The 54,638-nt window shown below is 59.2% G+C and carries 59 protein-coding genes and 5 pseudogenes (1 of these 64 running past the window's edge); 34 read left to right on the forward strand and 30 right to left on the reverse strand.

Going from position 1 to position 54,638, the window contains the following annotated elements; all coding sequences use genetic code 11:
• Window positions 1–530, forward strand: a 530-nt coding sequence (locus NKJ89_RS06015) for a PIG-L deacetylase family protein (protein WP_352600788.1), incomplete at its 5' end; no start/stop codon positions are given.
• Between the two features lie 58 nt (window positions 531–588).
• Here NKJ89_RS06015 and NKJ89_RS06020 read toward each other — a convergent pair.
• The 5 genes from NKJ89_RS06020 to NKJ89_RS06040 form a co-directional block, all read right to left on the reverse strand.
• Window positions 589–852, reverse strand: a complete 264-nt coding sequence (locus tag NKJ89_RS06020; protein WP_352600790.1) for a hypothetical protein — start codon at window positions 850–852, stop codon at window positions 589–591.
• Between the two features lie 622 nt (window positions 853–1,474).
• Window positions 1,475–2,224, reverse strand: coding sequence for a glucose 1-dehydrogenase (locus tag NKJ89_RS06025; RefSeq protein WP_023762761.1), 750 nt, complete (start codon window positions 2,222–2,224; stop codon window positions 1,475–1,477).
• A gap of 93 nt (window positions 2,225–2,317) precedes the next feature.
• Complete coding sequence (locus NKJ89_RS06030; protein WP_352600792.1) at window positions 2,318–3,322, reverse strand: sugar-binding protein; 1,005 nt, start codon at window positions 3,320–3,322, stop codon at window positions 2,318–2,320.
• A 55-nt stretch (window positions 3,323–3,377) separates the two neighbouring features.
• The gene (locus tag NKJ89_RS06035) at window positions 3,378–4,439 is read right to left on the reverse strand and encodes an ABC transporter permease (RefSeq protein WP_352600795.1); all 1,062 of its coding nucleotides are present in this window, start codon (window positions 4,437–4,439) and stop codon (window positions 3,378–3,380) included.
• Window positions 4,440–4,494: 55 nt separating this feature from the next.
• On the reverse strand, window positions 4,495–5,235 hold the full coding sequence (locus NKJ89_RS06040; RefSeq protein ID WP_352487523.1) for an ATP-binding cassette domain-containing protein: 741 nt from the start codon (window positions 5,233–5,235) through the stop codon (window positions 4,495–4,497).
• 214 nt (window positions 5,236–5,449) lie between these two features.
• On the opposite strand from NKJ89_RS06040, the gene NKJ89_RS06045 reads away from it, so the two are divergent.
• The 4 genes from NKJ89_RS06045 (at window position 5,450) to NKJ89_RS06065 (ending at window position 8,313) form a co-directional block, all read left to right on the forward strand.
• Window positions 5,450–5,653 carry a hypothetical protein gene (locus NKJ89_RS06045; RefSeq protein WP_352600798.1) on the forward strand — a complete coding sequence of 68 codons (204 nt, stop codon included), beginning with the start codon at window positions 5,450–5,452 and terminating at the stop codon, window positions 5,651–5,653.
• A 1,324-nt stretch (window positions 5,654–6,977) separates the two neighbouring features.
• Window positions 6,978–7,289 (forward strand): hypothetical protein, encoded by a 312-nt coding sequence (locus NKJ89_RS06055; RefSeq protein WP_352600800.1) that lies wholly within the window; start codon window positions 6,978–6,980, stop codon window positions 7,287–7,289.
• A gap of 621 nt (window positions 7,290–7,910) precedes the next feature.
• Complete coding sequence (locus tag NKJ89_RS06060; protein WP_352600802.1) at window positions 7,911–8,132, forward strand: DUF768 domain-containing protein; 222 nt, start codon at window positions 7,911–7,913, stop codon at window positions 8,130–8,132.
• Window positions 8,113–8,313, forward strand: coding sequence for a hypothetical protein (locus tag NKJ89_RS06065; protein WP_352600804.1), 201 nt, complete (start codon window positions 8,113–8,115; stop codon window positions 8,311–8,313). The genes NKJ89_RS06060 and NKJ89_RS06065 overlap by 20 nt, the downstream gene beginning before the upstream one ends.
• A 1,647-nt stretch (window positions 8,314–9,960) precedes the next feature.
• Here NKJ89_RS06065 and NKJ89_RS06070 read toward each other — a convergent pair.
• Window positions 9,961–10,158, reverse strand: coding sequence for a hypothetical protein (locus NKJ89_RS06070; RefSeq protein ID WP_352600806.1), 198 nt, complete (start codon window positions 10,156–10,158; stop codon window positions 9,961–9,963).
• 126 nt (window positions 10,159–10,284) lie between these two features.
• Here NKJ89_RS06070 and NKJ89_RS06075 point away from each other — a divergent pair, with 126 nt between their 5' ends.
• From NKJ89_RS06075 to NKJ89_RS06100, 6 genes and pseudogenes are all read left to right on the forward strand, one after another.
• Complete coding sequence (locus tag NKJ89_RS06075) at window positions 10,285–10,578, forward strand: hypothetical protein (protein WP_352600808.1); 294 nt, start codon at window positions 10,285–10,287, stop codon at window positions 10,576–10,578.
• Window positions 10,579–10,733: 155 nt separating this feature from the next.
• Window positions 10,734–11,057, forward strand: coding sequence for a hypothetical protein (locus NKJ89_RS06080; protein WP_352600810.1), 324 nt, complete (start codon window positions 10,734–10,736; stop codon window positions 11,055–11,057).
• Window positions 11,058–11,769: 712 nt separating this feature from the next.
• Window positions 11,770–12,333 (forward strand): sigma-70 family RNA polymerase sigma factor, encoded by a 564-nt coding sequence (locus NKJ89_RS06085; RefSeq protein ID WP_352600812.1) that lies wholly within the window; start codon window positions 11,770–11,772, stop codon window positions 12,331–12,333.
• A 134-nt stretch (window positions 12,334–12,467) separates the two neighbouring features.
• Window positions 12,468–13,065: pseudogene (locus NKJ89_RS06090) on the forward strand (ABC transporter permease); the annotation flags it as partial.
• Window positions 13,066–13,443: 378 nt separating this feature from the next.
• Window positions 13,444–14,103, forward strand: a complete 660-nt coding sequence (locus NKJ89_RS06095; RefSeq protein WP_352600814.1) for a hypothetical protein — start codon at window positions 13,444–13,446, stop codon at window positions 14,101–14,103.
• A gap of 405 nt (window positions 14,104–14,508) precedes the next feature.
• Entirely contained in the window at window positions 14,509–14,940 is a 432-nt protein-coding gene (locus NKJ89_RS06100; protein ID WP_352600816.1) for a hypothetical protein, read from the forward strand.
• A 361-nt stretch (window positions 14,941–15,301) separates the two neighbouring features.
• On the opposite strand, the gene NKJ89_RS06105 is transcribed toward NKJ89_RS06100, so the two are convergent.
• Window positions 15,302–15,523 carry a hypothetical protein gene (locus tag NKJ89_RS06105; protein WP_352600818.1) on the reverse strand — a complete coding sequence of 74 codons (222 nt, stop codon included), beginning with the start codon at window positions 15,521–15,523 and terminating at the stop codon, window positions 15,302–15,304.
• Between the two features lie 305 nt (window positions 15,524–15,828).
• Window positions 15,829–16,713 (reverse strand): hypothetical protein, encoded by an 885-nt coding sequence (locus NKJ89_RS06110; protein ID WP_352600820.1) that lies wholly within the window; start codon window positions 16,711–16,713, stop codon window positions 15,829–15,831.
• Between the two features lie 417 nt (window positions 16,714–17,130).
• Between NKJ89_RS06110 and xth the strand changes: the two genes are divergently transcribed.
• Both xth and NKJ89_RS06120 read left to right on the forward strand, forming a co-directional pair.
• Window positions 17,131–17,949, forward strand: coding sequence for an exodeoxyribonuclease III (xth, locus tag NKJ89_RS06115; RefSeq protein WP_352600822.1), 819 nt, complete (start codon window positions 17,131–17,133; stop codon window positions 17,947–17,949).
• 162 nt (window positions 17,950–18,111) lie between these two features.
• The gene (locus tag NKJ89_RS06120; RefSeq protein WP_352600824.1) at window positions 18,112–18,711 is read left to right on the forward strand and encodes a cupin domain-containing protein; all 600 of its coding nucleotides are present in this window, start codon (window positions 18,112–18,114) and stop codon (window positions 18,709–18,711) included.
• A 176-nt stretch (window positions 18,712–18,887) separates the two neighbouring features.
• Here NKJ89_RS06120 and NKJ89_RS06125 read toward each other — a convergent pair whose 3' ends face one another.
• From NKJ89_RS06125 to NKJ89_RS06135, 3 genes are all read right to left on the reverse strand, one after another.
• Window positions 18,888–19,415, reverse strand: a complete 528-nt coding sequence (locus NKJ89_RS06125) for a YciE/YciF ferroxidase family protein (RefSeq protein ID WP_352601133.1) — start codon at window positions 19,413–19,415, stop codon at window positions 18,888–18,890.
• A gap of 356 nt (window positions 19,416–19,771) precedes the next feature.
• On the reverse strand, window positions 19,772–20,848 hold the full coding sequence (locus NKJ89_RS06130) for an FAD-binding oxidoreductase (protein ID WP_352600826.1): 1,077 nt from the start codon (window positions 20,846–20,848) through the stop codon (window positions 19,772–19,774).
• Between the two features lie 91 nt (window positions 20,849–20,939).
• Window positions 20,940–21,797, reverse strand: coding sequence for a LysR family transcriptional regulator (locus tag NKJ89_RS06135; RefSeq protein WP_023758498.1), 858 nt, complete (start codon window positions 21,795–21,797; stop codon window positions 20,940–20,942).
• A 130-nt stretch (window positions 21,798–21,927) separates the two neighbouring features.
• Between NKJ89_RS06135 and NKJ89_RS06140 the strand changes: the two genes are divergently transcribed.
• From NKJ89_RS06140 to NKJ89_RS06165, 6 genes are all read left to right on the forward strand, one after another.
• A complete protein-coding gene (locus NKJ89_RS06140; RefSeq protein ID WP_352600828.1) occupies window positions 21,928–23,010 on the forward strand; it encodes an amidohydrolase family protein in 1,083 nt (360 codons plus the stop codon).
• A gap of 11 nt (window positions 23,011–23,021) precedes the next feature.
• Entirely contained in the window at window positions 23,022–23,375 is a 354-nt protein-coding gene (locus NKJ89_RS06145) for a Rieske (2Fe-2S) protein (protein WP_352600830.1), read from the forward strand.
• Between the two features lie 118 nt (window positions 23,376–23,493).
• Window positions 23,494–25,101 (forward strand): ABC transporter substrate-binding protein, encoded by a 1,608-nt coding sequence (locus NKJ89_RS06150; RefSeq protein ID WP_352600832.1) that lies wholly within the window; start codon window positions 23,494–23,496, stop codon window positions 25,099–25,101.
• A gap of 91 nt (window positions 25,102–25,192) precedes the next feature.
• On the forward strand, window positions 25,193–26,239 hold the full coding sequence (locus tag NKJ89_RS06155; RefSeq protein ID WP_352600834.1) for an ABC transporter permease: 1,047 nt from the start codon (window positions 25,193–25,195) through the stop codon (window positions 26,237–26,239).
• Window positions 26,236–27,120, forward strand: coding sequence for an ABC transporter permease (locus NKJ89_RS06160; RefSeq protein ID WP_352600836.1), 885 nt, complete (start codon window positions 26,236–26,238; stop codon window positions 27,118–27,120). The genes NKJ89_RS06155 and NKJ89_RS06160 overlap by 4 nt, the downstream gene beginning before the upstream one ends.
• On the forward strand, window positions 27,110–28,744 hold the full coding sequence (locus NKJ89_RS06165) for an ABC transporter ATP-binding protein (RefSeq protein WP_352600838.1): 1,635 nt from the start codon (window positions 27,110–27,112) through the stop codon (window positions 28,742–28,744). The genes NKJ89_RS06160 and NKJ89_RS06165 overlap by 11 nt, the downstream gene beginning before the upstream one ends.
• A 487-nt stretch (window positions 28,745–29,231) precedes the next feature.
• On the opposite strand, the gene NKJ89_RS06170 is transcribed toward NKJ89_RS06165, so the two are convergent.
• Window positions 29,232–29,471, reverse strand: coding sequence for an SOS response-associated peptidase family protein (locus tag NKJ89_RS06170; RefSeq protein WP_352600840.1), 240 nt, complete (start codon window positions 29,469–29,471; stop codon window positions 29,232–29,234).
• A 752-nt stretch (window positions 29,472–30,223) separates the two neighbouring features.
• Here NKJ89_RS06170 and NKJ89_RS35710 point away from each other — a divergent pair.
• Both NKJ89_RS35710 and NKJ89_RS06180 read left to right on the forward strand, forming a co-directional pair.
• Window positions 30,224–30,901 carry a DUF3606 domain-containing protein gene (locus NKJ89_RS35710; RefSeq protein WP_502904092.1) on the forward strand — a complete coding sequence of 226 codons (678 nt, stop codon included), beginning with the start codon at window positions 30,224–30,226 and terminating at the stop codon, window positions 30,899–30,901.
• Between the two features lie 51 nt (window positions 30,902–30,952).
• A complete protein-coding gene (locus NKJ89_RS06180; protein WP_352600842.1) occupies window positions 30,953–31,162 on the forward strand; it encodes a hypothetical protein in 210 nt (69 codons plus the stop codon).
• Window positions 31,163–31,194: 32 nt separating this feature from the next.
• Here NKJ89_RS06180 and NKJ89_RS35715 read toward each other — a convergent pair.
• From NKJ89_RS35715 to NKJ89_RS06190, 3 genes and pseudogenes are all read right to left on the reverse strand, one after another.
• Window positions 31,195–31,299: pseudogene (locus tag NKJ89_RS35715) on the reverse strand (CsbD family protein); the annotation flags it as partial.
• A gap of 97 nt (window positions 31,300–31,396) precedes the next feature.
• Window positions 31,397–32,314, reverse strand: a complete 918-nt coding sequence (locus NKJ89_RS06185; protein ID WP_352600844.1) for a hypothetical protein — start codon at window positions 32,312–32,314, stop codon at window positions 31,397–31,399.
• 606 nt (window positions 32,315–32,920) lie between these two features.
• Entirely contained in the window at window positions 32,921–33,214 is a 294-nt protein-coding gene (locus NKJ89_RS06190) for a hypothetical protein (protein ID WP_352600846.1), read from the reverse strand.
• 11 nt (window positions 33,215–33,225) lie between these two features.
• On the opposite strand from NKJ89_RS06190, the gene NKJ89_RS06195 reads away from it, so the two are divergent.
• The 5 genes from NKJ89_RS06195 (at window position 33,226) to NKJ89_RS06215 (ending at window position 38,134) form a co-directional block, all read left to right on the forward strand.
• Window positions 33,226–33,486 (forward strand): hypothetical protein, encoded by a 261-nt coding sequence (locus tag NKJ89_RS06195; RefSeq protein WP_352600848.1) that lies wholly within the window; start codon window positions 33,226–33,228, stop codon window positions 33,484–33,486.
• A 314-nt stretch (window positions 33,487–33,800) separates the two neighbouring features.
• Window positions 33,801–34,085, forward strand: a complete 285-nt coding sequence (locus NKJ89_RS06200; protein ID WP_352601137.1) for a hypothetical protein — start codon at window positions 33,801–33,803, stop codon at window positions 34,083–34,085.
• A gap of 404 nt (window positions 34,086–34,489) precedes the next feature.
• On the forward strand, window positions 34,490–35,362 hold the full coding sequence (locus NKJ89_RS06205; RefSeq protein WP_352600850.1) for a ferritin-like domain-containing protein: 873 nt from the start codon (window positions 34,490–34,492) through the stop codon (window positions 35,360–35,362).
• 83 nt (window positions 35,363–35,445) lie between these two features.
• Entirely contained in the window at window positions 35,446–36,978 is a 1,533-nt protein-coding gene (locus NKJ89_RS06210; protein WP_352600852.1) for an FAD-dependent oxidoreductase, read from the forward strand.
• Between the two features lie 349 nt (window positions 36,979–37,327).
• Window positions 37,328–38,134 (forward strand): LysE family translocator, encoded by an 807-nt coding sequence (locus NKJ89_RS06215; RefSeq protein ID WP_352600854.1) that lies wholly within the window; start codon window positions 37,328–37,330, stop codon window positions 38,132–38,134.
• Window positions 38,135–38,882: 748 nt separating this feature from the next.
• Here NKJ89_RS06215 and NKJ89_RS06220 read toward each other — a convergent pair.
• The 6 genes from NKJ89_RS06220 to NKJ89_RS06245 all read right to left on the reverse strand — a co-directional run bounded on the left by NKJ89_RS06220 (window position 38,883) and on the right by NKJ89_RS06245 (window position 42,161).
• Complete coding sequence (locus NKJ89_RS06220) at window positions 38,883–39,041, reverse strand: hypothetical protein (protein WP_198032214.1); 159 nt, start codon at window positions 39,039–39,041, stop codon at window positions 38,883–38,885.
• Window positions 39,042–39,072: 31 nt separating this feature from the next.
• Window positions 39,073–39,270: a hypothetical protein gene (locus tag NKJ89_RS06225; protein ID WP_352600856.1), complete on the reverse strand. Its 198-nt coding sequence runs from the start codon at window positions 39,268–39,270 to the stop codon at window positions 39,073–39,075.
• Between the two features lie 83 nt (window positions 39,271–39,353).
• A complete protein-coding gene (locus tag NKJ89_RS06230; RefSeq protein WP_352600858.1) occupies window positions 39,354–40,469 on the reverse strand; it encodes a YihY/virulence factor BrkB family protein in 1,116 nt (371 codons plus the stop codon).
• Entirely contained in the window at window positions 40,469–41,392 is a 924-nt protein-coding gene (locus tag NKJ89_RS06235; protein WP_352600860.1) for a DUF3618 domain-containing protein, read from the reverse strand. Before NKJ89_RS06235 ends, NKJ89_RS06230 begins: the two co-directional genes overlap by 1 nt.
• Window positions 41,370–41,795 carry a phage holin family protein gene (locus tag NKJ89_RS06240; protein WP_352600862.1) on the reverse strand — a complete coding sequence of 142 codons (426 nt, stop codon included), beginning with the start codon at window positions 41,793–41,795 and terminating at the stop codon, window positions 41,370–41,372. Before NKJ89_RS06240 ends, NKJ89_RS06235 begins: the two co-directional genes overlap by 23 nt.
• 12 nt (window positions 41,796–41,807) lie before the next feature.
• Complete coding sequence (locus NKJ89_RS06245) at window positions 41,808–42,161, reverse strand: hypothetical protein (protein ID WP_050589506.1); 354 nt, start codon at window positions 42,159–42,161, stop codon at window positions 41,808–41,810.
• A 358-nt stretch (window positions 42,162–42,519) separates the two neighbouring features.
• Between NKJ89_RS06245 and NKJ89_RS06250 the strand changes: the two genes are divergently transcribed.
• The 5 genes from NKJ89_RS06250 (at window position 42,520) to NKJ89_RS06270 (ending at window position 45,114) form a co-directional block, all read left to right on the forward strand.
• The gene (locus NKJ89_RS06250) at window positions 42,520–42,957 is read left to right on the forward strand and encodes a curlin (protein WP_352600865.1); all 438 of its coding nucleotides are present in this window, start codon (window positions 42,520–42,522) and stop codon (window positions 42,955–42,957) included.
• A 62-nt stretch (window positions 42,958–43,019) separates the two neighbouring features.
• Entirely contained in the window at window positions 43,020–43,421 is a 402-nt protein-coding gene (gene csgH / locus NKJ89_RS06255) for a curli-like amyloid fiber formation chaperone CsgH (protein ID WP_352600867.1), read from the forward strand.
• Window positions 43,422–43,587: 166 nt separating this feature from the next.
• Window positions 43,588–44,001, forward strand: a complete 414-nt coding sequence (locus NKJ89_RS06260; protein ID WP_352600869.1) for a curlin — start codon at window positions 43,588–43,590, stop codon at window positions 43,999–44,001.
• Window positions 44,002–44,383: 382 nt separating this feature from the next.
• On the forward strand, window positions 44,384–44,686 hold the full coding sequence (locus NKJ89_RS06265; RefSeq protein WP_352600871.1) for a hypothetical protein: 303 nt from the start codon (window positions 44,384–44,386) through the stop codon (window positions 44,684–44,686).
• Window positions 44,683–45,114 (forward strand): type II toxin-antitoxin system VapC family toxin, encoded by a 432-nt coding sequence (locus NKJ89_RS06270; RefSeq protein WP_352600873.1) that lies wholly within the window; start codon window positions 44,683–44,685, stop codon window positions 45,112–45,114. The genes NKJ89_RS06265 and NKJ89_RS06270 overlap by 4 nt, the downstream gene beginning before the upstream one ends.
• A gap of 13 nt (window positions 45,115–45,127) precedes the next feature.
• Here NKJ89_RS06270 and NKJ89_RS06275 read toward each other — a convergent pair.
• From NKJ89_RS06275 to NKJ89_RS06290, 4 genes and pseudogenes are all read right to left on the reverse strand, one after another.
• Window positions 45,128–45,540: pseudogene (locus NKJ89_RS06275) on the reverse strand (adenylate/guanylate cyclase domain-containing protein); the annotation flags it as partial.
• Window positions 45,541–45,733: 193 nt separating this feature from the next.
• Entirely contained in the window at window positions 45,734–46,186 is a 453-nt protein-coding gene (locus tag NKJ89_RS06280) for a cupin domain-containing protein (protein ID WP_352600875.1), read from the reverse strand.
• Entirely contained in the window at window positions 46,176–46,817 is a 642-nt protein-coding gene (locus NKJ89_RS06285; protein ID WP_352600877.1) for a TetR/AcrR family transcriptional regulator, read from the reverse strand. Before NKJ89_RS06285 ends, NKJ89_RS06280 begins: the two co-directional genes overlap by 11 nt.
• 242 nt (window positions 46,818–47,059) lie before the next feature.
• Window positions 47,060–47,190 (reverse strand): annotated as a pseudogene (locus NKJ89_RS06290) (CsbD family protein); the annotation flags it as partial.
• A 917-nt stretch (window positions 47,191–48,107) separates the two neighbouring features.
• Here NKJ89_RS06290 and NKJ89_RS06295 point away from each other — a divergent pair.
• Together NKJ89_RS06295 and NKJ89_RS06300 are read left to right on the forward strand one after the other, a co-directional pair.
• A complete protein-coding gene (locus tag NKJ89_RS06295; RefSeq protein WP_352600878.1) occupies window positions 48,108–48,638 on the forward strand; it encodes a DUF1003 domain-containing protein in 531 nt (176 codons plus the stop codon).
• Window positions 48,639–48,816: 178 nt separating this feature from the next.
• Window positions 48,817–49,122: a hypothetical protein gene (locus tag NKJ89_RS06300; RefSeq protein WP_352600879.1), complete on the forward strand. Its 306-nt coding sequence runs from the start codon at window positions 48,817–48,819 to the stop codon at window positions 49,120–49,122.
• Between the two features lie 240 nt (window positions 49,123–49,362).
• On the opposite strand, the gene NKJ89_RS06305 is transcribed toward NKJ89_RS06300, so the two are convergent.
• The 4 genes and pseudogenes from NKJ89_RS06305 to NKJ89_RS06320 form a co-directional block, all read right to left on the reverse strand.
• On the reverse strand, window positions 49,363–49,653 hold the full coding sequence (locus NKJ89_RS06305; protein WP_352600881.1) for a hypothetical protein: 291 nt from the start codon (window positions 49,651–49,653) through the stop codon (window positions 49,363–49,365).
• 235 nt (window positions 49,654–49,888) lie between these two features.
• Complete coding sequence (locus tag NKJ89_RS06310; RefSeq protein ID WP_352601139.1) at window positions 49,889–50,677, reverse strand: tetratricopeptide repeat protein; 789 nt, start codon at window positions 50,675–50,677, stop codon at window positions 49,889–49,891.
• Window positions 50,637–50,744 (reverse strand): annotated as a pseudogene (locus tag NKJ89_RS06315) (gamma-glutamylcyclotransferase); the annotation flags it as partial. The pseudogene NKJ89_RS06315 and the gene NKJ89_RS06310, both read right to left, overlap by 41 nt.
• Before the next feature lie 916 nt (window positions 50,745–51,660).
• A complete protein-coding gene (locus NKJ89_RS06320) occupies window positions 51,661–52,119 on the reverse strand; it encodes a Ros/MucR family transcriptional regulator (protein WP_023758530.1) in 459 nt (152 codons plus the stop codon).
• 952 nt (window positions 52,120–53,071) lie between these two features.
• Here NKJ89_RS06320 and NKJ89_RS06325 point away from each other — a divergent pair.
• On the forward strand, window positions 53,072–54,028 hold the full coding sequence (locus NKJ89_RS06325) for an SMP-30/gluconolactonase/LRE family protein (protein WP_352600883.1): 957 nt from the start codon (window positions 53,072–53,074) through the stop codon (window positions 54,026–54,028).
• Between the two features lie 528 nt (window positions 54,029–54,556).
• Here the strand turns inward: NKJ89_RS06325 and NKJ89_RS06330 are convergent.
• Window positions 54,557–54,638: the 3' portion of a hypothetical protein gene (locus NKJ89_RS06330; protein WP_352486042.1), read on the reverse strand. The gene runs 245 nt beyond the window's last position; 82 of the gene's 327 nt are visible here — the last part of the coding sequence; the start codon falls outside the window, past its right edge; it ends in the stop codon at window positions 54,557–54,559.

Below are 54,638 nucleotides of genomic sequence, written 5' to 3' on the forward strand. Positions count from 1 at the left end.
GTCGTGCAGAAGCGACGGCCGCGGCCGCGCTGCTCGGGGCGACGCTGCGCTTCCTCGACTTTCCCGACGGCGACCTGGTGGCCGATGCGGCGTTGATCGGTGCGCTGAAAATGCTGATCGGCGAGACCGGGCCGGATCTGGCGATCACGCATGCGCCCAACGACTATCACGCCGACCATCGCGCGCTTTCCGACGGCATGCGCATCGCGGCCTCGTTCACAGTCCCGGTGCTGCATGCCGACACGATGGGCGGCACCGGTTTTTCGCCGACGCATTATGTCGACATTTCCGCGCATGCCGACATCAAGGCCAAGGCGATCCGCAAGCATCAGTCGCAGGATCCCGAGCGCTTCGTCGACGGCGCGCGAACGCAGAACCTTTTTCGCTCAGGCCAGTGCAACGGCGCGCCAGGTTCATTGGCCGAGGCGTTCCGCTTCGAACCTATTTTCCCGTTCGCCGACATCCGCGAACTGCTGCCGCCGGCGCCGCCGATCCGGAAGGTCATGGTGAGCACCAAACAAGTCGACTGACCGGCGCGACGGGACTAGTCATCCACCGACCACTGACCCCGACCGCCGGCACCGTTGATCACCTCGAAAGGCCGAGGCTGCCGCTCCGGGTCAACCGTATTGTCAAGTCCAGACACAAGCCGATCTCCGATCCCAATGCAGAACCGGCAACCTCACAGATCACGACCACTCCCGAAAGGTGGCCCCACAACAGCGCTCTGATGTCCGCTGTCTCGCGCGTATGGGCCTTCTCTCGAACCCGCAGCGCGTCCACTTCGGCCTGGAAAGTGCTCCGATCGACGATTGCGAGGGCCCCCGGATTTTCATACGCAATGTCACTCATAATCTTCTCCTTATCGCGCGGCGTACCGAGCGACAACGTCGGCCACGCCGCCTAGATTGTCGGCCACAACGCAAGGGCTGGCGTCCGGGATCACTGCAGTCTCGATGTGCGTCATGCCCTTCGCCCGGTAGCCATCCACGAAGGTTTGCTGATGGGCGGCGAAGAATGACTTCTCGCCCACAGCGACCACGAGAGGCGTGGAATTCGGCGCGGTCTGGGCGGTGTTCCAGTCTCCGTCTTTTGGGGGACGTCCGGTAGAGTTTCGAACGCAGCATGTATCTGCGGTGCGCCATAGGCTTTCACGTAATAAGCCGGCTCCGCCGGACTGAATTGTCCTTGATCGTAGCACCACCCAGGAAGGCGGACTGGCGTCCATCCACCAGCTTTTCTGCAAGGTGGTCCGGTGTCCGAATGAACCCGATGTGCCAGAAGCCTTGGTCGATTTTTCCCAGCCCGTAATGCCGGGGACCGGGACAGAATCATCGCTCCCCGTAGATCGTCTGGAAAGCGGCGCACATAAGGCATAGCTGGCCACCGCATCTAGGTTAGGGTGTGTCCAGGCCAATGCTTTCTCAATGATTCAATCGTTTGTCACCTGGCTACCATTGTCGCAATTCGCAGGTCAGAGGGAGACCGATAGACCCCCGTCGACCGCCAAAACATGTCCGTTGACGTAGGCGGCAGCGTTGGACGCGAGAAACACCACAGCTCCACCGAGTTCCTCAGGTTGAGCCCAGCGGCCAGCAGGGGTTCGTGCCTCGACCCATTTGGTGAAGGCCTCGTCGTTGATGAGCGCGGTGTTGAGCTCGGTGGCGAAATAGCCGGGGGCAATCGCGTTGATGGTGATGCCGTGACGGCCCATCTCGGCGGCAGTCGAGCGTGTCAGTCCATGCAACCCCGCCTTTGCCGCCACATAGGCGTGAATGGTGGGGCGGCCAAGGATCGCTGCGACCGATCCAGTGTTTATAATGCGCCCGAATTTGTTCGGCAGCATCAGGCGCACCGCCTCGCGCATCATCCGGAAGCAGGCCGAAAGGTTGACCGCAATCACGCGGTCGAAGTCCTCGTCCTCCCATTCGACCAGCGGACTGCGATGCTGGATGCCGGCGTTGTTGACCAGGATATCGAGGCGGCCGTGGCGTTCGACGATCCCCTCAAGCGCCGCCCTTGAGGTCGCCGCGTCCGCAACATCGAACGGCAAGGCTTCGGCCCCGATTTTTTCCGCCGCCGCGCAGAGGGTGTCCATGTCGCGCGCATTGACAATTACTGTTGCGCCGTTTTCCGCAAGCGCCTTGGCCATAGCAAAGCCGAGGCCACGCGAAGCACCCGTCACCAATGCGACCCGGCCCTTGAGCGAGAACATTTCCGACATTGAAAGCCCTGGAGCAAGACAAGATGACAATGCTGCAGTCTAACCGCATCTCGCTCCAAGGAAAGGGCGGGAGTTTCCTCCCGCCCAAAAGCACTATTTGGCGACGCAGGTATCGGCCGTCTGCGGCGTGCAGACGTCGAGGCCCGTGTAGGTCGGGTCGGACGGGGGCGCCTTGCCGTCCTTCATGTCCTTCAGCGCCATCATCGTCTTGTAGCCCATTTCGAACGGCCGTTGGCCGACCTGGCCGAGCGAGAGCCCTTCCTTCATCTGGTCGATCTGGACGGGAAGCGTGTCGGCGACGACAAGGGCCAGCGCTTTCGAGGCAATCTTGTCCTTGTACGGTGCGACTGCGGCGCGGTTGGCATCAGGAATGAACTGCGGGAAGCCACCCGTTGGGATGAATGCGTCGAGGTTCGGATTTTTCGCCATGATGTCCTCAAACTGCTGCACCGAAAGCGGAAAATCATCGTTGGTGTAGAGCGGACAGCCTTCGATTTCGGTCCAGCCATTCTGGCCTGTCAGCCGGTCCCCGGGCGAGGCCGCCGATTTGGTGCCCGAAAGCGTATCGCGAATACCCTGCATGCGTTCATTATGGTTAGCCGCCGCTGCGCCGCCCGATTGGATGCAGATCGTGCCGCCTTTGGGCTTGACCTGCATGGCAAGCTTGGCAAGGTTCACGCCGATCTCATAATTGTGAGTGCCGATATAGGCGACGCGAAGCTCCTTGTTCTCGGGTAGCAGGTCGGAGTCCCAGGTGAGGACCGGGATGCCGGCTTCCTTGGCGGCCTGCAGCGCAACCGCCATCGCCGCGGCGTTCGATGGCGAGACGGCAATACCATCCACCTTCTTGGCCACGAGATCCTGCACGATCTGCACCTGCTCGTCGCCGCCGCCATGCTCGCCGGGGCCGATATACATGCATTCCAAGGCGCCCTTCGATTCGGCTTCGGCCTTCTTGCAGCCGTCGCGTGCTTGGTCGAAGAAAGGATTGTTCATGTTCTTCGGTACCAGGGCGAAGGTATATTTCGCCTGGGCGCCGGAAACGGCGAGCACCGTTGCGCCAAGCGCCACGGCCGCCATCAGTAGACTTTTTTTCATTTTGACGTCTCCTCCTAGCTGGAATGCCCCGTAGGCCTCCCGCCGGCGGGGTTTTCTAGCGGCCTTTTTTGGGCATCAAGACTGCCAGCCAAGCGGCGAGAATCGATTTGCCGCCGGTTTGCATGCCCAAAAGAACCGCGAGAACGATGAAGGCGCCGACGAAGGCGCCTTGCCAATTTGAATCGATGCCGGCCATCAGCAGCGCATTCCTGATCACTTCGAGGAACGCCGAACCGATGATCGCCCCGAAGGCCGTGCCGGCTCCGCCCATAAGGCTGGCTCCCCCGATGACCGTCGCAGCGATCACGCGCAACTCGTAGCCCTGGCCCATGGCATTGATGGCCGAGCCGTTGTAGCCGAGGAGCAGGAGTGAGGCGACCGAAGCGGTGAAGGCCGAGAAGACATAGGCCTCGAATTTGATCCAGTCGACCGGGACGCCGGTGAGCCGCGCCGCCTCCTCATTGCCGCCGATGGCGAAGAGATGTCGGGCCCAGGCAGTGAAATTGAAGACGAAACCGACGATCATGGCCAGAATCACCATGGTCCAGAACTGTGATGACAATTCTGGTATCCAGTGCGGCGCCCAATCCTGCGGCCCATGCAGCGGCCATCTTGCCTGACCGATCCCCTTTACGATCGGAGCATCGGGCCCGAATTGGTAGAGCATCTGGTTGGCGGAGAATACGACCGCCAGCGAACGCGCCGCGGACAGCATGCCGAGGGTGACCACAAAGGACGGCATTCCGATATAGGCGACGAAGAAGCCGTTGACCGCGCCGCACGCCATACCGGAGAAAAGGCCGACGGCGAATGCAATGTACCAGGGATAGTGCCAGGTCAGGAACAGGCCGGCGACGATGACCACCAGGCCCATGATCGAGCCGACCGACAGATCGATGCCGCCGGTGATGATAACCACCGTCATGCCGAGCGCCATGATGCCGAAAGGTGCGAAGTTGCGCGTGACATTGGCAGCGTTTTCGGAGGTGCCGAAGCTCGGCTCCATCATCGTCATCAAGGTGACGAGGGCAATGAGCGCGATCGTCACCCAGAACGGCTGACTTGAAAATACATGTTGAAGCGCCGTCTTTTCCTTGGTCGGGACAAAGTCCGACATGGCCGGTCGGCTGGTTTCCGGGGCCGACTCCCTAACACTAACGGATTCGCGAGCACTATTCGCCACGGATGGCCCCCGTTATCAATCCGGTGATTTCCTCGGGCGACGTATTGCCGGCATCCTTGTCGGCAACCTTCGAGCCTCGCCTGAGCACAATGATACGATCTGCAACGGCGAAAACGTCAGGCATGCGGTGGCTGATCAACATGACGCCGACACCTTGCGCTTTGAGGCGCCGGATCAATTCGAGCACCTCTGCCACCTGGCGTACAGAGATGGCGGCGGTCGGTTCGTCCATCAACACCAGCTTGGCGTTTGAAAGCCGGGTCCGCGCGATGGCGACCGCCTGGCGCTGCCCACCCGACATCTTCCTGACCAGGTCGCGCGGCCGGGTTTCCGATTTGAGTTCCCTGAACAGCGCTGCCGAGCGGTCGATCATCGCCTGCTTGTCGAGCACCCTAATCGGCCAGAAGCCCTTCTTCATCTCGCGGCCAAGAAAGACATTTTGCGCGGCTGTCAGATTATCCGCCAGCGCCAGGTCCTGGTAGACGACTTCAATTCCCTTGGCACGGGCCTGAACGGGTTTATGGAAGTGACAAATCTCGCCGTCCACGACAATTTCGCCGTCGTTCGGCGGAAAATTCCCGGCGACTGTCTTGACTATCGTTGACTTGCCGGCGCCGTTGTCCCCCATCAGACCCACGACTTCACCCCGCTCCACCTGGAAGCTGACGTCCGTCAGGGCTTGGATGGCCCCAAAATTCTTGGAAACGTGACGAACCTCAAGCACCGGCATCGCGGTCCTCCCCGGACAACATTTGCCAATTTTGTCCCGGTGTTATGCAAGTCAGCTAATCAGCGAAACGCATTCAACACAATGATTATTAGATCGGCGCATCAGATGGCAATCTCCCTCTGCTGCACGATCTCGATGCGGCGATATCCCAGGATCGGCTTGGTTACACCCTCATTTGGCGGAATGTAAGCCGGGTTCGCGTTATCCGAGACCGATGCAGAACCTGGCTGTCAATCTGCGGATCGGCCCGGAGACCGACATCCTGGTCGAAGACTTAAACGTTGTGTTGGAAGAATTGCGGGCGGCCGCCGAAGAAGTGGTGCAATGCCCATCCGTTGCGATCCGGCGCTTCAGGAAGCAGGCTGCTGCTGGCAGGCGTCACCGGCGGCAACGCTGGAGGTCCCGGTTGCGCGGCTAGGAGGCGATGGCGACGATCTAGTGCGGGCGCGAGCTAACTCTGGTGTCTCTCGGCAAAGAAAGCCAGCACAATCAAGCGAAATCGCAGCCGCGCCCCCTCGAAGCACCAGTCCGCCTTCGGCCCCATCCCACCCGAGTCAGTACCTGGGCGTTCCTCCATGGCCAATCATGGCCGAAGCAGAAAATGGGACATTGACGCTATGACCCGACCGCTCCCGATCGCCGGACGTGGAACGCGGGCAAGAGGTTGGAACGAAACGCCTCTGAAATCCCGACAGCTATGGGCGATCCGGTTCTTTCTCGATCGAGAGCGGCGATTGTGCGATCGAGCCCTCTTCGATCTAGCAATCGACAGCAACTTGCGCGCGACCCAACACGCGGGGCCGGACAAAACACTTGCCGTGGTAGCCGCTGGCATTTCCGGAGATCTGGCCCGGTCACTCGCGGCTATTCGGAAGGGAGGCAACCGGGAACGGAACTTTATTCAGCGTCTTTGAGCGCATGCTGGCGCAGGCTGGTTGATCCGCATGGGCAGTCTGAACAGCGACGTGGTCCAATAGGAAGCCAATTGCGCCCATGAGTACTCTAGCCCCCGCCAAGGGTCAAAGCTCGCGGCGAGCAAAGCTGCGGCAACCGGCCGATAGGCATGCGTGTTTTGCCGAGTGCAGCACAAAGCCGCGGCGCGCGCTTCACGCCTTTGGGGGAAGGCGGCCACTGCTCGAATATTGGGTTGGAACCTTTGCCTCTCGTTTCATCCTGAGCTGATCGCGCTTGCCGGCGATGCGGTGGAGGTCCCCACCCTTGACCTTGCCATTAACCTGCTTCCAATCCTTCGACGCGGTTCCAGTCCATGATGGCAAACTCCTTCGTTTCTCTGGAGCGACAACCTCGATTGGAAGTCGATTTTTCACTCAGTTTTGATGGAACATTAGCCGTCCCTAAAGGTTTGATGCATGCGGCAGGTACCTCCATCGCCTGCTGAAGATCGTTGTTCCTCCTGAGCGGCCCGCGCTCTCCCACAGAGGCGCGGGCTTCAATTGCGCTGCGATGGGATGACGGTCACAACCCACGTCGTCGGACCACCAGGGCAAGGCCAAGGCGCTGGCCATGCCAAAGGAGATCGGTGCCAAGGTGCGGGTCGAGCAGATCACACCGAAGGTGAAGAAGCGGTAAGGCCCGTCTGGCGAGGCAATGGAACATTAGATTTAGCTAATAGTTACCTTGGCGGCAGGGGTCACCAAAGCTCTGCAAGCCTCGCGATTCCCTTAGGGACGACCCGCTGCTGCCGTCAACGGAGCGACAGCGCTCAAACCGGGAGAAGTATCATGCAACGGTTTATATTCGCATCAATTGTAATCGCTTTGTCGGCTGGCCCGTCGTTGGCACAAGCCGCCACGCCCGTTCAACACAAACACGGTATCAGGACGAATTATGGTGCGGCCGGCGGCATGAAGCTTGACCCCACCATAACGGGCGGCACATCGAAACCGAATGCGGTAAAAGATTGTGCCGCCGACCAGCAGACCGGCACCGCACAGCCCACTGGTCAGGCGACACTCGACGCCAAGGGCGCCGCCCCTGACCAGATGAAAGAAACTGCTGCGGGCTGCAGAAAGTCCCCGCCGCTTCGCCAATGAAAGGAATCGAGATATTATGTCCGAAGCGGCTCGAGTATGTGCCTAGTCGCGGGTCTGGATTAGGTTGTAGCGAGCTTTCCGACGGATTTTCGGCCAATTTGGCGAATCTCCGAACTTTTAGCTAAAGAGACTTTTTGCCGGCTCATGGCAGCGATCATTTTGTGATCGCTCGGCCATGCCTCACACCAATCGCATAATCGGCCCTGCTGCTTCGGAAGCGCCGCGAGCCAGCCCAACCGAGGTCGACTGCTCTGGAGCTGCCTCTTGGTGTCAAAGGCGTCGATTGAGGCAGAGCACTCGCTGCGGCAGTGCTCAATATGTTTATGAGCGCTTTGTTTCAGGAGACCTCGTTTTCCGGGTTGCGGAACTATTTCAGCGCCAGCTAATTAAATGACGAAGAGGCCGGCTTGGGTGCGGACGAGTGCAGGAATATCGAGTTGAGATCATTGTCAGTTTTGTAGTGGTGTCGTCCTTCCTAGCCATGGACATCTTACCGTTCAAAGTGGCCGAGAAGCATTCAGGCCGGCCAGTGACGCTGAGGCGCAATGAGGAGAATTGGATTCGCGTCACCGAGACAGGCGGTCAGAAGCGAACGTTTTCGTACGTGGTGCGGGGCAAAGCATGACTACGCGCGGCATCAACTTCCTTGATCGGTGGATCGCGAACAACATCCCGGAGAAGATCCAGACGTGCGTCATCTCTGTCGACGAGTTGACACACAAGCTGATTGCTGATGCCCGCTTCCTCGGGATTAGGCGTGACCTCACGACGCTACGCGGCGAGCACAGGCTTCGGCATGCGTCGGTGCAAGAGTTCAGGGAACATGAGCAAGCGCGGCAATGATTTTCTTTATCATTGGATCTCTGATCATTTACCGAACGATCCTATCGTCGACCCAGTGCTCCTGGTGATCGACATGGCCGTGGACGCGAAGCAGGCGGCGCAGAGCCAAGGAATTCCCGCCCAAGAGATCGATGAAGAAATTGGCAAGATGTACGAATTCATCATGCAGGGCTTACGCTGAGAGGAGCAGCCAAACAGCACGAAGCGGAACTTAATATCGCCGGGCAGATTGGTTCACCATGGACGCAGGACGAAATCCCGAGCGACTGATGCCAACCCCGCCGCCGAGATGGCAGTACCGCAAGGGCGTATTGCTACTGGCCGCTGCCTTGTTGCTTGCACCGGGTGCGTTCGCGATCTGGTGGGCCATCTTTCGATGAGCACGCGCAGGGTCAACTTTCTAGACAAATGGATGGCAGAACCGACGATCTCGTGGCCATCAGCGACCTTGCAGACGAGGCGATGAAGGCAGCCGACAGACCGTCGACGAACCGACGAGCTGTCTGTGATGAACTAGCCCGCCGGTGTCATGCGCTGGTCGGACAGCCCTACATCCGGGCAAACTTATCTAGAATGCAGGCTATCCGAAGGCGAGGGCGTACGATTCCAGTTCGAATGATCGGGTTAGTTCCTGATCTTCTTCGACCACGTGGACGAACCATTCGCCGCAGCTTCAATCACTTCGCTGCAAGGATGACCCTTGCGGTTATCTCGCTATCCAAGGCTGGGTACAAATCGTGCAATTCGTAGTGAGCGCAACTTGGCTGGAAGCCGACTTTCGATAGCGTCATGGCCGGTTTGATCATCTACTGGCCAGCTCCGGAACATTTAGGCGATCCTGGTAGTTCCCTTGACGGCAGGTGCCCAACGCTCCTGCAAGTCCCTTGATCCTGGGGCGGCCCGTCGCTGCCGTGAATGGGGCGGCGGGCGTTCTTGCACCACATGCCGACTTGGTGATGGTCTAGGAAGAGCTTGCCGGCGAGATCGAGGGTGCAACTCCTGCCAACGACGAATGCAATATATTCGCTTGTCGCGTAACGTCGGCATCTTGGGGATGCCTATCCGTGGGGAATTCGAATGAGAGTAGTTGTGTTTGCGCGGCAATCGAAATCGCTTTCGAGTGCTATCGCTGCTGCCAAGGAGAAGAAGGTGGTTGTCGGTGACGCTGCCGCTCTGTGCTCTAAACAACATTCGGCCAAGAAGCCAGTGTCAGAGCTGGACTGCAGTTTGACTGGAACCGCCAAATTGCCGGACGGAGCAACACCGGAAAAGCCGCGCCTCGGACACGACACCAATCCATGGGTCGTAACTGGATTTTAGAGCCGGGTTGATCTAACCGCCGGCTACAGCTTGTCCGCCAAGCCGATGGCAACGCCCGTCAGCATCTTGCCACCAACTTGTGAGGGCAATGGGGCGGACAGGGCGCCACACGTCTGCACGGGGCTCCGAGGGCTTTAGATAGGTCATCGAAGATCATGTCCATGGAAAAGAGCCTGGATCGGAAGGAGGAACTTATTGCCCTGAGGTGCTTCGGTGTGGCACCCATTCAGTGCATGTTCCCACGACGAGACTGCCAGCTGCCGAGGGATGGCGGGCATTTTAGCGCAGACTAACGGAACAAGTTCCCGCTTCTGAAGTTTTGAAGCGGGAAGCCCCCTTCGAGCTTCCGCAGCCCGTCTGGGCCCACCGGGGCAAAAAGGGCTCCGAGGCGGGCTGTTTTGCGCAATCTGGGCGGTCAATCCATGCTTTCCTTCGCTTCGACGGAACGGCGCTTTGCACCAGGCGCACAGTGTCCGCCTCGACTGTAACGGGGCCGCCAAGGTTCACATCAGTTATCCTCGTCTATCCTGGTGACGTCGCCGATCAACTCGATCGGCTGGCCTTTCTTCACCTTGGTCGTTGGGTCGATGATCGAATGCCGGAAATTGTAGGCGTTCGGTTGAGATCGAGACGCTGACCCAATCCTCCGTGACCCGCCACCGCAGGTCGCCATGATCGCCACTTCGTCCTTGATCCCGCGAGCCATAGAACCGGTTCTGGGGCGGCCGATGCCTATTCAAAGACTGCTAATATTCAGTCGCGCCTCTTGGCACCCAGGTTACATCGAGGAATATAATCCTTTCGTTGCGGCGACCCTTAAACGGAGATCGCCATGTTCCAGAGGACCCTCGCCGACACCTTGGCCGCCCGCGAAACGGTCCGCATCACTTGCGGCCATCCCGCGTGTTGCGAATCGACCCAGCTCGACATCCAGGCGCTGATCGATCGGCTCGGCCCGGATCATGGCTCAATGCACTGGGATCTGGTCGGGCGCTTTGTCTGTTCGGATTGCAAGGCAGATGGTCGCGATCGCCGGCCGGTGTTCTTCACCTTCGTGCCCGACTATCGAGGCCGAGACGAAGCACGCACCAGGCGTGTTCCGAAGCCGACTTTCGGCCGCATGTGAAGGCGCTGGCGAAGGTCGGCACCTGTTAGGGGCCAGCGCTGCCAATAGGTGGGCGCCAGGCGCGCGGGACGGCGAATTTCGATCGAACCCCGAATGTGAATATATATTCGCCTGTGCTACATTAGTTAACGCGAAAGAAAAGGGGAGTTTCGACAATGTCTACATCACGTCGTGCACTGCTTTCCATGATCGGCGCAACTGTCGCATGCGCCGCCATTTCTGGCATTGCCTCTGCTATAGGAGGCGGCAAGGGTGGCAAGGGTGGCAAGGATGGCGCGATGGACACTGGCTCCGGCCTGGTTCCAGCGAGCGGAACCAGCCCAAGGCAAGTAAAAACTTTCAAATCTTTCCAAGGCAAGGCATGCAACCGCGATTACAAATCGGTTTGCCCAACGACGCCGATTGGCAAATGTGATCTTCAAAGCAAGATGGGGCAGTTGTCACCCGCCTGTAGAACTTTCGTTGAACAGCATCGCTGAAAACAGAAGCACGACCCGTCAGCGTGCTCGAGGAAATCACGCCGGAGCCAACGTTTATTGTGCTGGCCGGATGCCCTTCCCATTTGAATCCATTCGGCCGTATTGTGTGTCAAAGGCCCGCTGCTCTCCCCCGAGGCAGCGAGCGTTCGTTTTCGGCCATGTGTGCCGCTAGGCCTCGCCGGCAGCACCAGCACCACAATCGCGAATGCTGCCATCAAGAGGCCAGGCGCACATGGTGACGATGTGGCGCTACCTGTAGTGCCAAACGGCGCCAGCGAACCTCGAGGCGGCGAGAGCGGCGCTGCAGAGTTGGACAGCGCTCAACAAACGAGCAAGCTCTTGAAGAGCGTCCAGCGTGCAAGTGCTTGTTGGCCGTGTTGATTACGATAACAGCCTCGCCGAGCTTACTGCCGTCATCGAATAGCGCGCAGTTGAGCGGTGTTGATTAGGTTCTGCTTGGCGTTGAAAGACAGTTGGCGAAAGACTTGCTCGTGGATGACGATGGTAGGCGTACTGCGGAGCATCGCGATCTTGATCGCCCCACGGCAATGGCCCCGCAGAGCCGGAGCGACGTTTCGCGGATGACTGCGAGAGCGTGACCGCCAGTGGGAGTATCAACGCCCGGAACGATATAAACTCCCATGCATTTAGCTAGGTCGTTCAAACACTCTTTCGTCTGGGAGCTGGATCGTTGTAATCCGGAGGCTGCGATTTGGCCGACCAGAAAACCGGTGAAGTTTGCATTGTTGACCTGATTCCCGCCCTGCGAGCTTTCGCGCGGACCTTCTGCCGCATTCCCGACGATGCCGACGACCTGGTGCAGGAGACGCTGACGAAGGGTCTCGCGAACATGGACAAGTTCGAGCCCGGCACGCGCATGAAGTCCTGGCTCTTCACGATCATGCGCAACACCTACTACACCCACGTCAAGTTCGCGGCCAGGGAAGCGCCTGGCCTGCTTGACTGCGCTTCCTCGAGGCCGGTTTCGGAAGCGACGCAGGAATGGACCATACAAAGCAAGGAGGTTCAGGGCGCCATCCAGAGGCTGCCTGAACACCAACGCGAAGTCTTGATGCTGATAGGCGTTCTGGGCGTCAGTTATGAGGAGACAGCCGAGATATGCGGCTGCGCGGTGGGCACGGTGAAAAGCCGGCTTAACCGCGCTCGCGCGAACGCTCTCGAATTTCTTGGAGAGAGTTCGCTGCAGACATTGATGGAGAGGCGAAATCAGCTATCGGACGGTCAACGCCACATCGAAGCGGATAGACGCTTCTAGTTGAAACGTTGCGCCAGCCTTTCCACGAGCGCGCTGCATTTGGCCTGCGTGCAGGGCGAAGCATACCCGCGTCTCGATATTGGGGGCGGGGGAAAGTTCCAGAAGAACAACTCAGCTGTCCTCTCCGACCAGGGCACGTGTCGATCACGCTCACAGAGACGGTGCTCGGATACGTGATTGGTACCACCCTCGGCGTGGCGGCCGGCGTCTGGCTAGGGCTTAGCCGTGCATCCTCGACCCGTTCATAAAGGCGCTGAACGCCATCGCCGCGCGGTGCTCGCTCCTATCTTCGTGCTCTGGTTCGGCCTCGGGCTGTGGTCGAAGGTGGCGCTATCGCTGACGCTGGTGTTCTTCATCACCTTCTTCAACGCCATGCAGGGCGTGGGGGAAGTCAACCCGGTGGTGCTGGCGAACGCGCGGATCCTCGGCGCCAAGCGCTGAAGCCTGCTGACCCACGTCTACTTCCCGGCCGCGGCCAGCTGGATCCTATCGTTGCTGCGCACCTCGGTCGGCTTCGCGGAGGTCGGCGCGATCATCGGCGAATATCTTGGCGCCTCTGCCGGCCTTGGCTGTCTGATTGCCCAGGCGGAAGGCAATTTCGATGCGGTCGGCGTCTTCGCCGGCATTATGATTCTCGCGATTTTTGTGCTGATCATCGACCGCATCCTCGACATCGCCGAGGCCCGTCTGATCCAGTGGAGCCCGCATTCGACCGAGAGCCGGGCCACCTGATGCGTGCGCACGGCCGGTCGGCAATGATGCCGGCCGGCGACCAAGGTGACGACGGAACCGAGGTTAGCCGGGCGCTTGTTGCCGCGAGCGTCTGAGCCTGACGTGATCGCTCCAACGACCTCGGCAAATTCGTAAATTGACAGGTCAAACGACCGAACCACGTCGCGTCATTTGGGGAGAATGGCAATGCCGGCATGCTTTATGGGTCGAGCTTGCTCGGCCACGTCGACTTCCCCGCGTCCAAGGTGCTTCGGCCGAGCGACGGGCCCACTCAGCCGCCGCAGCTTCATGACCGCGCTCAGACAGTATGAGATTCTTGCAGTTGAGGAGGGGTTCTCCGTAACTCGGGTTGCGAAGCTCGAATCATAGGAGAACCCCATGCGGGTTTTTGGCCTGCCCGGTCATATTATAGGCAACGCCGGCCGGGCGTCGCGGCTTCTCGGCGCGAAGCCCCCAACAATCGAAGCAGAAAGAAGACGCGACGCGGTGGCGCGATGGCGGCGCGCGATGCGGGACGGGCTGGATGCCGGGCAGGCAGCGCGGGCGGTCGGCGTGCCGCGTTCGACCCTCTATCGCTGGGAAAGCGCACCCGAGCCGAAGAGCCGGCGTCCGCACCGGGTTCGCGCCAACGGCTGGAGCCCGACCTTGCGCGCCGAGGTCGAGCGGCTCAGGCTGGACTTTCCTTTCTGGGGCAAGGACAAGCTCGGTCCTGTGTTGCGTAAGGCCGGCTTTGCCGTCTCCAACGGTACTGTCGGCCGCATCCTGAAGAAGCTGGTCGAGCGTGGCCGGGTGACGCCGGTGCCCGAACTTATCCGCAAGGCCGGCCGCAAATCGCCCCCAAAGACCAGGCCACACGCCATCCGCAAGCCGAAGGACGTTTGCTTCGAAAAGCCCGGCGATGTCATCCAGATCGACACGCTGACCTTGACCATCGCGCCGGGTCGAACCGTCAAGCACTTCGATGCCTATGACGCCTTCGCCAAGTGGACCGTGGCGGAGCGCGGGCACTTCGTTGCCTACCATTTTAGCAGGTGCTAAGCTTTGCTACGGCTTCTTGCATCCTCAACAAGAATGCCGTAGCGGCTGACGCGGCAATGCTCACCGGCACCTGCGTCGGCCGTTTACCTTGCGGCTGAATGCCCCCGGCGCCCTAAGCGGCCTGTCCTGCAATCTGGCCGAAGCCCAAAAGCGGCGGACTCCCTTCTCTGTGACCAACTGCGTGCTCAGTGACGGGCTTTCATTTTCGGTCAAGCCCTTCCACGGTTTCGACGATCGGCTTTACCACGGCCTCGCCTCTGCGAACCGGTTGCGGTTCACAGCACATTGTCGGGCATAATCTGGCAATCCCGATTATCTGTCGAGAAATCGCCTGCCGGGCTTGTCAGCGAGTCGGGGCGCGATAATTTTTGTTGGGAGGGGATCTTCAATCCACAGGAGACGACCATGAAACATCAAACCTTAAATCAATTGCAGACAATCGCAGAAGTGGAACCCTTGTCGACCTACCCGATCATGACCCGGCAACAGCGCATCGAGCGCTGGGCAGAGCTGCTTGCAGAACATCCGGAGCGCCGCCTGAGAGCGCTGATCGGCACCGAACGTCTGAAGCGGAAAGACCGCGAGGCAGTACGCTGTGAAGGCTCGCCAATTACAGTGGCTTTCGAGGATTCAGTACTGCGTGCGTTGGGCCTGAAAGATGACACCTATGGGGAAGCAAAGCGCTTCTTCGAACTGACCGACTGGCAATTGCACGACGTGGTCTGTAGTTGTCATGTCGGGACTATGATGACAGGGCAATGGGCTGCTGCAAGAGTCCGCCGGACAATCGGTGGCAACAGATTTCTTAATTGGCTCAGACAGAGAATGTGGCACTGAGGTCGATAAGACTGCGACAACCATCGGAGGTTATCTCGGAGAGCGGCATTCCTTCATCCTGCGTGCTTTGCGACAAACTTTCAGCAGCCTCGCTGTCTCGTCGCGGGAAACCGCCCACAGCTCTGCATCAGCCAGCCGCTCTCCCTCGATGCAGCGGGCCTTGGTGTTAGGCGCCAGTTCGGCTCGCCGCTCAGTTGACTTTACATCAAAAACGACGATGCGATCTTTGACCTTTGACCCGTCGAAATGGGCAGTCAATGCGCGGGTACGCAACAGCGGTCGCCGAGGCCAGGAAGACGTTGGCATGGCCGCAACGTGTTCGACCGGCCGCGGGTCGTAGTCCAATCAAAGGCCGCAAGGATCAACTTGTGCGGATTGTGTTTGCCTTGCCGTGATCAATCTTCGTCAACCGCGATCTGGCCTCTACCACGCGCCGCTGCGCAGCCCGTATCCTGTTGCAGAGCGCGATATTGATGCCGACGCCGCAGTTTTCATCCAGCATCTCGTTGGCATTTTCGAGGGCAAGCTCCTCTCGGTTAAGTCGCTGTCGGGCTCGCGCCAATTCCATATCCAAAAGTTTCATTATTCCGCGTCCATTACGGCCCCTTCGATTGGTAAACCGCTTGCGATTGCCTTTGGTTCCCTGCTGTTCGTGAGAAGCCCTGACGGCCCTGGGCCTCACTGTCCAATCGTCGGCCCTGTCGTGCCGACAAGATCTCGACGATCCCCCGCCGGTCGAGCAGGAGGTCATTATCCGTAGCGAGCCCTTGGCGTCCCTACTCGTGCCCGATATCGGCCGACGCGCGGCTGCGTGTTTAGCGCCGCAGTCAGTAAAGGCTCGGCGACGCCAGCAATGCAGCAATGACAAAACGAATGCGGGCGGGGTATCTAAGGCGCGTGACTTCGCCTCCTACGCTCGCTGCTGCGTGCATTTCGACGAGCAAGTCTAAGTTCAGCAAGGGTTGGTCTCCACCAGCCTCTGAAGCGTTCGCTCGGCCCGGCGGCTGACCGAGCAGGCCATGTGCTCACAAGTTCGGCCAGGGTTGCCGAACGCCACTTGCCCCAAACGAAATCACCTGTCGCAGGCATCGCATGGGGATAGAAGGTGGCTGCGTCAGATAGCTCAACGAGTTCACCGGAAATTTCAGTGAAGACGACTATCCCGTACTGTACGGTTGCGACGGCGCGGCCCAAAGTAGGCAGATCCTGAAGTGGCAACGGATAGCGATGGCGCCGGCGTTCACCAGCCCGCTGTTGTGCGGCTTGATGGGCTGCCGTGTTTCTGGTGGCCGCAAGTCGCCGTTTCCTTTCCTCCGGTTCGGCGTGCTGCGCAGCTTGTTCGATGCTTGGCCAGTGACGCCGGAGCGCCTCATATGAGCGGAATGGAACTCTCCAGGCCCGCAACTCATCGTCCCAACTCGCCCACGGGACAGCACGCAGTTCCTTAAGCACCGTCTTGGAATAGGGCGTGCGAATGCGCAGGTCATCCGCGATTTCCAGATACGGGCTCGATATCGGGTCGAAGGCGAAGGCATCTCGTCCCTTGCTCTCGTCATGGGGCGCCCGCAATGCCGCCTCTTGCTCCAGCCAGCGGTCGATCCGCCGGGCCGCTGTCTTACCGGGCACGAACCAGCTCTTGCGCTCGTCGCTCCACCTGGCACGCGGAAAAGCTTGTTGAAACCGCTCGACCGCCATTCGATCGTACGCAAAGCCGATTTCGGCACCAATTGCATCCTGTTTGTGCGGCGCAGGACGAGCGTTGGGGTCCGTCATTGTAAAATCAACCGAGTTCGCTGCATGCGAACGCGGCGCAGGGCCAAAGGTTCATCAGCCGGGCAAGTCCGCAGGAATATGGCGCCTGAACGATGCCAATGCCCAAGACGGGTGTGAAACTTTCCCCACGCTTGGCAGTTTAAGCAGGGTCCGGGAGGATCAACGATGTCGATATCAGACAAGAATGCGGCTAGAGCCGAGCGGTCGAAAAAGGCTCGTTCGCGTCCCATAAAGGGGGACGCAGAGGCGAGACATGTCATTGAGACACATGATCTGCCAGCAGCGCAGGCGCGGGAGTCGGTACGTCGCTACGGGAATAACTGGCGAAAGATTGAGGAGCTCGCCAAGTCCTTCAAACAGCACTGAGGATCAACAGCCAAGTCTTTCTTGCTCACCAAGAGTTTGTCGAGAACTCGGATGATTCGCATCGCAACCTTCAACCTGAACGGCGTGAACGGTCGCCTGCCCGTGCTCATCAGGTGGCTGGGTCAGAACGACCACGACATCGTGTGCCTTCAGGAATTGAAGACCTCGGACGACAAATTTCCCGCCGAAGCCATCAGGAACGCCGGTTACGGCGCGATCTGGCACGGGCAAAAGTCCTACAATGGTGTGGCCATACTCGCCCGGGGGAGGGAGCCGGTGGAACGTCGACGCGGCCTGCCGGGCGATCCCGATGATACCCACAGTCGGTATATCGAGGCCGAGGTGGATGGAATTGTGGTCGGCTGCCTCTATCTGCCCAACGGCAATCCAGCGCCCGGCCCGAAATTCGACTATAAGCTCCGCTGGTTCGACCGTCTGATCAGCTACGGTAAGCTACTGCTCAGGGAAGGTGTCGCGAGCGTTCTCTGCGGCGACTATAATGTCGTGCCAACGCCGATCGATGCCGTGGTACCACGGCGTTGGCTGGGCGATGCAGTCTACTTTCCGGAGAGCCGGCAAGCCTACGCTGAAATGCTTGGTAACGGCTGGATCGATGCCGTTCGTCGCATCCATCCGGAGAAAGGCATCTACACCTATTGGAACTTCTCCTACCAGGGCGGTTATGATCGGAGTTCCGGCCTCCGGATGGACCATCTCCTCGTCAGCCCACCACTTTCGAACAGGCTACGTGATGCCGGCGTGGAAGCTGACGTGCGAGGTTGGGAAAAGCCGAGTGATCATGCGCCAGCCTGGATAGAACTCGACCTCTCCGCCCAGGTTGCGGGTCATGTCAATCGTGAGACTGGATGATCGTCGCTCCCGGAAGCGAAGCGTTTCTTTGATATCGCGGCGCGGACCACGGCCATCCGGCAAAAGGAACAAAATGCGGGGCCGCCAGTTGAGATTTGTTGAGACAAGAGCGGAGGCGTCCTTACTGCTCTATCTGGCCCCTAGAATCCAACGAGGATAGCCGTGGGTATTCTTGAAAGCGTAAAGAAGGCGGCCGAGCTGGCGACGGGTATTGGCCGACCGAGAACGCAAGAACTCGCGGAACTGGTGAGGTTGAAGAAACCGCTCGAATTTCGGTTCAAGGACGATGGCCTTGTGCCGAACCATCCGTTCTGGCCACTTGTCGTCTATCGTGGCGCCGTGAAGCCGATGGAGCAATTCGACCTCGCGGCCGTGCTGGAAGAGCTTTTCGAGGTGAATGGCTGGCGTGACAGCTGGCGCGACGGTATCTATCACTACGTTCATTATCATTCCCGCATACACGAGGTGCTTGGGGTTGCGCGCGGAACCGGCAGGGTTCGGTTCGGCGGCAAAAGGGGCCGGATATTATCCTTGAAGGCTGGCGACGTGGCCGTTCTACCGGCCGGCACCGGACACCAATGCCTCGGCGAGAGTGATGACTTTCTGGTGGTCGGTGCTTATCCGGCATCGGGCACTTATGACGAATGCACGACAGCCCAGGAACATGAGCGGGCATTGCAAACGATTCCCAGGGTTGGCCGTCCCCGAAAGGATCCGGTCTATGGGAGCAAAGGCCCGCTGCTGTCAGTATGGCCGAAATGACGACGAAGTGCGAACATTGAGACGCAGGAGCGACGCTCTACAGGCGCCGACGGCGACATCCCACAATGGTTCCGGAGTGGTCCGTTTGCGCCAATCCACGGCAGTGCCCCGGTTCTCCATGCTGCAATAGAAATGGTCCCGGCGGACGCGCCGGGACCATTGAAAACCGTCTCAATTCAAGCCGCTTTCAGCTCGGCCGCCCGGTCGTTCACGCCGGCTTCGCCCAGAGACGTCAGGGCCTTGTCTGTAGCTTTCTCCTCCTCGAGGGTCGCGCTCAGAAGTTCAACGATATCGTCCTTGCCAAGGGAGGTGGCCCACGCAATTAAAGTGCCGTAGCGCGCGATCTCGTAGTGCTCGACAGCCTGCGCGGCGCCGACGAGCCCGGCGTCAAGCGACGTCGAACCCTCATACTCCTCAAGAATTTCGGATCCCTCCTCGAGAATGCCGTCGATGGCGGGGCAGGTTTTCCCGCGCGCAGCCGCGCCGAGGATTTCGAAAACCTCCTCAAGCCGTTCCACCTGGGCTTCGGTTTCGACACGATGCTTTTCGAAGGCTGCGGTGACCTGCCCGTCATCCGCGCCCTTGGCCATCTTCGGCAAGGCCTTCAGAATTTTTTTCTCGGCGTAGTAGAGATCCTTGAGACCGTCGAGGAACAGATCCTCAAGGCTCTTGGTCTTCGCACTTGCCTTCTTGGTGGTTGCCATTGCTGTGTGCTCCTTGTTGGCTTGTTTGAAATGACCCGTCGTGGGCTTTTTCCAACTCGGAGAGAAGCTGGCAGTTCCCTTGCCGCCCATTTAAATGAGTCGTCCATGACACTTCGGCGTCAGTTCGGCGTTTGGCCGTATCCATCGTTTTTGGAGGCGCGGCATCGAATGGTTCAGCCTTCAGCCGCGGGCACTCAGCCTCCGGCAACGAACTCACGCGTGTCCATGGCGATCACCGACCCCGACGGGCGCGCGTCCGGCCGCGCAACGAGCCGACAATACCGCGTGGCTGAAAGGCGGCGGCGGCCTCATTTTGAGGCCAGACCCGGGCGCAAATGCGTGCGCACGGCCAACGCCTAAACGTCGAGCAAAACCGTTCCTTGTGGGCGGCTGCAACATGCCAGGACATAGCCGGCCGACTTCTCTTCAGCGTTCAGTCCGCCTAGGTCGTCCATCGCAACTTCGCCGGATAGTTTGGCTATTCGGCACGTTCCGCAAACGCCCTGCTGGCAAGCGGTCGGTATATAGATGCCACAATTCCGTGCCGCCTCCAGCAGGGTCTCTCCAGGCGTGCATTGATACTCCAGGCCCGAGCGGGCGAAACGGACCGAAGACGGAACCGCTGAACCCATTTCCGAACGCGAACCGTTGCTGCCTCCGAAACTCTCCTCGTGATACTGGGCCGGCGGGAGGCCAATTACGTCAAGACAGGCGCGTGCCGTCTTCATGTATCCTTCGGGCCCACAGGCAAAAACGGTGCGCTTGTGGAGATCGGGAACCAGGCTCAGCAGCATCCGACCACCAATTCGGCCGGTTGAACCCGTCCAAGCGGGACCTCCCTGACTGCAAATCAAAGTCACTTGAACGTTGGGAAAGCGAGCGGCAAGTGCTTCCAGTTCCGATCGGAAGACGATGTCGCCTGGCGTTCTCGCACTGTGAATGAAGCGGATCTCCCTGTCATCCGCGCGATCGGTAAGTGCACGCAGCATGGACATAACCGGAGTCACGCCGCTACCGCCCGAAAGAAAAACGGGTTTCTGAGCCGGCAACTCATCAAGATTAAACGAACCGAGCGGCCCTTCGATCTCGATCTCGCTGCCTGGCCTCACATTGTCATGGAGCCAGTTGGAAGCAAGCCCGCCTGGCGTTCGTTTCACCGTGATCTGAAGATCAAGCGGTCGAGTCGGCGGTGATGATACAGAGTAGGAGCGCGTCATCGCGGCACCGTTAATCCTGAGATGCACGAGAACATACTGGCCGGCGCTGAAGCAGAACATCCGATCCGCGGCAGACGTGAGAACGAATGTCTTCACATCGTGCGTCTCGTCGATTACGCGACGGCAGAGCACAACGTCTCGCGTCTTTTGTGTCCATTGCCGTTGACGCAACATGGGCGCGATATCGGATGCTTGGATGGAAGCGTATGCGTTCATTGTTCGGCTCGGCTTTGCGGTCGAGCGAACATGCCAGTTCTTATCCCATAAAACAGCAGTATAAACCCAACGTTATGATCGCCAATTTCGATTAAACTTCCAGCGACATAACGGCGAGATGGAGAGCTCGGATGCCTTTGCGAATGATCGGTTCGTGTTTGCGACGTGCCAGTATCGCCGTGTGAACTGGCTGGTGCAGCGTCGGCGCTCCTTCAACGAGGAACGATGGAAGCTCGGCGGTGAACCGGCGCGCATCATCGCTACGCATGTAGCAAGTGCCGCCCGTTCGCCGAAGCATGATCTCCGCCAGCGTTTCCGATCCGGTCGAAAGTCGACAGATCGCCAATTGAGCCAGCAGCTCCGCGTGCGTTTTCTCCAGCAGAACGGTGTAGCCTGGGCGGATGTAGGTGTCAGGATCAACATCCGACAGCGTTCTGGCGGCAGTCGAAACCATCACATATTCCTCGACCATCAGGTGCTCGTAGGCGATCTCGGGCAAGTAGCGAGGGGCATAAAGCACCGCGATATCGAGGTTTCCCATGCTCAAGTCGCTGACCATCTGGTTCGAGTAATCCGACTCGATATGAATCGAGGACTTCGGAAGGACCTGGCACAGTGTCTCGACCCACCCGGGTAGGACTGAGCGGGTCATGCCCACTTGGGCGGCAACGCGCAAGGTGCCTTCGAAACGGTTGAACGCCCGGACGTCGTGGCGAGCTTGCGACCAGGTCGAGAGCAGAGACCTCGCGTAAGCTTCGAACCGGCGTCCCGCGGCAGTCGGCTCTGCCCCGGCGCGTCCACGCTGGAACAGTTCGGACCCGATTGCGCTCTCCAGGTTCTTGATGCGGGTGCTGATCGTCGATTGGGTCAGGCCCAACCGATCCGCGGTCCGATTGAAATTTCTCGACTCGACGATATCGAGAAAGGTTTCGATGTGATCAAGCTGCATTGAACCCTCGATCGAAAAACTCGATCATATTGGCACGTTTCATAAGCTTGATCAAACGACACCCAAGGCGGAAGCTGCACCAGTCAGCGATCCGGCAGCATCGCCGGACGAGGCTACGGAGCGGAACAAAGTGTTTATAATCGACTGCGATTGTCATAATTACTGGTCAAGCGCCACGGTATTGCAGCCCTACCTTTCCGGCCTCTGGAAGGACATGTTCGTCGAAGGCGAGAAGACAGGTCCCGTTGGGGCCTTCCCGCACGGCCATCGTCCCTGGTTTCATCCGCAGGATTTCTCCCGCAAGGACGTCCGTCCGAAAACCGAAGCCGATAACTATCTCATCATGAAAGAGAAGCACCTCGACAAGTACAAGATCGACGTGGCGATCCTGACGGGTGATGAGCCGATCGAGGCGTCAACCCTCGCCAACCCCTATTATGCCAGCGCCCTGGTCAGCGCCTACAATGACTACCAGATCGATCAGTGGCTGCCGAAGGACGACCGTTTCATGGGCTCGATCATCATCGCGCCACAAGATCCAAAGCTCGCCGCCGCCGAAATACGTCGCCTTGGCAATCACCCGCGCATGGTGCAGGTGCTCGCTTCCCAAGGATCCGTCAAACCATACGGCGACCCGTTCTACCACCCGATTTACGAAGCCTGCGCTGAAGTAGGATTGCCCTTCGCCATCCATCTGGGCGGCCATGGCGGAGTGAATTCAACGGCCATCGCTCCTGCCCCAACGACGTTCTTCTGGGAGACCCACGCTATCCTCCACATGTCGGCAATGTCGCACGTGGCCAGCATGATCGCGCATGGCGTCTTCGAGAAATGGCCGGACCTCTATTTCGTGATTATCGAGTGCGGCGTCGCTTGGGTCCCATCGGTACTCTGGCGCCTGGACGCCGACTACAAAGCGCTGCGCAAGGAGACGCCATGGCTGAAGATGCTGCCGTCGGAATATTGCCGGCGCAACATCCGCTTTTCCACGCAGCCGCTGGAACAGCCCGCAAACATCCAGCATCTGTGGTCCACGCTTGAGGCGATGGACGGCGAAAATACGCTGATGTTTGCGTCCGATTATCCCCACTGGGATTACGACGATGCAAACACGCTGCAGATCCCTCCTGCCTGGAAGAGCAAGATCATGGGAATGAATGCGCTGGAGGTCTACAAGCGCATCCCGCGCGCGCAAGCGGCGAATGCCGCCTGAGGAACCATGTGATGCCCGAAAAGACCTACATCTGCCGCGTCGACGAAATCGAATCCGGGTCTCCCTTTATCGCCAAGATCCGCAGCCTTTCGGTTGGCGTTTTCCGCGTCGGGGATTCATTCCACGCGCTGCTGAATGTTTGTCCGCACCGCGGCGCTCCACTTTGCGAGGGACCGCAGTGTGGAACGACCGCGCCCGTCGAACAGGCGCAATTCATCTATCATCGCGAAAACGAGATCGTCCGATGTGCCTGGCACGGCTGGGAATTCGACATCAAGTCAGGTGAGGCCTTGGTCGATCCGACCGTTCGCGCTCGCACATTTCCAGTCACCGTCGAGGCCGGCAGCATCTATGTGACGGCCTGATTGGCCCAAAGCTGATTGGGATTGGAAAAATCCGAGGAAAGGTGGCCGTCGCCAACCAGCAGATTTGTTCGCAGGTGCTTGAAAAAATAACGCGGAGAACCCGCAATGGGAGAGTCAAATGTCAGAATCTGAATACAAGCTCGGTATCGCGCAAAGCCTGATCGGTGGCGGCAAAGCTTCCCGCCGCGACTTCATTCATCTTGGGATAGCCGCAGGCCTGACGGTCGCCGCCGCCGACAGGCTCTTCGTCGCCACGGCGCGGGCCGAACCGATGCAAGGCGGCTTCGCCAAGCTCGGCATGGCTCACGGCGCGACGACAGATTCAATCGATCCGGCTGGCTACCCCGATACGTTCACACAAACCGCATTTTCGGGCTCGCTGTCCAACAGCCTCACTGAGGTCGACGCCAAAGGCAATGTCCAACCGGACCTCGCCGAGAGCTTCGAATCTTCGGATGGGGCCAAAACCTGGGCCTTCAAGCTGCGCAAAGCCGCAACCTTCCACAACGGCAGGACCGTGACGGCGGATGACGTCGTGACCTCATTGCAATATCATATGGGCAAGGACACCAAATCGGCGGCGAAGTCGCTGTTGGAGTCCGTCGCCGAGATCAAGGCGGACGGCCCGGAAACGGTGGTCTTCACGCTCAAGAGCGGCAACGCCGATTTCCCTTACATTATGAGTGACTACCATCTGGTCATCATGCCAGCCAAGGACGGCAAGGCGGATTGGGCCTCAGGCGTTCGCACGGGCGCTTTCGTAATCGAGAACTTCCAGCCCGGCGTTTCGGCCAAACTCAAGCGCAATCCGAACTACTTCAAGAACGGTAAACCATACCTCGACGAGGTGGAGTTCATCGCCATTACAGATCTTGCCGCTCGCATGGCGGCATTGTCTACGGGGGAGGTGGACTATATCGGCCGCGCCGACTTGAAGACTCTCGGCATGCTCAAACGCAATCCCAAGGTGGAAATCGTCGAAGTCACTGGCTACGGTCACTATACCTTGCCGATGAATGTCACGATGGCGCCGTTTGATAATCCGGACGTGCGAATGGCCCTGAAATGGGCGATCAATCGTCAGGAGATCGTCGACAAGATCTTTCTCGGCCACGCCACCGTGGCCAACGACAACCCGATCGCGCCAGCGATCAAGTTCGCCAAGGATCCGCAACCGCAACACAGCTTTGATCCGGAAAAAGCCAAGCACTACCTGAAAAAGGCCGGAATGGAGAACCTGAAAGTGGATCTCTCGGTCGCCGATGCCGCTTTTGCAGGCGCGGTGGACGCGGCTTCGCTCATTCGCGAGACGGCAGCCCAATGTGGCATCGACGTAAATGTCGTGCGTGAGGCCGAGGACGCCTATTGGGACAATGTCTGGCTCAAGAAACCCTGGTGCGCTTCCTATTGGAGCGGTCGAGCGACGGCCGACTGGATGTTCACCCAAGCCTTCGCCGCGGACTCCAGCTGGAATGAGTCGTTCTGGAAAAATCCCCACTTCAACGAATTGCTTGTCCAAGCGCGCGCCGAGACGGACGAGGTGAAGCGAGCGGCGATGTATGCGGAGATGCAGCAGCTAACCCACGATGATGGCGGCAGCATCGTGCTGGTCTTCAACAATTTCGTCAGCGCTCAATCCAAAAAGCTCGCACACGGCGAAGTGGCGCCCAATTGGGAGAACGATGGCCTGAAAATGGCCGAACGCTGGTGGATCGCCACTGCATGAGATCGCGGGCCGGAGCCGCGTTGACTGTGAGGCTCCGGTTGGCTTCCCTGGCTGTTGCAAGGGCTGCCGCCCAAAAAGGAGACGTACGCGCATGAACCCTGTCGCAAGGACGGTTCTGGAGCGGCTTGGCCTCGGCCTCATCACTTTGTTCATCGTGTCCATCATTATCTTCTCTGCGATCGCGATGCTCCCCGGCGACTTCGCCAAGGCCACGCTCGGGCAATCGGCGACATCCGAAACGGTCGCCGCATTCCAGCGAGAAATCGGCATCGATCGTCCACCTGTCGAACGCTATTTTGTCTGGGTCGCGCAGATGCTCCACGGTGACTTCGGCTCCTCGTTTGCGAGCCGCACCGGATACCGGCGTAGCGTGGCCGAGATCATCGCGCCACGGCTATACAATACGATGTTCCTTGCAGCGGTGACTGCGCTGATTGCAGTCCCGCTGGCCCTGGGGCTCGGCATTCTCGCCGCGCTGTACCGCAACGGCTGGTTCGACCGGCTGGTGAATGCTGTGACGCTGACAACCATCTCGTTCCCGGAGTTTTTCGTCGCCTATATGCTGGCCTACCTGGTCATCTCGCGCGATACGTTCATCGGATCCGATTTCGCTCAATCGCTGCCGCATTGGCTTGCAGTCTCACTGAGCTGGGCCCTCAATGCTGTTCCCAAATTTCCGACATTGTCGAATGTGAACGACCAGACGCCGTTTTGGGACCACGTCTGGAAAGTGGCCCTGCCGGCAATCACCCTTACGCTCGTGATCGTGGCCCACATGATGCGCATGACCCGAGCGGCCATCATCAACATGTTGGCAAGCCCCTACATCGATATGGCGCGCCTCAAGGGAATGTCCCCGATGGTGATCGTGCTGAGGCATGCTCTGCCCAATGCCTGGGCTCCCATCGTCACCGTGGTGGCGTTCAATCTGGCGTATCTCATCGTTGGAGTGGTCGTGGTCGAGGTCGTGTTCGTCTATCCCGGCATCGGTCAGTTGATGGTTGATGCGGTGAAATCCAGGGATGTTCCGGTCGTTCAGGCCTGCGCCCTGATTTTCGCCGCGACCTACATCCTGCTCAATCTGATAGCCGATATTATCTCCATCGCCACCAACCCCAGGCTCTTGCATCCACGATGACCAGCTTCGAACCTATCGCGGCGATTCAAAGGCTGAGGCGCTCGCGTGCCACCCGAGCGACAACGGCGCTGAAGAGGGCACCCTTCAGCGCATGGTTCGGTATCGTCGTGATCCTCGGCTACGTTTTTGTTGCGGTCCTCGCGCACTGGATAGCGCCATACGGCGAGACTCAGGTCTTCAGCGAAGCCTTCGCGCCGTGGAGCCAGGAGTTCAAATTGGGAACCGATCAGCTCGGCCGCGACATGCTCACCCGCTTGATCTACGGTGCGCGCAACACCATCGCTATTGCAGTCGCGACCACGTTGCTGTCCTTCGCGGTTGGCGTCTCGCTCGGTCTTCTTGCCGCGTTGCACAGGGGATGGGTCGACCAGATATTGTCGCGTGCGGTGGACGTGTTGATGTCGATCCCAAGTCTGATCTTCGCGCTGGTGCTGCTGTCGATCTTCGGCTCGTCGATCACCAGCCTGATTGTGATCATTGCCCTTCTTGATTCCACCCGTGTCTTTCGGCTTTCTCGCGCCGTTGGGCTTAACGTGGCCGTGATGGAATATGTGGAGGTGGCACGATTGCGCGGCGAAGGCGCGAGGTGGATCATCGCCAAGGAAATCCTTCCCAATGTAATGCCGCCGCTGGTCGCAGAGTTCGGCTTGCGATTTTGCTTCGTATTCCTCACCATCGCGGCGCTGTCCTTTCTCGGCGTCGGTATTCAGCCGCCGACCGCCGATTGGGGTTCGATGGTGCGCGAGAACGCAACCCTGATCACTTACGGAGATGTCACGCCGCTCCTTCCGGCCGGCGCGATCGCTCTCCTTACGGTGTCAGTCAATTTCGTCGTGGACTGGTTCCTGCACGCAACAAGCGGATTGCGGGATGAAAAATAGCGGTCCAGGCCCGCGCGAAAAAGGAAAGGATCTACTGCAGATCCGCAATCTGCATGTGGAGGGGTTCTCGGACGAGCGGTGGCATCCCATTGTGCGCGGGGTCGATCTGACGCTGAAGCGGGGGGAGGTTCTCGGCCTGATCGGCGAGTCAGGCGCCGGCAAGTCCACCATTGGCCTTGCCGCAATGGGTTATGCCAAGCCGGGCTGCCGGATCACACAAGGCTCGATCCTGTTCGACGGGATTGATCTTCTGGCAGTCAGTGAAACAGTGCGCCGTCGCCTCAGGGGCTCCCGCATCGCCTATGTCGCGCAAAGCGCGGCGGCCTCTTTCAACCCGGCCCACCGGCTGTTGGAACAAACCGTCGAAACTGCGGTGGCGCATGGAATTGCCAGCCGGGAAGAGGCAAACCGGAGCGCCGTCGATCTTTATCGACGTCTTCAGCTCCCAGACCCGGAGACCATAGGCTTTCGCTATCCTCATCAGGTCTCCGGCGGGCAGTTGCAAAGAGCAATGACCGCAATGGCTATGGCTTGTCGTCCGGAGCTCATAGTATTCGACGAGCCAACGACCGCGCTCGATGTGACGACGCAGGTCGAAGTTCTTGCCTCCATTCGCAACATCGTGGAGGAATTCAATACGGCCGCAATCTACGTGACGCATGACCTGGCGGTGGTAGCGCAAATGGCGGACCGCATTATGGTTCTGCGCCACGGGCTCACTGTGGAGGAGGCTGAAACACGCCAGATGCTCGCTTCGCCTGCCCAGGAATACACCAAAACGCTCTGGGCTGTGCGCAAGCTCGCGAAGCCCGAAGTTCCGGCCGACGAGTATCTGCTGACGATAGACCACGTAACCGCGGCCTATGCCCGAACCGTCAAAGTGCTCCAGGATGTCTCCATCAAAGTTCCACGCGAAAGAACGGTGGCTGTGGTCGGCGAGTCCGGGTCCGGAAAGTCGACCCTCGCTCGGGTCGTCACCGGCCTTCTGCCATTGCTTTCGGGGTCGATCTCTTTTGCCGGCCAGCCCCTTTCGAAGAGCTTGAAGATGCGCCCGAAGGAGGTCCTGCGCCGCATACAGATGATTTATCAAACGCCCGACAACGCGCTAAATCCGCGCCAGACGGTCGAAGACATCATAGCGCGACCGCTTGAATTCTACCTCGGCCTTAGCGGTGCGCAGCGGAATCGCCGGATCGGCGAACTCATGCATATGGTCGAGATGAGCGAAGTTTACCTGGACCGACTGCCGGCCGAATTGTCGGGTGGCCAAAAACAGCGCGTTTGCATTGCCCGGGCGCTTGCGGCCGATCCGGATCTCATCATCTGCGACGAGATTACGTCCGCGCTCGACCAGATCGTGCAGGAGGAAATCCTAAAGCTCCTCATGCGCCTGCAAAGTGACTTCGGCATGAGCTACCTCTTCATCACTCACGACATTGCCACCGTACGGGCGATAGCCGACGAAATTGTCGTCATGCACCAGGGGAAAGTCGTTGAGCAGGGTTTGAAGAGCGAAGTTCTTACGCCGCCGCATCCGGCTTACACCGAACGGCTCTTGTCGTCCATACCGGAAATGAATCCGGACTGGCTCACAACGCTGCTGGCCAGTCGGAAAATCTGTTAGGGATCGCAAGGTGGACAGGAAGAGAACCCCGTCCACCAGGCACCCATCCGTCCTGCTGCCAGAACACCCCGCGACTGCTAGGCCGCATAACACTGGAACGAGAGATGCCGCACGGTCATCACCCGACTGTGCGTTCGATCGTGACACTTTTTTCCCACGTGAGAGCGCGACCAGCAAGACGGCGCGATTGTCGCGGCTGCGCCGACTGCAGCCAGCGCGGTCGCGTCGGTTCATGAGTAGCGCGGTAGTGATCGCACCCTGGTGATATCAGCGGCTTGACGATGCCCCGGTGAAGCGCTTCCGCTGCCGTCAGAAGGCATTCGATTTCAGCCTGTGAGAGCTGTTTGGCCATTGCGACACCTTTTCAGAGTCGCCCCACCCGGATCTCGTCGATGACGTCGGCATGCCGACATAGGCGATCGGCCAAATTCATGAGGTCCGACGGATACGGCTCCATCAGGTCGCGCGGGTCCGGCTCGGGCCCGAGCTAGCGCATATAGTCTTCAGGAGCCAGGATCACGGGCAATCGATCATGGATTGTCGCCATCAATTCGTTCGGCTCGCATGTGGCGATGGCAAACGTGCGGATGAGTTCGCCCGTGAACTTATCGGCATATTCTTCCCAGATGCCGGCCATCGCAGCGGGCGTTGACGGGCGGTGGCCGGCCGCTTCCATCGCACGCCCAGGCGGGAACCAGGCCCATTTGGCAGACACGAAGCCGGCCATGCTGGTGGAAAGCTCTTCGCGAATGATGACCGGCTATGTATCGGCCGGTCGTCCGTTCCATCACCGGAAGCGATTGCTCAGCAACTCGACGTCGCAAGGGTGGGCGAACTCGAAGCGCCGTACCATGTCCGGATCATCGATTTTGCGAAAACACGTCCGCACATTCGGCCAAGCTCACACGTCACGTTGGGGAAGACCAAAATGGGCACAAAGCGGGAACGAGTCGTCGGGTTGCCGACGCCGCGATGGATCGCCTTGGTAACGGCTGGATCGATGCCGTTCGTCGCATCCATCCGGAGAAAGGCATTCTACACCTATTGGAACTTCTCCTACCGGGGCGGTTATGATCGGAGTCCCGGCCTCGGGATGGACTCCTCGTCAGCCCATCACTTTCGAACAGGCTACGTGATGCCGGCGTGGAAGCTGACGTGCGAGGTTGGGAAAAGCCGGGTGATCATGCGCCAGCCTGGATAGAACTCGACCTTTCCGCCCAGGTTGCGGGTCAATCGTGAGGCTGGATGATCGTCGCTCCCGGAAGCGAAGCGTTTCTTTTGCCAGCGGCCTCTGCCGCGCAGGCACATTCCTGATCTTGCACCCGCGGTTGCGGAAATACTGCATATGCCTTTTGCATGTCACCGCACAGCGATCCAGAACTAGGGCCCGGGTGACAACGTTTTGAAGGACGGCATTGCCGATTACGTCGGCGGGGCGCTTCTGGCCTTTAGGTCCGGTGGGCATTCCTAGTTCTCCGCATGGCTAAAAACGACAGTGCCGTTGTCCTTACGAACTTCAACGGATACGATTCCATCGTCACCCTTTCGGGTCTGGAACATGGAGGTAGCGTGGTCTTTGGCCGCCTTCTCGGCGTCGAAGATCACCTTATCGATGATGCCCTGCCTTCCATACCAGATGACAGTGAAGGCCATTGTCGCTCCATGCTTTCCGCTAAGCATATAGGCGGTCGGCCCGATATGGGAAATGCATATTGCATCCCGTCAAATTTCAAACTGAGACACTACCGACAGCGCATGATCTTGCGCCAACTCAACGCCCGCATCGGCAACGATGCGGGCTTTTTTGGTCATATCAGAAGTTCGGCAAAACCCGGCCGGGCAAGTCCGCGAAGCAACCAAGGGTCTGGCGGCGCGTTGAGTTCGGGAACTTCATCGAGGGACAGAACCTTCAAGGGAGATGCCGAGATGGCCGACGACAAGAGCAAGCGGGATTTTGGCGATAGAGACAGACTGGCGGGCGACGAGGAGTATGAGGTTGGCTATTTCGCCAGCAAGTTCGGTCTCACCATCCCGCAGGTCCGCGAACTTGTCGCCAAGCATGGGAATGACCGTGAAACTCTTGAGCGCGAGGCGAAAGCGCTTGGCACGCGATTAGCGCGAGACCAACAGGCCAAAGTCAGGTCGCCCCGTTTATGAATCGGATCGCCGCGCCGGGTTGGCCGCGTACATTTTTGGGAGGTTCTTGTGATGTCCGTTCAATGTCGCGTTTCGGTCGACGATAGCCAATTCATCGACAATATTACATTTCAGGTGGTGCCACGTATCGGCGAGAGCATTTCAATGTCGCTCCACGGAGCCCACACCAATCTGCGCGTTTTGCGGGTATTGCACTTGCCCGAAGGTGAATCCCCCGATGGTTCACTCATTGTCTTGGAACTCACCAGCAAAATTCTGTGATCGTGTCAGTGGCCGAGGCTCGCGTTCGCGATTCAGATCCTGCACTCATCAACCTGCCGCACTGCTTCCTGCTTGGCGATCCCATACCGCTCCTGGATACGCCCCAGCAGTTGGTCGCGATTGCCCGTCAATTCGTCAGGACTCATTCTCCTTGGCTTCGATCAGCTCATAGGCTCGACCGACGGCGAATTGACCCGTGAGGCCAAACCCGCCGCCGGCCGATGCGATCCGGACTCAACGGGTCAGAACGAGGGCCTCCTCCTCGTCGCGCTGCTTGCCACCGTACACTGCTGCAACGCTCGCTATGAAGGCGCCGACAACCATCGACAATGCGCCTATAAGTGCGAAGGACGCAGTGGCTTTCCTTACTGTATCGGCCGCCTGCTTGGCCTTGGCCTTGGTGTCGTCGACTTTGGCGATCACCGCATCCACTCGAGCCTTCGCATCGGCCTCCGACAGGCCTGTGCGGGCGGCGACGAGTTGCGCCAGATAGGCCTTGTCCTCAGGCGATATCTGGCCATTTGCCGCCCCCGCCAGCAGGATTCGCGTCGCCTGTTCCGTAGCGGTGGCGCCGTTCTGTTCATTGGCGGGCGCTGCGGCGGGGGCCGCCGCGCGGAACAGAGAATCCACAAAATAGCCGGTCCAGATGCCAGAAGGTGGGGCACCTGTCGTAGCCGCATTGGCGGCTGCTGTCGTTGCCCCCGTCGCGGCGCCTGACGCCACGGAGGATGCAGCCTGCACACCCGTGCCCAGCGCCGCCGAAAGAGCCGAGCCCAGCACGCCGGCAACAAGCAATGTTGCCAGCGCCCACGCAAGGAAACCGTGCGCGGTGTCACGAAAAAAGACTTCGTCGGTGTGGACATTTACCCACTTGGTGCGCAGCCGGCCGGTGAGATAGCCGCCTAAGCCAGCTGATAGCCATTGAACGACGACAAGCCAGGCAGCCGCCGAAACCGCGAAGGTCGTGGTCGAAGCGCTCGCTCCGGTCCAGGGCGAAACCATGGTCAGTCCTAGACCGGAGCCGACCAGCATCAGAATAACCGTCAGCGTCGAGGCCGCGAAAGCGCCCGCGACGATCGGCCCCCAGCTGACGGCCGATGAGGATGACTCAGTGACCGGCGTGATGTCTGTCGATGAAACCACGGTTCCCATTTTCACCCCCTACCGCGCAAGAAGCATAATCAGAATGATGATTGGGATCGGCACTCCAAGCAACCAAAGCAAGATACCTCGACCCATAACTACCTCCTTTAAAAGGTGCTGAGACGAAGTAACAATTCTCCATAAAGGTTTTCGTTCCAAAGCTGCCGCTGGGCATTATGCGGCAACTCTCCTGCGCGAGATTGGTCCAGGCACGCAAGTTACCCGGCTGACGGCAAGCGGTGCCTTGTCGTGGAATCTGCCCCTCGATACGTGCGGAGTTTACCGCGCCTGTGTCGCGCCGCCTTGTCGAGAGCCTTGGCTGGGCCCGTCATTGTTTTGGTGGGCAATAAGACTCAATCGTTTGGGAAGTTCCAGGGGCTTGAGGCTGTTCAGGAGGTTAGGCGTAAGAAAAGGCTGTCCTGCGCGGACCGCGTTTCCATAGCCGCCATCGCATTCGGCTCGTAGGCAGCGATCGCGAGAAGTTCCCAGGTGGGCCGGCGCCTTTCGGGCGGGTGGGTTGCATCCAAGGCTCCAGCCGGGCGCGTCGCCGCAAGCACAAGCTAACATACGTTCGCCACCGCCATATTGTGTTATTACGCAGGCAGGTTTCGCGCGCTACTCGCGCACGGTTACCCGCGATGTCGGTGAGACCTCGGCGATGGAATCCATATCGACAGTGACGAGACCGCATCCATCGATACGAATGGTGACTTTGCCGTCCTCTTGATCGACGCGCGTCGCGAAACCACTGATTTCGACTTTCTGGCCTACCTTGGCCTTCTGCGGCGTGTCGATGGCAAGCGGGAAATTATAGGTCGGCACACTAACGCTCGAAACGCCGTCCTCCATCACCTTCAGGATGGTGGCCGATAGCGTGATCTCATCTCCGACTTTCGGTTTTCGGGCCATGCAAATCGCTCATGATCGTGATCGTGATTGAAACATGCAACTCAGCTAAAATGTTCCCGATCCTGCTCACTGCCATTGGATTAATCGAGTCATTGCTAATTTTGCTCAAAATGCCATCGCTGGGTGTCCCCTCAAGCCCCCGAGCACCGGCCGACGCGGCCTGCGTCCGCGAAGGTTTAGAGCGTGCCGGCCTCCCTATCGCGCCAGCACACCTTGTGGGCTGCGCGAAGGCGTTCCACCCGGTCGGCCAAGCCCATTCCCTCAAGGGCTAGAAGCCTCCGCACGACGACGACCAGTAGCTGAAGAGGACGAAAAGCCCCGCCATAGGAGCGAGCTGCGCCGAACTCTTGAAGCGGTCACATCCATGAGGTTAGAGCACTCGTGAGTTGTATGTGAGCCGTCTGCATCAGGCTTTGCCTAAGTGCGCGCCCTGGCCGTCATAAGACGGCAGGCGAGGCCGTCTCCGGCCAAGCTTTTCGCTATCAAGACGTTGCTAAAATATACGTTATCCATGCCGGAACCAGGTGGTCAAGCGCACGTTCCCTCGTGCAGTCACGACAAGCTTGTTGACCTGAAGGAGGTTAAAATGAGCATGAAACTTCTCGTTGCTGCAATCGCGCTCGCATCGATGGGGGGTGTGGCGATGGCTGGTTCCACAACCGGCACATCCGCGCTCGACGATCCTGCCAAAATGTCGCCGTTCTTCACCGATGCCGGTATGAAGACATTGAGGTCCGAAAAGGATTTCAAGACCGCGTGGACGGCCATGAAACCCGACGAACGAACGGCGGTGCTGAAAGACTGTGGCGACACCACGCTTAACAAGGCGCATGCGGATTTTTGCGCAATGGCCAAGAAGATGGGCAGCTAAAATAGCGCTGCCAACCACCGAAGACGAACATCGAGTCCGGCTTCGGTGGTCGTGAATGGATGGCGTGCTTCGTCGGCGATTGCCCAACGCCTTTGTTCCTGCGTCGCTGTTCAAGCCGATTGAGTTGCGAAACTGATCGGCAGCATCACCATTGAGTGGATGCGCGACGGGCTCGCTGGGCGAGCCGGAACTGGATGAGCACTTACCTATTCCACGCGGTCGGACGCAGCCACCATGCTGATCGCAGCCTGACCATTTCGAAAAGGATTGCGCCTCGATGACCTGCCTTGCCTCTGGGGCGGGAGATCTGGGTCTTCTCGGAACATTAGGCATTTAGCGAAGTTTGGTTGAACGGCTCGCTCTTGGGGCCAAAACGATGGCCAGGCGGGCTTTGAGAGGAAGCTATGATCGATGTCACGCCTTCGCTTCACGTCTGTCGCCGCCGGGCACTGCAAATTGGCCTGGGAGCAACCCTCGCTTCAACCATCGACCTTGCTCCGGCTTCGCCTGCTTTTGCGCAGGATGACGTCAAGGACGAAGACATCTTCCGCTTTTCACTCAACCTCGAATACATGGAGGCGGAATACTATCTTCGGGGTACCACAGGAAAAGGCATCGAGGATTCAGATGCCGGTTCCAAGCCCGGCGATGTGGTTGGCGGCAAACAGGTTTCCTTTGAAACGCCCGCGCTCGGTGAATTCATGCGGGAAGTCGCGGAAAACGAACTTGCCCATGTTAGGTTTTATCGCAAGACGCTTGGGTCGGACGCCGTCGACCGGCCGGCAATCGATTTTGATGCCGGCTTTGCTGCAGTGGCGAAGGCTGCAGGCCTGGGTGCGGACTTCGACCCCTTTGGCAACCAGATGAATTTCGTGCTCGGGGGCATGCTGTTTGAGGATGTGGGTGTAACGGCCTACGCTGGAGCGACAACCGTTCTAAAGAACAAGCAGTTCCTGGCTGCTGCAGCCGGTATTGTCGCGGTCGAAGCTTACCACATGGGAATGGCGCGGTCTTCGCTCTATCGCATGGGCGAGAAGGCCTGGAAGGCTGCCAATGCGATTTCCGACGCGCGGGACAAGATCGACGGGCCCGACGACAAGGACCAAGGCATCTATGTCGACGGCAAAGCCAACTTCGTTCCTTCGACGCCAGACGCGATCGCCTTCACAAGAACACCGCAAGAGGTGCTGCGCATTGTCTATCTGACCGATCAACCCGGAGTGAGCATGGGCGGTTTTTACCCAAACGGGATGAACGGAACGCTCAGGAGCACTTAAATGATGGAACCTGTCGGACACCCACAATATGACTGTCGTCGGCAGATATCCCCTTCATCCGTTTTCGTCCCGATGAGAACGCGATGAACGTCAGCAGCGAAGCGACGAAGTCTTTGTGGGCGCTTGACGCCAGCTTGCCCACCGCTCCCCGTCTTGAGCAAAACGAGAAATGCGACGTGGCCGTGATTGGGGCTGGCATCGCCGGGATTTCGGTTGCCTACGAACTGGCACTGGCGGGACGCAAAGTGGTGCTCGTGGATCGTGGACCCTTGCTCGGCGGCATGACCTCGCGCACGACCGCCCATCTGGCGCCCATCTGCGACGACGGGTTGAGCGCGCTGGTCGAGATGCGTGGCGAAGCTCTGGCGCGCGGCTTTCAGGCAAGCCAGCGAGCCGCGGTCGACCGGATCGAACAGCATGTCGCCAGCCTGGAAATCGACTGCGATTTCCGGCGACTGGAGGGGTTCCTTTTCCCCGCCGCATGGATGGATGAGAAGGAGGCCGCCAGACGATGCAACGAGGAGTATGCGGCTGCGGCAAAGACGGGCGTCGAAGTCGAGCGTGGCAAGGGCGTGCCGCTCAAGGGTCATCAATCGGCGCCCGTCCTGCGCTATCCGGGCCAGGCCACTTTCCACCCGCTGAAGTACCTGCGCGCCCTCCTTGCTGATTTCAAGAAGCGAGGCGGCAAGGCCTTCGCCCACAGCGCCGTCGTCGAAATCAAGGAGGGGAAGCAAATTCGCCTCAAATGCGACAGCGGCTCAACCATCACGGCTTTGAACGCGGTGTTTGCAACCAACTCTCCGATCAACACTTGGGTCAAAATCCACAGCAAGATGGCGCCCTATCGCACCTATGCGATGGCTTTCGAGATCGCCGGGGGAATTCTCCCGGACGCGCTCTACTGGGATATGGACGACCCCTATTATTACGTCCGCCTCAGCCGCGGGTCTGGTAAGACCGACTGTCTCATTGCGGGCGGTCGCGATCATAGATCGGGCGAGACGGACGATGGCGAGGCGCGCTTTGCGGCGCTCGAGGCCTGGATCAGAGCGCTGGTGCCCGATCTTGGTGCGGAAAGAGCGAGATGGTCAGGTCAGGTTCTCGAAACCATTGACTATTGTGGCTTCATCGGCCGCAGCCCGGGCAACGGCAACGTCTTCATCGCCACCGGCGACTCCGGCCAAGGCATGACGCATGGTGCATTGGCCGGACGGCTGATCCGTGATCTGATCGTCGACGGATCGAATCCGTGGGAAGCCGTCTATGCTCCCGACCGGACGCCGCCCGCTGCCTTCACGCATTACATCAATGAGAACCTCACGACGGTGAAGAATCTCGCCGGTTACTTGCTACCCGGCCAGATAAAATCGGCCAGGGATCTCAACCCCGGAGAAGGCGGCGTCTTTCAGGACGGCTTGAGCAAACTCGCCGTGTGCCGCGACCGCGCCGGCAAGTTGCACAGGCGATCAGCCACTTGCACCCATCTTGGCTGCATCGTGCACTGGAATTCCACCGAGCAATGCTGGGATTGCCCCTGCCATGGCTCGCAGTTCGCGCCGGACGGGACGGTACTTAACGGCCCAGCGACCCGATCTCTGGTTCAGCCGAAGTCATAATGCCAAACGTCAGAGGCGGATCAGCCGGACGGCATAAGCCAGCTTGTTGTGGCGTGCTCTTTTTGCTGGTGGACAAGCCGTGTTTCGCCTAATGGCACTGGGCTGCATGCCCCGCATTCTCGGGCAGCGAAGGCCCGGTATGTCGAGCCGGTTTTGTTCGAGCAATCCCTCGCTGGTCTGTTCGAAATTGCTCGTCCGATAGTAGCCGCATTTCGGATTGATCGGGGGCCTGGATTGCGAATGTAACCCTTGGCCCTTACCGACGGCGCATGGAAGAGCAGCTGGCGCCTTCGCTCGCACCCTTGCACGCCCTAAGACCAAGCAGACAGCGCCAGCGTTGGAGCCTTCGATGATGCTTATAGTCGGCACTGCGGCGGTTTTCGCCGCAAACCTCTTCCGTTCTTTCAGCGCACGATCCGCCGAAAGACCGCCGGTATGTCAGACAGGTCACGATGCGCTGCCGTTGACCAGCGGCGTATGCATCCTAGTTGCAGTCATCCGCGTTCGAGAGGAACATTCCGTGCATCCTGGCCTCTGGATAGCATTCGTCGGAACGGTCATCGCACTGCAAGTGCCACCGGGGCCGGACAGCATGCTTGTGATGGCGCGCGGAATTGCGCAGGGCCGTGGAGTTGCGCTGTTCACTGTGCTCGGGATGACCGTCGGAGCGGGCATGGTGCAACTGCCCCTTATCGCGCTTGGCCTCACTACTCTCATTAGAGCTTCACCGCTCGCGTTCGCTGCGCTCCAATGGATGGGAGCGGCCTATCTCATTTGGCTCGGGCTTCGGCTGATTTTCACAGCCGCGCATGTCCCTGCCCAGCACGATGGGAGGTCGCCCGGGCACCTTGCGGCGGCAGGCGAAGGCATGATCGCCAATCTAATCAATCCTTGGCCCATCACTTTCATGGTTGCATTCCTGCCCCAGTTCGTGGACCCGCATGGAAGTTCGATTACGCTCCAACTCTTGTTGCTGGGCGCCACTCAGAAATTGACGGGCGTACTCGTGTTAGGAACTTATGCCATGGCTTCGGGCAGCATAGGGACGTGGATCATGGCGCATCCCCGCGTAAGGCTTTGGCAGCAGCGGATCGCGGGCTTCTTCATTGTCGGCCTCGGGCTCCGAATGGCCTTTGGTGGTGGAGCAAGCCATTGAATCTAACGCTGCCGAATTGCGCCGGAGACCCTACAGGGGGAGGAACATCTTCTCTTCGCCTCGAATCTCTTGCGGGCCTCCTGAGCGGGCATGTTGCCTTCCACAGCAGACAAGCAGGTTTCCACCGCCTGTTTCCTTAGGGCCTTAGGGCCACGCCTCGTACACTTCAGGAGATGCTCGGAGGCACCTTCGGCATGACTGACCCGAAGCGGATGCCAGGTTTGTCTGTCCTGACGTAGACCGGAGGTTGAATCAATGCAGAGCCGTCAGGGCTCTCTGAGGACGAAGAGCACGAATTGATCGTGAAGCGTCGCTCAGTCCATGATGATCTCGACCAATTCCGGTCGGTCTCTCGTAGGACGGGCCCGGCCTTATGAACTGCGGCGATGGTGTGACCGGAGGCAATGCTTGCCAACCGGGATGAAACGCATCGCCGCCTCGACCAACTCGTTGGCGGTGGCCACGGGCTCGCAAACTGCTTGAAGCCTCATGGCTCCTCCCCCCAAGGGAGAAACCTAAGTGGTCTATGGTTCACCAAACGAAGATCAAGTTTGGATGTATCAAGCCAAGAGGCCGGGTGAATAGGGACCGACGCGACCTCCGTCGCGTCTTTGCGTTTGCACTTACATTAGCTTAAGAGCACATTAAAGCAGCCGGTGAAGTACCTCGTACCGGTTAGGCTCGGCGCCAGTCCCCCAGACCCCTCGACGCCGGGCCGCTCGGGTGACAAGGCACCTTTCCGTTTTGCCTAGTCTCGCCGCCGCTTCTTGTCGCGCAAATTGAGAAGCTCGACCAGATCATCAGCCTCTTCGACAGGCATGTCGATCAACGGAACGCCCAACTCGACGGCAGGCATGCCGGTGAACACGTCGATGACGTCCCACGTGCCTTCAGGCGTTCTTTCCATGTCATATCGTCGCGTCATCGGGGCAGAGCGTTCAACGCTGCGTATCGTCCGGCTGGGCATCGGGTCCTTTTTCATCAAGTTCATCGGCCAATGAAGCAATGTTGGGGGGCAGCTCGGGCTCCTGCCAGTTTAAGAGCTTGCGCAGGTGCCGGCGCAGGATTTCCGTGCGAATCCAGCGCCGCACGATTTCGGCAATAGCCTTCTGCCTTGATCGATCAAGTTCTGGCATGTTCGGAACTCTCGGAACTTCGTTTACACGCCGAACTCACCCACCATGGAATGGTTCCTGCCGCTGAAACATTGCCGCTACCGCTACCCTTGGCGCCGGTCGTTCGTCGATTTCACATCGAAGACAGGTGACGCAGCCTTTTTGCGGAATGGTGGGAAGTCTGGGTTGTTGAAGCGCGCGTTACTGTTTTGCATGGCATGGTCGAGCTCGCCGCCAACCAAGATGACAATGGAAGAAATCCATATCCAAATCAGGAAACCGATGATCCCGCCGAGCGAACCATAGGTTTCATTATAGTTTCCGAAATTGCCCGCATACCAGGAGAACAGAAACGATCCGACCAGCCAGCCGAGTGCCGCGACGGCGCTGCCCCAACTTATCCAGCGCCATGGCGCTCTCTGCCGGCTCGGACCGAAACGATAGAGGAGGGCGAAGCCGAGCGCGACGATTGCAAGCACCACAGGCCAGCGCAGAATTCGGATGAGCAGGTCCGTCGCCCCAGACAGTCCGACGAACGACAACAGGATTGGGACCGCCACGGCAGCGCCGATTGCCAGTAGCCCCAGGACGATCCCGCCCATCGTGAAGGCCAAAGAAACCGCATTGATGCGGAAGAAGCCGCGTTTCTCCTTCTCGCCATAAATTATATTAAGGGCATCGAAGAGTGCCTTAACGCCGGCGTTGGCACTCCACAGCGAGGCGGCAAGACCGATTATGAATGCCAGCCCAAGAGTTCCGCTTCGCTGCGAGGCGATGTGCTGCATCTGGTTGCGGATAACTTCCAGTGCCCCGGCGGGTAGCAAGCCTGAGATGCGGTCGAAGTGTGAGGCAATAGTCTGCGGATCGGCGAACAATCCGTAGACGGCGACCAGTGCGGCAATGGCAGGGAAAATGGCAAGGATGGTGTAAAAAGCGATTCCCGCAGCAATGGCAAGCACGCGGTGTTCTGTGATGCCCGTCTTAACGCGAAGAAGGATGTTCCTCCAGCTTGCGAACGAGCTTGCGAACCGATTGGTCAGGCGCTGCTGGCCAGCGTCACTGTTTTCCTCATGCAGCGGCGTAGCAGCTGGAGCGGCGTATCGACGTGGTGAGAATCCGAACGCCAGCAGAACCAGAGTAGCCGCAGGAACCCAAAATGGAGTGAAATCCCTCTTGTGAAGGGAGCGGTTCTCCGGCTGGCCGGTGGCAGTCGTTGTCATCACCCTGCTTTGTCGTGCTCTTCGTTCGCCTGCGGTGTGCGCGCGGTGTTTTCTCTTGAGGCTGCTTTGTTGGCCCTGTCTGGCTCTGCCGCTGCCGCGGGCACGGCCGGCCTTGCTGGCTCCTTTCCTTCTTCTTTTGTCTTAGTGGCAACGTCTTTCTCGCCGGACGGAGTTTGTTCAGCACCGTCTCCGGACTGGCGATGTCGGCCGGGTTGCGGACTGCGTGGGTCTTCTGGCGCAGCGCCTGCTTTTTCGCGCATCAGCCGATCTTCCGCTTCCGAGGGCGGCAAAGCCGCACCGATTGCCGCGCCGACTGCCAAGCCGATGCCCGCCATGACAAGCGGCTCATTGCGGCAGAAATTCAGCAGGCTCTGAGTGGTCGATGCGAGGCCATGGCCGAGGCTTCGTGCCGAACCGCCGATCGCCATCGCTGTTCGGCTGGTGCCGTCGGCCACCGCGTCATAAGTCGAGGATGCCGTCCTTGAGACAGATGCTGCCGCCGATTGAGCATTCTCCCCAGCGGCTGCGCCCAGGCGCCCAGCTGCATCCCTAATTTGGGAACCGGCCGCCGCACCAGCTTCCGTGACTGAGTCGGCGACGGCCCCAATCTTGTCACTCATCCGGTCCAGGTCGCTGCCTTCGGGCTTGGGGCGTGTGCCAATGTCGGCGGCTCTGCCGTTTGCCGGGCCAGCGCACATCAGCCAAGCGATTCCGGCTCCGATTAAGGTGACGGGCAGCGGATTTCTTGCCATCTGATGGCGCAGGCCACGATAGAATTCACCGGCATCGCCTCGACCGGCGTAGTCGCTGAACTGATCCAGAATTTGGCCAGGCGTGACGCTGGCCCTCAGTTCGTCAAGTGTGTCCACGAGCTGCGAGCGTGTCCGCTCCGTCTCGCGCTCAAGCTGCTCTGTGTAAGTCATGGCGATGCCTCGCTTGTTCTTTTGCAACGGATGCGTCCCGCTGAAGCTGGTGAATGGTCTTGTCGGGCATCATCGTTTTGATTTTGAGCCGGTTCATGCCCACGAGAAGGAAGATAAGACCCAACACCAAGGCTATGCCGCCCACGATCAAGGCGGATGCGGCGGCTGTGATTCCAAGTGCAGGCGCCAAAGCGGCGACGCCGGCCTGAAACAGTATGACCAGCGCCGGAATGAGCAGCACAGCGCCGCCAATCACAAGGCTCAATCCGGCCGTAGCACGGCCTATGTTCTCCGAAATCTCGCTGCGGGCAAGTTGTCCTTCCTTTCGCAGCAGGGTCGTGAATTGCAACACGACATCCGAGAATATGTCCGGAATGGACCGGCTATGTCCGAGAGGTGTCATTTTCTTCTCCTGTCAGGGGTGCGTTCCGCCGTGCTTCTGAGGGCCGGGAGACCTCTTCAGAACCCGCGCGAGAGTGATCCCTGCCAGAATGGCTCCGCCGAAGAACGCCGCAGGCTGAGTGTGTGCGAAATCGCCAAGGTCGTTAACCAGATCCTCGACTCTGCGCTTACGCAGTGCAGCGGCTGTGCCTTCCAGACGTGACGCGGCGTCGTGAACGTAGTCAGCACTTCGTGGAAATTGCTTCTCCAGCTCATGGGCAGCGCTATGGATCGCGTCAGCCATCTCGTCGATCCGCTCAGCGCCAGCTTCCTTCTGTTGCTCCGCCGCTTGGCGTGCATGCTCTTTCATCTCATTGGCCTGGACCATGTTAGTCTTCCTCAGTTCGGTCGTCGCCCTAGGGGACGACCGGTTTATTACGTTGAGCTTAACTACGATCGGGAAATTGAGTTCCGGCCGACTGGAAAAAGTCATTGGCCGTTGCCGGACAGCAGTTCACTCAGGGGACTCGGCGGCTCTGCAGTCGCACTTGAGAGGCGCTCCTAACCACTGGTCGAGGGAACCGCGTCTCGAACAATGGAGCGTCCGAAAGCAAGTTGACCGGCCCTCTCACGCGCTGCTCCTCCTGAACCACGGCTGAACGCCGTCTTCAGCATCGGTTCGAATTGCATCTCCTAAAACGAAGCCGTTCAAACTCGCGGTCCCGTCCGCCAAAGGAGACGCTCTCATGATCCGCAATTCTTTCACCGCAACCGCGCTCGCCGCTCTTGTCGGCATTGCCGTCGCTGCCCCGGCCATGGCCAACGACGTGAGCATCGAGCAATACGGCTGGTCCAATTCGGCTGGTGGCGCCCAGAACGGCTTCAAGAACCGTATCCGGGTTTACCAGGACGGCCGCTTCAATAAGGTGATCGGCCAGCAGCGCGGCCGCCATAACCTTTCGGCCATTGGCCAGCAGGGGATCGGCAACTACGGCGCCACCTATCAAAATGGCAATCGCAACGTCGCAGGCGTCGCCCAGTTCGGCTCCAATCACACCACCATCCTGACTCAGGACGGCAACGGCAACATCGCTGCCGGCGTGCAGGTTGGCCACGGCTGCGATGCCAATGTCAGCCAGGGTGGCAGCGGCAATGTCGCCGCTTTCGTTCAGGCCTGCCCATAAGCAGCACCGGCTGGGCGGCCGCGGAAACAGTCCGCGGCCCACGAATGCCAAGGAGACGAACCATGCCAAGCATCGTCAAACCTCCCCGTAGCGTCATGACCGCATTCGCCCTGCTTCTGATCCCGGCCGGCGCTTTGGCGACCATGGCCACCGCCGGTCAGGCCCTCGGGCCGGTGCGCTGCGAGATCCGCGCAACGCCGGAAGGCGACATGGTCTCGCTGGAGGCGCTCGCCCATGCCAACAAAAGCGTGAGCGGCACCTATTCCTTCCATGTTGAAAGTGCCGCTCGCACCGGCAGCACCAACATCGAGCAGGGCGGCGCCTTCAGCACAGCGCCCGGCAAGCCAGCTACGCTCAGCGCTGTCACGCTCGACGCGAAGGGCGGCGTCTATGACGCCAGGCTCGAGCTCACGGTCGATGGCAAGAGCATCAGCTGCGCCGAGCAGTTCGGAGGCGCGACCTGATCGGATCGCCAGACTTGCGAAAAGGGCGTCGGCAATCGGCGCCCTTTTCCTATGTGCGTCAGGCCGGGAGTGAATGAACGACAGCTGAACGAAGGATTCCGGCAGGGTTCAGCCACCAGATGAGAAGGTTGGCACAGGCTGGGGCAGCCGGAAAATGGAGACCAAGATGACCCGCAATACATTGAAAACTCTTGCCGCCGTTCTGGTTGCCGGCAGCATCGGCCAGGCGGCGCTGTCCGCACCGGCTTACGCGGGCGGCCGGGTTTCGGTGACATTTGCCCCCGGCAACGTTCGCGACGCCGGCGCCCTGGCGACTGGACTGCGCTTCTATTCGCTGTATCGCGGCCTGCATGGTGCAAGCATCCGCCAGTCAGGACACGGAAACGCAGCTGGCATCGGCCAGAATGGTCGCGGCAATCTGGGCATCATCCAGCAGGAGGGTAATGGCCATTCCGCCACCCTGCAGCAGAATGGCAATGACAACGCTTACAGCATTTTCCAGTTCGGAAGGACTACCGACGCCAACGTCGCACAGAACGGCAATGCCGGTGGCGGTGCCACCTTCAGCTACGGTTGGTAACTGCCGGCGATGAGCCATGAAATTTAGGGTCGCCGCTGGGAACGAAGCATAAAGCGAGCAAATTTAGAAATGTAATGGCCGATCGCGTAGAACCATATAAAAGAATAAGAGTCAGGGCAGCCGAAGTGCGTCAATCGTAAAAGATCTTCTAAAGCGCAAAGGCTGATCAGGACCGGTATAGTGCGAAACACAATCCCGAAAATCGCAGCTTCATTTGCATTCCTGCCGCAATCATGCGGCCCCGCGCTTCCGCCTATTTCCAGACAGAGCCTAGGCGAAACCGCCTGTTGTGGTCGGGCCGAATTTCAAACTGACCCACTACCCAGCCTTGCGCTCCAAAGACTACACGGCTATATATCTGGATATAGCACGGAGGCACGCGATGAGCAACAGTGCGCAGAAAAGAGCGATCGACAATTATCGGTCCCGCCTGACCGCGCGTGGCATCGCGCGGTTTGAAATCCAGGCGCTCGACGCCGACCGCGATCTACTAAGGAGCCTTGCCCGGAAGTTGACGGAGGAGGGGCCGGAAGCTGGCCGGCTTCGCCGGACCATACAGCAGGCCGTGGCGGGTGAACCTCCGAAAACGGGCGGTATTCTCGCCGCATTGCGTCGCTCGCCTCTGGTTGGTGCCGAGCTCGACCTCAGCCGGCCGCGAGAAGAGGGGCGTAAGGTCGACCTGTGAGGCGCTACCTCCTCGATACCAATATCATCAGCAACGCCATAAAGCAGAAGCCTTCGGAATCGCTGCTGGCCTGGATGGGAACTCAGAACGACGATGACCTCTTCATCGCTTCGCTAACCGTTGCGGAAATTCGCCGCGGTATTCTGGAGAAGCCACGCGGTAAGAAACGTGACGCACTGGACAAGTGGTTCTCTGGGTCGGAAGGGCCGCCGGCTCTGTTTGCCGGCCGCATCCTATCGTTCGACGACAAATCGGGGCTGATTTGGGCGCAACTGATGGCAGAAGGGAAAGCGGCCGGCCGGCCGCGTAGCGCGCTCGACATGATCATCGCCGCTGTCGCCAGTGCGAATGACTGCGTGGTGGTGACGGATAACGAAGTGGACTTCGCCGGACTTCAGATCGTCAACCCGATGCGCGGAACGGTCTGATGCAGCGGCGGATCAAGGAATGCATGATGTCTTCGCTGATGCCGTCGGGAAGTAGACCTGCTCGGTGTCGCCGCTCATATTGGCGAACGGCAGGACGGCGATCGAATGCTTTGCCGGCGTTGACCCTGCCGGCCGGCTGGTCGAGGGTTCCGACATAGCGATCGCCTTGGTCCCGGCGCTGCCGACTTGCAGCGAATAGACCACGATCGGCTCGGCGAAATTATTGAGTTGTGTGCTGTGGAGATCGCGGACCGAGAGGACGAGCGTTGCCTTGACCTGCCGATAGGCATCCTCGGAAAGGCAGATGGCGCCGGGCGCCGCCACGCCCGCAGCACACGGCATCCAGACTGCGGAACCAACCAGCGCCCCATCGCCGGCCACTTGATCGCCCGGCCGTTGTACACGGCGATGATCGAGCTCTCGCTCGGCCGCCGCCTCTGGATATGGACCCTTGCAAGGTCGCCACCGTGCCTGGCGCCGGCCCGATTCCCTCGCGAATGGCTTTCTCGGAGGGGCGCAAATACCATCACCACAGCCGGTTGTCGGAGGAATGGTTTCGGGGACCATCATTACCGGATATGACGCAAGAGCCCGAAACCACTCGAAATTGCGATGCAACTCAGGCCGCCATTGTCGGCATTTCTATCCCGTGCTGCTGCATTGCCGCGCCGATCCGCGCGAAGTCGGGCTGCGTCTGCGGCTCGGCCGTGCCGATGTCGCGGAAGAAGATGACCATAGAAGTTTCTATGAGCACGAGCATCCGCACCGGGTGGCTGCTGTCGTTTGAGTAATTATGCGGCTCTCTGGGACCGATACGCACCGAGGTTCCGGGGCTCGCGACCGTCACCTCGGGCGGGCCGCCCTCGGCAAAGTGGCGGACCGTGAGTTCGCCCTCGATTACATAAAATTGTTCGGGCGACGCGTGGCTGTGCGGCGGGGTGCCGGAGCCCGGCGGGACCTCGACCTCAATGAGTTCGAGGTTCGAGCCCACAAGGCCTCCCAGGAAGCGGATGCGATCGGCGACGACCCAGAGGGTCTGGCCGTCGTAGGGGTTGGTGACGTCAATTTTCATTACCTGTCTCTTTCATTTGCGATGTAACGTCCGCTGGAGCGTGGCCCGAGGTGACTGCGGACAGTATCACCTCAATTGCCCAGGATGCGGTCTCGCCAGCCTCGGTTCCGGTGAGACCGCCGTAGTCCTTCAGGACCTCCCAGGCAGAGGCCGAGAAGAGAAGATGGACTAGCGACTTGATCTTCTCGGCCTCGGCGGGCGGAAGGGAGGCGATGGCGGGAGCGAGTGCGTGAGCGAAATTGGCACGCCGCTTCGCCACCGTGCCTGTACGCATCTCGCGGCCGGTCCGGGAGTGTAGCGAGGAGCGGATCGCCGCTTCGTGTGTGTCGAACTTTGGGAACGCTTGTCGTGGGCCATCGACGAGGTCTTTTAGACTCTCAGGTGTCGCGGAGACACCTATCCGGGCATTCAGCCAAGGCCAGAAGGTGGCCAACAGGTCGTCCTTAGTCGCGAAGTGGCGAAACACGGTCCGCCGCTGCACTCCGGCCCTCAACGCGATGGCTTCCGTGCTGATCTCGTCCGCGGCGCTCGCCGAATCCAACAGTTCAAACAGTGCGATAAGGATCGCCTCGCGTGTCTCACGCGCTTTTTCCTCGCGCACGGGGCTGTTGTAGGCACGGACACTAGACATGCGGCTCGTTCCAAATTTCACGACACTACCTGTGTCATTAAATTTGACCCCTGTCAATTGATGGCACCATATGTGTCCTTAAATATCGCAGGAGTCCGTGAGTGGCTGGATTCCCAACGCCGGCCGAATGCGTTTGAGTCCCCGCCAGGCCAGTGCAACACAAAGCCGCCGCGCGCCATCACGCCGACTGAGGTGAAGGCGGCCACCGCTCGATTATTGCGTTGGAACCTTTGCCCTTCGTGGCGTAGTTTCATCCTGAACTGGTCGCGCCTGCCGGCGATGCGGTCAAGATCATCATCAGTGAGCTTGCCCCATTGTTCCTTCACCTGCCTTTGACTTGCTTCCAATCTCCTTCGACGCGGTTCCAGTCCATGGTGGCGAACTCTTCGTTTCTCTCGTGGAAAAACGGTCGTATGGCGTGGGGTTCAGCTACAACGGTGAAGAGGCGACGACCTCAATTGGAAGTCGATTTTTGAATCAGACTCGACGGAACATTAACAGCCCCTAAGGGTTGTGCCTGCGGCAGGTGCCCTCCATCGCCTGCTGAAGATCGGTGTCCTCTGATCGGCCCGCGCTTTTACAGATGGCGCGGGCTTCAATTGCACAGGCGATGTGATGATGGTCGGAACCTACGTTGTCAGACCACCAAGGATAAGGCGCTGGCTATGGCAAAGGAGATCGGTGCCAAGGTGCGGGTCGAGGAGGTGAAGAAGCGGTAAGGCCCGTCTGGCGAGGCAACGGGAGTTCGCGAATGGTTACATTGACGGTATTGAGCAATATCTCGTGCTTGGACATTCCTGGGGAGCTTGGGCAAGCCTCGTGCCGGCCCGCAGGCATGCTCCACCGCTGGCCGTGGTGCTGCTCTCCGGCTATCCGGCGCCGCGGCTCGATCTTGCGCTGGCCGCACTCCCGGCCCTACCGGTGATCGGCACCGCTCTCCGTCACACCTGCTGCCGCTGCTTGTGAGGCTGGCCTGGCCTTGGGCGAAATGTTGGCCGCAGGCCTGTTGTCGAAGGCTAGCTAGAAGAATATCGCCGAGCCGACCGGCATCGTGGCCGGATCTGGAGACCGGCTGTTCGACGGGCAAGCGGATGCACCACGCCTGCATGGAGAGATCAGTGGGTCTCTCTTTGAGATCGTTTCGGGCCTCGGCCACAGGGTTCGTAAGGGCGCCGCGGGCGGTGTTCGCGATAGTGGCAAGATTGGAGGGCTCGTCGCCACAGCTCGAGACCGCCCGACGTATCGAGGGGGGGACGAGCGCCGCTTTCACAAAAATGGCATTCAAAAGACATGAGTGATCAACGTCCCGCCGACATGCAGTCCGTCCTTCGCCAGAACATACAGACTCTGGTCGACCACAGACGACAACAGGAGGAAAACCAAGGCGTTCAGGTGCGAGTTGCTGGCGCCGTTTCGCGCTTCGCGGGAAGCATGACTTTTGTCTATTTGCATCTCGCAATTCTTGTAGCCTGGATTCTCGCGAACCTTGGCGCCATACCATCCATCCCAGCTTGGGACCCCACTTTTGTGATCCTGGCCATGGTCGCCTCCGTCGAGGCAATCTTCTTGTCCACTTTCGTGCTGATCAATCAGAACAGAATGGCTGAACACAGCGAGCACCGAGCGGAACTGGACTTGCAGATCAGCCTTCTCAACGAGCATGAAACCACGCGACTGATCGAGATGGTGGCTGCTTTGACGGCACGTCTGAATGTCTCGACCCCCGCCGACAACGAGCTGCCGCAACTGGCAGAGAATATCGATCCCCAACACGTGATGAACCAAATTCAGCAAGCTTCTGGAGATCAGGGCGAAGGTTGAGCAAAACGAGGTCGCCGCCGCGAGTGATGCAGCCAGAGCATAGATGCGACGCGCATTGGCTACAGTTCCGGACTGGGCTTCAGGCCCACCATCCTCTCTCCTTTGTACCATTCACCTACGATTTCGCCCAACCAAGTCAGTTTGCAGCATTAATAAGAAAAAGCACCGCAGAAAGCCCATGTTGCACCACAGCATGCCTCGGGAATTTGAGATCGGTGACGAGGTCGCGCTGACCAGTACGGTGATCACGATTCTCCCCAGCGGACGCGCTAGAGCATTTCTCACGGTCCTGTGGCCGATCCACAATGGCCTGCTACGCTATTCAGGCTTTGACGTGCTGCCACCCTTTGTCGTCTACATGCCGGGCCGCGTCGGTGACGATGGCCGCAAGGCCCCACCTGGAAGCTCGAAGAAATCAACGACACGCCGCGATTATTCTTCCACGCGTGGTCGGCCTGACGATACCGGAAGTGATTGCGGGTGATCGTTAAAGTAGCGACCCTTGGCGAAAGCGGCTCGAAATGCAGCAAAGGGTCTCCTCAGGCGGCACGTCCTCGAACTCGTAGCGTTTGCCGCTGGCTACAAACCATACAGACAGCATTCTGCTGTTCGCACCATGTTCCGTTTTGCGTATCGAGGTAGAAGGCATGAGCAGATTTTACACAATCCGCCCGCGTCACTAGTGGATGACGCGGGCCAATCAGACTCGCGGCTCAGCGGCTGATCAACAACCTTCCGTCGTCTTTTTCATCTGCCCTGGAGCAGCGGTCTTGGCGGCGGTATCCTGTTGCCCCGGAGCGGCCTGCTTTGCAATGCCGGTCTGTTGACCGGGGGCGCAGGGCCTCGCCGAGTTCGGATTGGTCCCGCCGGTGATGGTCGAGTCAGTGCCTTGATCATTGGTGCTCGGCATCGTTGTGGTGGTAGTCGTCGTGGACGATCCACTGGTGCTCGACTGAGCAAAGGCAAGGCCGGTTGACAAAGCCACCATGGCTAATGCGAAAAGAAGCCGTTTCATCTCATGGTCTCCTGTCCGAAAAAACTGCCCTTCAATTATCAAACAGCGAAATGAGAGCACGGTTCCTCCGGTGGAAAACAATCTGTCTGGCTAAATCCCTTGCGAAAGCCTCTTCGGCAGATGGAAGCCGACGATCCTCGACCGCAACTTCGGGGTCATGCAGCGCGTCTCGACAGGCCGAGAAGCAAGCGGCCATGACGTCGAGGGTCGAACCCTGAACTATCCAGCTGTCTCGCTAGCGCCCCAACCTGCAAGTTCGAGGCCGGACCTTACTCGTTCCCGATCCTCGACACGCTCGAAGGGAAGATCTGCGACGATCGCCTGCACGTTCAAGCCAGGCTCCAGCTGTCGTCCTTCCACTGCGCACCGCTGAGCACGCGGCAAGCCGAGCCCAATACCATCCGCTCTTGCGCGGCAGGCACGAAAACGCGAACACCGCTTCCGGATAGCGACCAAGGACAAACAGCGCCTCGCCCCTGTGGAAATAATACCATGCCGGGTGCATCGGATTGAGATGAATGGCCTGATCGAGCAGCGCCAGGCCGGTCTCGCCATGGCCCCGAATGGCTTCGAAAAAGCCGGTCTGGGCCGAGGTGTCAGCATCGTAGGGATTGAGCTCAAGCGCGCGGGCGAAATGCTGCGCTGCGGCGTCGAAGTCCGACTGATAGAGCAGGATTAGTGCGAGGATGCGATGGCATCGAGCCTCGTCCGGACTGAGGGCCGTGGCATGGCGAGTCCGGTCGCGCGCTTGATCCAGCACCGATCGGGGTGCGGAGCTGTAACCGCCTATGATCGTATCCGCCAAAGCGAGGTAGGCGTGGGCGAGCCCCGAATCCGGATCGCTTTCGAGCGCCTTCAGCAGATGGTCGCGGGCGTCGTGGTTGACCCGCTCGCCATAACTGCGCGGCAGCGCAATGCCGCGCAAGATGTGAATATAAGCCGTGATGTTGGCAGCAGGTGCGAGGAAAGGCGCCGCATGCGTGGTCGGATAGGCGGTAGATGACGCCGCGGCAGCTGCCACCACGGTCGAGCGCAAGCATCAGACCCGGCCGCTCGCGCGTGCCTCGCCAGCGGGTTAGCCACAGCGAAAACCGCCCGAGTGGGCAGCTTGGGTGAGCTTTGCGTTTCTCCCAGACGACGCCCCGGAACGGTAGTTCGGCGACATCAGCTCTACCAGCGGATCACCCCCAAAAATGCTGAATTTAAAGACTGATTTCTCAGGGTGCCATTCTATTTGCAATTTGCCGTCAGTTTAGCTGATCGCGGCGACGATCCAGCGTCGAGGCCGCCAGCGACTTTAGCCCGCCGATATCCAAGTCGACCGTCCAGTTGGCTCAGCTGAGAATGGCACCCGCTAGTAGTACCGTGATGAGAATTGACAACGGAACGGCTAGAAGACCGCACATCTCAAGGGTTTTGGTGTTTAGCTCCATCTTCGTCGCCTCGCGTCGTTGGCGTTGTCATTTTGACGCTAACGGGAAGTCATTGGAAGTGGTTCCGCGCGAGGCAGTCAGAGATGCAGTCCCTGCTGCATATTAGCAACACCTTGACGACCCTGGCTGGCTGGAAGCCCCATCGGCGTGCGTTTCCGCGTCCGCTGCCCTACGGCGAATCACGGAGCTATGCATTGGGATCATGTCGGGCTCTTTGGCTGCTCAGATTGCAAAGCCGGCGGCCGCGATCTCCGAACCGGCTCGCCGACATTGTGCAATCTGATGGCGCCCTTGGGAAAATGACAAGGTGAACAATTAGTCCCGGCGGCCGAAACCTGTCCTATCTGTCAGGCGAATTCGGCGACAACAAACCTCCAGTCAAAACACCGTGGGAACGCAAATCCCATGTCCATTTTTGGCTTATGCGCCGGTCAGTCGCGGGTTGCCGGCCATCAGCTCGGTCGCCTTTCGTGCTCGGTGCTCATGCCCTTTCAATGCGCCCGAGGCAAGACGCGCGCAAGTCCGCCGCGCCTCAAGGCATAGCTGAGTCTTAACGGCGTCGGGTGGCGGCGGACTACGCTTTGGCTTTCCGCTTCGCAGCTGCCTTCTTGGCTGGTGCGGCGGGTTCAGACTTGCGGCCAAGCCCGATGGATTTCGCAAGTTGCGAGCGCTGAGCTGCGTAATTCGGAGCCGTCATCGGATAGTCGTGCGGCAAGTTCCATTTAGCGCGATAGGCGTCAGGCGTCAGGCCGAAATCCGTGCTGAGGTGCCGTTTCAGGGATTTGAACTTCTTGCCGTCCTCGAGGCAGATAATGAAGTCCGGCGTCACCGACTTCTTTGGATTAACCGCAGGAGTTTGCGGCTCGACGGCAGGCGCGACCGCCGTGCCAAGTCCGGCCAACGAAGCATGGACCGATGCTATCACATCCGGCAAGCCGGTCACCGGCAACGGGTTGTTGCTGACATATGCTGAGACAATGTCGGCGGTTAACTCAGCTAGTTCGGCAGCGCTGTTATCAGTTTGGTTGGTCATCGGTTGGTCCTTTTGTCTGATTTATCCGCTCTTTATTGGTTGATGATCAATGACGCAACCGAGTTGCACCGGGTTTACCCGCTGAAACAGGGACTGGGCGAAACGCCTATTGATACCAACCAGATGCAACCTGGCATATGCAGCTTACTGAACCCTCAAGGCAAAATGGCCATGCTGAACCGCAGCGAAGACCTTAAGCACCTTCTCGGCACACGCATGTTCCACTTTTCGTCCATTTTCTTTTACTCGACAAGCCGCTCAAGGCTTCGTTCACGGCGCCTTCAGATCCGCGAGCTGGATCACCATGATCGGCGTTGTAGGCAGCGACACTTGCGTTGTCGACAGCCCTGGAGACATCGTGGACTCTAGACCCTCTAGGTTGAAAAGCCGGAATGAGGGACTTTACATCGGCCACATCTTAGAGGATGCTGAAATATGCCATAGCATCTGTGGCACCCTTAGACTTCCGCGCATCGTGGATCGCCTGAAAACAACCTGTTTTCACGCGAAAGGGACGTTGGGCGCCACTCTACTTTTGAGCGTCTGAACAAGTTGGTACCAGGACACCGCCAGCAGCGTGCCCACAACTATCGCCTTGATGCACGCCGTCCGGCCATCTCCGTCGTCATCGTCGCGCTGGTCGCAGTCGCCGTAAGCACGCTCACGCAGAAGGGAGACTCAAGATTAAACCAGGTGAGGAAGATGCGACGCGCCGCAAAGGAGACGTTGATATCATAAGGGAAGGAAAGGCCATGAGACGTGCAACAGGGCTAGTCGTCACCAACAATGTCGACGATTCATCACTCTTACGCATCGACATCGGAGCAACCTTGGACCACGCTTGCAGCGGCCACTTGGAAGAGTTCGGCATGGAACTCAAAGCCAGTCGACTTCTGTACTATTGCTGGCGCCGCTGGACCGTGAACGCTGGTCTATCGGAAGGAACCGTAAAATGACAAGATTTCTGGTTGCCGACGCCGCAGACAACTTCCCATTTTGGCCCAACCTCCTGCTCATGAAAGCATTCGGCTGCAGCTGCGCATTTCTCGCCCTTCTGTTGCTCACAACAGGTCCCACCTTCGCAGCGGATTCGTCCGTCGTCGCGCCTGGTGCGAAGTTGGAAAAGTTGGGCGAAGGTTATGGATTCACCGAAGGTCCGGCAGCGGATATTGATGGCAACGTGTTCTTCACCGATGACCCCAACAATCGGATCGTTAAGTGGAGCGCGGCAGACGGGAAATTCTCCGACTGGCTCAAGCCAGCGGGACGCGCGAATGGAACTTACTTCGACAAGGTCGGCAATCTCATCGCCGTCGCCCCCGATAAGGGCGAACTATGGTCCATTGCGCGCGACAAGAAGGTTACGGTGCTGGTGACGAACTTCGACGGCAAGGTGTTCAACGGCCCGAATGACTTGTGGATTCGTCCGGACGGCGGCATCTATTTTACCGACCCTGATTTCGATTCATATCACGATCGCAACACGCGGGTGGACGGCCAAAACGTCTACTTCGTCACGCCCGACCGCAAGACCGTTACGCGTGTCACGAACGACCTGAAGAAGCCCAACGGCATCATTGGCACGCCCGACGGCAAGTTGCTTTACGTGGCAGACTACGGCGCGAGTAGGACCTATGCCTACGATATCCAGCCCGATGGCGGGCTCACGAACAAACGCGTCTTCTGCAAACTCGGTTCTGACGGCATGACCATTGACTCTAACGGCAACGTCTATCTCACCCAGATTGGTGTGGCTGTATTCGATAAAATGGGAAAGAGGATCGAACAAATCGATGTGCCCGAGACGACGACAAATGTGACCTTTGGTGGCAAAGATAACGACCTGCTCTTTATCACTGCGACCGGAAGCGTTTACGGTCTCAAGATGAAGGTGAAGGGGGCCCGCTGAAGCCCGGTAGTGGTCAGTTTGAAATCTAACGCCAGAAGCAGATCACATTCCGGCTTGATTGAACCTGTGCTCATTGGCGGAAAGAATCACGTCCATCTATACACCACGCGCCGAATCCGACATCGAAGCATGCTCTTTTCGTTCGTTGTTCATCAAGAACCGGGAGCGCACGCTAGGAACTTGGCGGCAATCGGCCTTGTTGTGACGCTGCGCGGCGGACACGCCGACGTCACAGCTACTGCCACGCCATTTTTCGAGAACTTGACGCACCCAACTAGATACGCGGGATTGGTCAATCTGATGCTCAGAAGCGCCGAAACGATGATGCGGCCGGATCGGCCCTCCGCGAAAGCGGACCGGAGGTCCCGCACGACGATCAAAAGGATCGCCACGGTGAGCAGGTAGCGCAATCCAGCCAACAAGAACGGCGGCGCGCCCGCATCGAGCCCGAACTTGATCGCGGCCCAGGTCAGGCCTCAGATCAACGACATGACCCCAAACCGCACGAGATTGCGCATGCCGCCCCGATCAACGCAGGTTCTGGTCGTCGATCAAGATGCGATGGACTTCGATGCGCTCGGGCAGTTCGATCAGCAACTCCGCATCACGG

It is taken from the genome of Mesorhizobium sp. M0047 (assembly GCF_040323315.1).
Lineage (GTDB): Bacteria > Pseudomonadota > Alphaproteobacteria > Rhizobiales > Rhizobiaceae > Mesorhizobium.

Bases quoted from the DNA above. Each gene is read 5' to 3' on its own strand.
- NKJ89_RS06020 (WP_352600790.1), bottom strand. From the start codon at position 852: ATGAGTGACATTGCGTATGAAAATCCGGGGGCCCTCGCAATCGTCGAT.
- NKJ89_RS06025 (WP_023762761.1), bottom strand. From the start codon at position 2,224: ATGTCGGAAATGTTCTCGCTCAAGGGCCGGGTCGCATTGGTGACGGGT.
- NKJ89_RS06030 (WP_352600792.1), bottom strand. From the start codon at position 3,322: ATGAAAAAAAGTCTACTGATGGCGGCCGTGGCGCTTGGCGCAACGGTG.
- NKJ89_RS06035 (WP_352600795.1), bottom strand. From the start codon at position 4,439: ATGTCGGACTTTGTCCCGACCAAGGAAAAGACGGCGCTTCAACATGTA.
- NKJ89_RS06040 (WP_352487523.1), bottom strand. From the start codon at position 5,235: ATGCCGGTGCTTGAGGTTCGTCACGTTTCCAAGAATTTTGGGGCCATC.
- NKJ89_RS06045 (WP_352600798.1), top strand. From the start codon at position 5,450: ATGCAGAACCTGGCTGTCAATCTGCGGATCGGCCCGGAGACCGACATC.
- NKJ89_RS06055 (WP_352600800.1), top strand. From the start codon at position 6,978: ATGCAACGGTTTATATTCGCATCAATTGTAATCGCTTTGTCGGCTGGC.
- NKJ89_RS06060 (WP_352600802.1), top strand. From the start codon at position 7,911: ATGACTACGCGCGGCATCAACTTCCTTGATCGGTGGATCGCGAACAAC.
- NKJ89_RS06065 (WP_352600804.1), top strand. From the start codon at position 8,113: ATGAGCAAGCGCGGCAATGATTTTCTTTATCATTGGATCTCTGATCAT.
- NKJ89_RS06070 (WP_352600806.1), bottom strand. From the start codon at position 10,158: ATGGCTCGCGGGATCAAGGACGAAGTGGCGATCATGGCGACCTGCGGT.
- NKJ89_RS06075 (WP_352600808.1), top strand. From the start codon at position 10,285: ATGTTCCAGAGGACCCTCGCCGACACCTTGGCCGCCCGCGAAACGGTC.
- NKJ89_RS06080 (WP_352600810.1), top strand. From the start codon at position 10,734: ATGTCTACATCACGTCGTGCACTGCTTTCCATGATCGGCGCAACTGTC.
- NKJ89_RS06095 (WP_352600814.1), top strand. From the start codon at position 13,444: ATGCGGGTTTTTGGCCTGCCCGGTCATATTATAGGCAACGCCGGCCGG.
- NKJ89_RS06100 (WP_352600816.1), top strand. From the start codon at position 14,509: ATGAAACATCAAACCTTAAATCAATTGCAGACAATCGCAGAAGTGGAA.
- NKJ89_RS06105 (WP_352600818.1), bottom strand. From the start codon at position 15,523: ATGAAACTTTTGGATATGGAATTGGCGCGAGCCCGACAGCGACTTAAC.
- NKJ89_RS06110 (WP_352600820.1), bottom strand. From the start codon at position 16,713: ATGACGGACCCCAACGCTCGTCCTGCGCCGCACAAACAGGATGCAATT.
- xth (WP_352600822.1), top strand. From the start codon at position 17,131: ATGATTCGCATCGCAACCTTCAACCTGAACGGCGTGAACGGTCGCCTG.
- NKJ89_RS06125 (WP_352601133.1), bottom strand. From the start codon at position 19,415: ATGGCAACCACCAAGAAGGCAAGTGCGAAGACCAAGAGCCTTGAGGAT.
- NKJ89_RS06130 (WP_352600826.1), bottom strand. From the start codon at position 20,848: ATGAACGCATACGCTTCCATCCAAGCATCCGATATCGCGCCCATGTTG.
- NKJ89_RS06135 (WP_023758498.1), bottom strand. From the start codon at position 21,797: ATGCAGCTTGATCACATCGAAACCTTTCTCGATATCGTCGAGTCGAGA.
- NKJ89_RS06145 (WP_352600830.1), top strand. From the start codon at position 23,022: ATGCCCGAAAAGACCTACATCTGCCGCGTCGACGAAATCGAATCCGGG.
- NKJ89_RS06150 (WP_352600832.1), top strand. From the start codon at position 23,494: ATGTCAGAATCTGAATACAAGCTCGGTATCGCGCAAAGCCTGATCGGT.
- NKJ89_RS06155 (WP_352600834.1), top strand. From the start codon at position 25,193: ATGAACCCTGTCGCAAGGACGGTTCTGGAGCGGCTTGGCCTCGGCCTC.
- NKJ89_RS06160 (WP_352600836.1), top strand. From the start codon at position 26,236: ATGACCAGCTTCGAACCTATCGCGGCGATTCAAAGGCTGAGGCGCTCG.
- NKJ89_RS06165 (WP_352600838.1), top strand. From the start codon at position 27,110: ATGAAAAATAGCGGTCCAGGCCCGCGCGAAAAAGGAAAGGATCTACTG.
- NKJ89_RS06170 (WP_352600840.1), bottom strand. From the start codon at position 29,471: ATGGCCGGCTTCGTGTCTGCCAAATGGGCCTGGTTCCCGCCTGGGCGT.
- NKJ89_RS35710 (WP_502904092.1), top strand. From the start codon at position 30,224: ATGGCTAAAAACGACAGTGCCGTTGTCCTTACGAACTTCAACGGATAC.
- NKJ89_RS06180 (WP_352600842.1), top strand. From the start codon at position 30,953: ATGTCCGTTCAATGTCGCGTTTCGGTCGACGATAGCCAATTCATCGAC.
- NKJ89_RS06185 (WP_352600844.1), bottom strand. From the start codon at position 32,314: ATGGGAACCGTGGTTTCATCGACAGACATCACGCCGGTCACTGAGTCA.
- NKJ89_RS06190 (WP_352600846.1), bottom strand. From the start codon at position 33,214: ATGGCCCGAAAACCGAAAGTCGGAGATGAGATCACGCTATCGGCCACC.
- NKJ89_RS06195 (WP_352600848.1), top strand. From the start codon at position 33,226: ATGATCGTGATCGTGATTGAAACATGCAACTCAGCTAAAATGTTCCCG.
- NKJ89_RS06200 (WP_352601137.1), top strand. From the start codon at position 33,801: ATGAGCATGAAACTTCTCGTTGCTGCAATCGCGCTCGCATCGATGGGG.
- NKJ89_RS06205 (WP_352600850.1), top strand. From the start codon at position 34,490: ATGATCGATGTCACGCCTTCGCTTCACGTCTGTCGCCGCCGGGCACTG.
- NKJ89_RS06210 (WP_352600852.1), top strand. From the start codon at position 35,446: ATGAACGTCAGCAGCGAAGCGACGAAGTCTTTGTGGGCGCTTGACGCC.
- NKJ89_RS06215 (WP_352600854.1), top strand. From the start codon at position 37,328: ATGATGCTTATAGTCGGCACTGCGGCGGTTTTCGCCGCAAACCTCTTC.
- NKJ89_RS06220 (WP_198032214.1), bottom strand. From the start codon at position 39,041: ATGGAAAGAACGCCTGAAGGCACGTGGGACGTCATCGACGTGTTCACC.
- NKJ89_RS06225 (WP_352600856.1), bottom strand. From the start codon at position 39,270: ATGCCAGAACTTGATCGATCAAGGCAGAAGGCTATTGCCGAAATCGTG.
- NKJ89_RS06230 (WP_352600858.1), bottom strand. From the start codon at position 40,469: ATGACAACGACTGCCACCGGCCAGCCGGAGAACCGCTCCCTTCACAAG.
- NKJ89_RS06235 (WP_352600860.1), bottom strand. From the start codon at position 41,392: ATGACTTACACAGAGCAGCTTGAGCGCGAGACGGAGCGGACACGCTCG.
- NKJ89_RS06240 (WP_352600862.1), bottom strand. From the start codon at position 41,795: ATGACACCTCTCGGACATAGCCGGTCCATTCCGGACATATTCTCGGAT.
- NKJ89_RS06245 (WP_050589506.1), bottom strand. From the start codon at position 42,161: ATGGTCCAGGCCAATGAGATGAAAGAGCATGCACGCCAAGCGGCGGAG.
- NKJ89_RS06250 (WP_352600865.1), top strand. From the start codon at position 42,520: ATGATCCGCAATTCTTTCACCGCAACCGCGCTCGCCGCTCTTGTCGGC.
- csgH (WP_352600867.1), top strand. From the start codon at position 43,020: ATGCCAAGCATCGTCAAACCTCCCCGTAGCGTCATGACCGCATTCGCC.
- NKJ89_RS06260 (WP_352600869.1), top strand. From the start codon at position 43,588: ATGACCCGCAATACATTGAAAACTCTTGCCGCCGTTCTGGTTGCCGGC.
- NKJ89_RS06265 (WP_352600871.1), top strand. From the start codon at position 44,384: ATGAGCAACAGTGCGCAGAAAAGAGCGATCGACAATTATCGGTCCCGC.
- NKJ89_RS06280 (WP_352600875.1), bottom strand. From the start codon at position 46,186: ATGAAAATTGACGTCACCAACCCCTACGACGGCCAGACCCTCTGGGTC.
- NKJ89_RS06285 (WP_352600877.1), bottom strand. From the start codon at position 46,817: ATGTCTAGTGTCCGTGCCTACAACAGCCCCGTGCGCGAGGAAAAAGCG.
- NKJ89_RS06295 (WP_352600878.1), top strand. From the start codon at position 48,108: ATGAGTGATCAACGTCCCGCCGACATGCAGTCCGTCCTTCGCCAGAAC.
- NKJ89_RS06300 (WP_352600879.1), top strand. From the start codon at position 48,817: ATGTTGCACCACAGCATGCCTCGGGAATTTGAGATCGGTGACGAGGTC.
- NKJ89_RS06305 (WP_352600881.1), bottom strand. From the start codon at position 49,653: ATGAAACGGCTTCTTTTCGCATTAGCCATGGTGGCTTTGTCAACCGGC.
- NKJ89_RS06320 (WP_023758530.1), bottom strand. From the start codon at position 52,119: ATGACCAACCAAACTGATAACAGCGCTGCCGAACTAGCTGAGTTAACC.
- NKJ89_RS06325 (WP_352600883.1), top strand. From the start codon at position 53,072: ATGACAAGATTTCTGGTTGCCGACGCCGCAGACAACTTCCCATTTTGG.